The sequence below is a fragment of the Candidatus Cloacimonas sp. genome (assembly GCA_039680785.1).
Lineage (GTDB): Bacteria > Cloacimonadota > Cloacimonadia > Cloacimonadales > Cloacimonadaceae > Cloacimonas.
Window position 1 is genome coordinate 57,672 of the sequence record JBDKSF010000068.1, and the last position, 57,671, is coordinate 115,342.

Annotated in this window: 42 protein-coding genes and 3 tRNA genes (2 of these 45 cut by a window edge); 22 read left to right on the forward strand and 23 right to left on the reverse strand. The window is 39.9% G+C overall.

All coding sequences use genetic code 11. The annotated features are described in order from the left end of the window. From ABFC98_04515 to ABFC98_04525, 3 genes are all read right to left on the reverse strand, one after another. Positions 1-31, reverse strand: a tRNA-Gln gene (locus tag ABFC98_04515) (it extends 44 nt beyond the left edge of the window). Between the two features lie 16 nt (positions 32-47). Further along, positions 48-139, reverse strand: a tRNA-Ser gene (locus tag ABFC98_04520). A gap of 22 nt (positions 140-161) precedes the next feature. Further along, positions 162-247 (reverse strand) — tRNA-Ser (locus ABFC98_04525). Between the two features lie 981 nt (positions 248-1,228). Here ABFC98_04525 and ABFC98_04530 point away from each other — a divergent pair. The 5 genes from ABFC98_04530 (at position 1,229) to ABFC98_04550 (ending at position 8,027) form a co-directional block, all read left to right on the forward strand. Further along, positions 1,229-3,046 (forward strand): cytochrome c biogenesis protein CcdA, encoded by a 1,818-nt coding sequence (locus ABFC98_04530; GenBank protein ID MEN6445291.1) that lies wholly within the window; start codon positions 1,229-1,231, stop codon positions 3,044-3,046. A 21-nt stretch (positions 3,047-3,067) separates the two neighbouring features. After that, on the forward strand, positions 3,068-4,189 hold the full coding sequence (locus tag ABFC98_04535) for a hypothetical protein (protein MEN6445292.1): 1,122 nt from the start codon (positions 3,068-3,070) through the stop codon (positions 4,187-4,189). Then, positions 4,186-4,677 carry a TlpA disulfide reductase family protein gene (locus ABFC98_04540; protein ID MEN6445293.1) on the forward strand — a complete coding sequence of 164 codons (492 nt, stop codon included), beginning with the start codon at positions 4,186-4,188 and terminating at the stop codon, positions 4,675-4,677. Before ABFC98_04535 ends, ABFC98_04540 begins: the two co-directional genes overlap by 4 nt. A gap of 440 nt (positions 4,678-5,117) precedes the next feature. Further along, complete coding sequence (locus ABFC98_04545; GenBank protein MEN6445294.1) at positions 5,118-6,560, forward strand: DUF6029 family protein; 1,443 nt, start codon at positions 5,118-5,120, stop codon at positions 6,558-6,560. A 126-nt stretch (positions 6,561-6,686) separates the two neighbouring features. Further along, positions 6,687-8,027: a T9SS type A sorting domain-containing protein gene (locus ABFC98_04550; protein MEN6445295.1), complete on the forward strand. Its 1,341-nt coding sequence runs from the start codon at positions 6,687-6,689 to the stop codon at positions 8,025-8,027. 169 nt (positions 8,028-8,196) lie between these two features. On the opposite strand, the gene ABFC98_04555 is transcribed toward ABFC98_04550, so the two are convergent. The 13 genes from ABFC98_04555 to ABFC98_04615 all read right to left on the reverse strand — a co-directional run bounded on the left by ABFC98_04555 (position 8,197) and on the right by ABFC98_04615 (position 26,467). Continuing rightward, positions 8,197-10,986, reverse strand: a complete 2,790-nt coding sequence (locus ABFC98_04555; GenBank protein MEN6445296.1) for a DUF6754 domain-containing protein — start codon at positions 10,984-10,986, stop codon at positions 8,197-8,199. A 105-nt stretch (positions 10,987-11,091) separates the two neighbouring features. Beyond that, complete coding sequence (locus ABFC98_04560; GenBank protein MEN6445297.1) at positions 11,092-11,694, reverse strand: hypothetical protein; 603 nt, start codon at positions 11,692-11,694, stop codon at positions 11,092-11,094. 17 nt (positions 11,695-11,711) lie between these two features. Then, a complete protein-coding gene (locus ABFC98_04565) occupies positions 11,712-12,893 on the reverse strand; it encodes a hypothetical protein (GenBank protein MEN6445298.1) in 1,182 nt (393 codons plus the stop codon). Positions 12,894-12,912: 19 nt separating this feature from the next. Continuing rightward, positions 12,913-13,542 (reverse strand): hypothetical protein, encoded by a 630-nt coding sequence (locus ABFC98_04570; protein MEN6445299.1) that lies wholly within the window; start codon positions 13,540-13,542, stop codon positions 12,913-12,915. A gap of 12 nt (positions 13,543-13,554) precedes the next feature. Beyond that, entirely contained in the window at positions 13,555-16,482 is a 2,928-nt protein-coding gene (locus ABFC98_04575) for a DUF6754 domain-containing protein (protein ID MEN6445300.1), read from the reverse strand. Positions 16,483-18,519: 2,037 nt separating this feature from the next. Beyond that, complete coding sequence (locus ABFC98_04580) at positions 18,520-19,023, reverse strand: FumA C-terminus/TtdB family hydratase beta subunit (protein MEN6445301.1); 504 nt, start codon at positions 19,021-19,023, stop codon at positions 18,520-18,522. A 3-nt stretch (positions 19,024-19,026) separates the two neighbouring features. After that, the gene (locus ABFC98_04585) at positions 19,027-19,878 is read right to left on the reverse strand and encodes a fumarate hydratase (GenBank protein ID MEN6445302.1); all 852 of its coding nucleotides are present in this window, start codon (positions 19,876-19,878) and stop codon (positions 19,027-19,029) included. A 3-nt stretch (positions 19,879-19,881) separates the two neighbouring features. Beyond that, positions 19,882-20,760 (reverse strand): DUF58 domain-containing protein, encoded by an 879-nt coding sequence (locus ABFC98_04590; protein MEN6445303.1) that lies wholly within the window; start codon positions 20,758-20,760, stop codon positions 19,882-19,884. Between the two features lies 1 nt (position 20,761). After that, a complete protein-coding gene (locus tag ABFC98_04595) occupies positions 20,762-20,962 on the reverse strand; it encodes a hypothetical protein (GenBank protein MEN6445304.1) in 201 nt (66 codons plus the stop codon). A gap of 38 nt (positions 20,963-21,000) precedes the next feature. Next, positions 21,001-21,822, reverse strand: a complete 822-nt coding sequence (locus ABFC98_04600; protein MEN6445305.1) for a lysophospholipid acyltransferase family protein — start codon at positions 21,820-21,822, stop codon at positions 21,001-21,003. Between the two features lie 189 nt (positions 21,823-22,011). Beyond that, positions 22,012-24,735, reverse strand: coding sequence for a C25 family cysteine peptidase (locus ABFC98_04605; protein ID MEN6445306.1), 2,724 nt, complete (start codon positions 24,733-24,735; stop codon positions 22,012-22,014). Further along, positions 24,732-25,580: an RNA methyltransferase gene (locus ABFC98_04610; protein MEN6445307.1), complete on the reverse strand. Its 849-nt coding sequence runs from the start codon at positions 25,578-25,580 to the stop codon at positions 24,732-24,734. Before ABFC98_04610 ends, ABFC98_04605 begins: the two co-directional genes overlap by 4 nt. Continuing rightward, a complete protein-coding gene (locus tag ABFC98_04615; GenBank protein ID MEN6445308.1) occupies positions 25,577-26,467 on the reverse strand; it encodes a DNA alkylation repair protein in 891 nt (296 codons plus the stop codon). The genes ABFC98_04610 and ABFC98_04615 overlap by 4 nt, the downstream gene beginning before the upstream one ends. Before the next feature lie 565 nt (positions 26,468-27,032). On the opposite strand from ABFC98_04615, the gene ABFC98_04620 reads away from it, so the two are divergent. From ABFC98_04620 to ABFC98_04655, 8 genes are all read left to right on the forward strand, one after another. Further along, positions 27,033-27,815, forward strand: coding sequence for a phosphatase PAP2 family protein (locus tag ABFC98_04620; protein MEN6445309.1), 783 nt, complete (start codon positions 27,033-27,035; stop codon positions 27,813-27,815). 368 nt (positions 27,816-28,183) lie between these two features. Next, complete coding sequence (locus ABFC98_04625) at positions 28,184-29,191, forward strand: T9SS type A sorting domain-containing protein (GenBank protein MEN6445310.1); 1,008 nt, start codon at positions 28,184-28,186, stop codon at positions 29,189-29,191. Next, the gene (locus ABFC98_04630; GenBank protein MEN6445311.1) at positions 29,188-29,760 is read left to right on the forward strand and encodes a hypothetical protein; all 573 of its coding nucleotides are present in this window, start codon (positions 29,188-29,190) and stop codon (positions 29,758-29,760) included. The genes ABFC98_04625 and ABFC98_04630 overlap by 4 nt, the downstream gene beginning before the upstream one ends. A gap of 183 nt (positions 29,761-29,943) precedes the next feature. Next, entirely contained in the window at positions 29,944-31,152 is a 1,209-nt protein-coding gene (locus ABFC98_04635) for an acetate kinase (protein MEN6445312.1), read from the forward strand. Beyond that, entirely contained in the window at positions 31,149-34,064 is a 2,916-nt protein-coding gene (locus tag ABFC98_04640) for a PAS domain S-box protein (protein MEN6445313.1), read from the forward strand. The genes ABFC98_04635 and ABFC98_04640 overlap by 4 nt, the downstream gene beginning before the upstream one ends. After that, on the forward strand, positions 34,039-34,299 hold the full coding sequence (locus ABFC98_04645) for a S4 domain-containing protein (protein MEN6445314.1): 261 nt from the start codon (positions 34,039-34,041) through the stop codon (positions 34,297-34,299). The genes ABFC98_04640 and ABFC98_04645 overlap by 26 nt, the downstream gene beginning before the upstream one ends. Positions 34,300-34,389: 90 nt before the next feature. Beyond that, on the forward strand, positions 34,390-35,265 hold the full coding sequence (locus tag ABFC98_04650) for a hypothetical protein (protein MEN6445315.1): 876 nt from the start codon (positions 34,390-34,392) through the stop codon (positions 35,263-35,265). An 87-nt stretch (positions 35,266-35,352) separates the two neighbouring features. Beyond that, on the forward strand, positions 35,353-36,021 hold the full coding sequence (locus tag ABFC98_04655; protein MEN6445316.1) for a uracil-DNA glycosylase family protein: 669 nt from the start codon (positions 35,353-35,355) through the stop codon (positions 36,019-36,021). Between the two features lie 525 nt (positions 36,022-36,546). On the opposite strand, the gene ftcD is transcribed toward ABFC98_04655, so the two are convergent. The 5 genes from ftcD to rpmE form a co-directional block, all read right to left on the reverse strand. Further along, the gene (gene ftcD, locus ABFC98_04660; GenBank protein ID MEN6445317.1) at positions 36,547-38,220 is read right to left on the reverse strand and encodes a glutamate formimidoyltransferase; all 1,674 of its coding nucleotides are present in this window, start codon (positions 38,218-38,220) and stop codon (positions 36,547-36,549) included. 16 nt (positions 38,221-38,236) lie between these two features. Further along, a complete protein-coding gene (locus ABFC98_04665) occupies positions 38,237-39,490 on the reverse strand; it encodes a hemolysin family protein (GenBank protein ID MEN6445318.1) in 1,254 nt (417 codons plus the stop codon). Next, positions 39,491-40,558 (reverse strand): peptide chain release factor 1, encoded by a 1,068-nt coding sequence (gene prfA, locus ABFC98_04670; protein MEN6445319.1) that lies wholly within the window; start codon positions 40,556-40,558, stop codon positions 39,491-39,493. 6 nt (positions 40,559-40,564) lie between these two features. Then, positions 40,565-41,542, reverse strand: a complete 978-nt coding sequence (locus tag ABFC98_04675; protein MEN6445320.1) for a DUF1385 domain-containing protein — start codon at positions 41,540-41,542, stop codon at positions 40,565-40,567. Between the two features lie 78 nt (positions 41,543-41,620). Continuing rightward, complete coding sequence (gene rpmE, locus ABFC98_04680; protein ID MEN6445321.1) at positions 41,621-41,830, reverse strand: 50S ribosomal protein L31; 210 nt, start codon at positions 41,828-41,830, stop codon at positions 41,621-41,623. Between the two features lie 295 nt (positions 41,831-42,125). Here rpmE and ABFC98_04685 point away from each other — a divergent pair, with 295 nt between their 5' ends. The 9 genes from ABFC98_04685 to ABFC98_04725 all read left to right on the forward strand — a co-directional run bounded on the left by ABFC98_04685 (position 42,126) and on the right by ABFC98_04725 (position 55,255). Then, a complete protein-coding gene (locus ABFC98_04685; protein MEN6445322.1) occupies positions 42,126-44,420 on the forward strand; it encodes a M14 family zinc carboxypeptidase in 2,295 nt (764 codons plus the stop codon). A 1,617-nt stretch (positions 44,421-46,037) separates the two neighbouring features. After that, the gene (locus ABFC98_04690; protein MEN6445323.1) at positions 46,038-47,315 is read left to right on the forward strand and encodes an amidohydrolase family protein; all 1,278 of its coding nucleotides are present in this window, start codon (positions 46,038-46,040) and stop codon (positions 47,313-47,315) included. 130 nt (positions 47,316-47,445) lie between these two features. Beyond that, entirely contained in the window at positions 47,446-48,774 is a 1,329-nt protein-coding gene (gene ssnA, locus ABFC98_04695) for a putative aminohydrolase SsnA (GenBank protein MEN6445324.1), read from the forward strand. Continuing rightward, the gene (locus tag ABFC98_04700; GenBank protein MEN6445325.1) at positions 48,771-48,896 is read left to right on the forward strand and encodes a hypothetical protein; all 126 of its coding nucleotides are present in this window, start codon (positions 48,771-48,773) and stop codon (positions 48,894-48,896) included. The genes ssnA and ABFC98_04700 overlap by 4 nt, the downstream gene beginning before the upstream one ends. After that, positions 48,889-50,085, forward strand: a complete 1,197-nt coding sequence (locus tag ABFC98_04705; protein ID MEN6445326.1) for a YgeY family selenium metabolism-linked hydrolase — start codon at positions 48,889-48,891, stop codon at positions 50,083-50,085. The genes ABFC98_04700 and ABFC98_04705 overlap by 8 nt, the downstream gene beginning before the upstream one ends. A 179-nt stretch (positions 50,086-50,264) precedes the next feature. After that, positions 50,265-51,443 carry a pyridoxal-phosphate dependent enzyme gene (locus ABFC98_04710; GenBank protein ID MEN6445327.1) on the forward strand — a complete coding sequence of 393 codons (1,179 nt, stop codon included), beginning with the start codon at positions 50,265-50,267 and terminating at the stop codon, positions 51,441-51,443. Continuing rightward, a complete protein-coding gene (locus ABFC98_04715; protein ID MEN6445328.1) occupies positions 51,440-52,534 on the forward strand; it encodes a dihydroorotase family protein in 1,095 nt (364 codons plus the stop codon). Before ABFC98_04710 ends, ABFC98_04715 begins: the two co-directional genes overlap by 4 nt. Then, positions 52,524-54,791 (forward strand): xanthine dehydrogenase family protein molybdopterin-binding subunit, encoded by a 2,268-nt coding sequence (locus ABFC98_04720; protein MEN6445329.1) that lies wholly within the window; start codon positions 52,524-52,526, stop codon positions 54,789-54,791. The genes ABFC98_04715 and ABFC98_04720 overlap by 11 nt, the downstream gene beginning before the upstream one ends. Next, complete coding sequence (locus ABFC98_04725; protein MEN6445330.1) at positions 54,788-55,255, forward strand: (2Fe-2S)-binding protein; 468 nt, start codon at positions 54,788-54,790, stop codon at positions 55,253-55,255. Before ABFC98_04720 ends, ABFC98_04725 begins: the two co-directional genes overlap by 4 nt. Positions 55,256-55,822: 567 nt before the next feature. Here the strand turns inward: ABFC98_04725 and ABFC98_04730 are convergent. Beyond that, positions 55,823-56,020: a hypothetical protein gene (locus ABFC98_04730; GenBank protein MEN6445331.1), complete on the reverse strand. Its 198-nt coding sequence runs from the start codon at positions 56,018-56,020 to the stop codon at positions 55,823-55,825. A 217-nt stretch (positions 56,021-56,237) separates the two neighbouring features. Then, positions 56,238-57,671, reverse strand: partial view of a POTRA domain-containing protein gene (locus ABFC98_04735; GenBank protein ID MEN6445332.1) — the 3' portion only. 243 nt of this gene lie beyond the right edge of the window; 1,434 of the gene's 1,677 nt are visible here — the last part of the coding sequence; the start codon falls outside the window, past its right edge — the gene reads right to left on this strand; its stop codon occupies positions 56,238-56,240.

A 57,671-nucleotide genomic window follows, 5' to 3' on the forward strand; every position in this document is an offset into this window, starting at 1 on the left:
ACCTGCTGCCTTACCACTTGGCGACTGCCCAGCAAATATTTTATAACTGGCGGAGAGGCAGGGATTTGAACCCTGGGTGGGCTTTTGACCCACACACGCTTAGCAGGCGTGCACCTTCAGCCAACTCGGTCACCTCTCCCAATTTTTTATATAATTCTATCTGGCGGAGGATGAGGGATTCGAACCCCCATGGGCATAACCCGGCGGTTTTCAAGACCGCTGCCTTACCTGTTAGGACTAATCCTCCCTTTGTTATTTTTTCCTTCAAAATTATCGAGGCATTTCTGTCAAGAGCTTTCTGCGGTAAGACCCCTCACAGATTGCAAGGATCTCATAGATTTTGTTTCCCGCAGATTGCGCTGATTTGGTTGCACGCAGATTACGCAGATTCAAAAAGATAATAGGCCTGGGATGAACAGGATTTTTGGGATTTAAGGGATTTAGTTTTATACACTTAGGATTTTAGGATTGAGATTTAGAAACAAGGATTTAAGGATTTAAGGATTTAGAGGATTTGGTTATATAAACAAGAATATTAAATCGTTGGGAATAATGGAGGGTTGACTTCCTCGTCAACCACAACAAACAAACTATCAAGCTATCATAGAATAATGCGGAAACTGGATAACTCGGTTGTATGGGGAACGACAAGATGTCGTTCTTCCTTTAATATTCTATCACAGATTTGGTTATATAAACAAGAATATTGACCCGTTGGGAATAATGGAGGGTTGACGTCCTCGTCAACCACAACAAACAAACTATCAGGCAATTATAGAATAACGCGGAAGCTGCATAAATCAAGCTTGTATAGAATAAAATGGAAACTTGATAATTCGGTTGTCAGGGGAACGACGAGGACGTCGTTCCTCCTTTAATATTCTCTCACAGATCTATTTTCGGTGGCTTCGGTGTCCTCGGTGGCTTAAAATAAAAATCCCTTAAATCCCCAAAATCCTGTTCATCCCAGACCTATTATTTTCACTTCGCCCTGAGCTCTCTGCCCTCTGCAATATAAAATCCTGTTCATCCCAGACCTATTATCCTCTTATATCTATGAGAATTGTGGAATCTGTGAGAGGTCTTATTTTTTTCGGTGTTCTCGGTTTTTTCCGTGTTCTCGGTGTAAAATAATCCCTTAAATCATTATCATCTAATAAAACAGTTTGTCTGGAACGAATTCTGCATTATCTTATCATAAAAAACATTGCTATGAAAGGATAGTTTAATGCAAAGAATTTTTAAGTTAGGATTGGCGTTATGTCTGTTTCTAATCCTGTCATCTCTATTTGCTCAAAGTGTTAAATTCTCGTTATCTCCCGCGGTTTTGCAGCCCGGGGAAAAAGGTGTTATTAAAGCCACTTTAGTTATTCCCGAAGGGAAAAAGCAGACCGTGAACCCCAAAAATCCAGAATATTTTTATTTGGAAGCAAATCATCCCGATCTTATTTTTGGTAAAGTTATTTATCCTCAGCCGACTATGATTGTTTCTGCAGAGGAATGGAATTATCATCCCAAAGTTACTTTAACATTGCCTTTTACGGTAAAAAACACGGCAAAACCGGGTGACAAACAAATCGAGGTCTTGCTAAGTTATAATTTATGTTATGAAACAGGAATGTGCGATCCCCCTGAAGAAACTTCTAAAACCCTTTCTTTTCAAATTGCGGCAAGCGAAAATGCAGTAACAACAGAATCCGAAATTGCAGATACAATAAGTAAAAATGAGCCAAGCCAGGCAACTCCTGTTTCTGAAAAACAAAAACCAGTAGAAAATCCCCCGACAAAGCAATCCCTGGGCGAAATCCTGAAGTATATTCTGTTTGCTTTTTTAGGAGGCATAATTTTGAACATCACCCCCTGCGTGCTGCCGATTTTGCCTATCAGGATAATGAGCATAATGAATCAGGCACAGAAAGACAGAACTAAAGTGTTGAATCATACTTTGGTTTATGCTTTGGGAGTGCTTATTTCCTTTGCCGTGATGGCTGGAATATTCATCGCTTTACAAAAAGCGGGTGAATCGGTAGGTTGGGGCTTGCAAAATCAAAACCCCGGTTTCGTAGTAACCCTGATGGCAATTGTTTTTGTATTTGCTTTGTCGCTTTTAGGTGTTTTTGAGATAACCGTCCCCGGAATGAATACTGCCAACAAAGCAACCGCCAAAGGTGGATATAGCGGTTCTTTTTTTGGAGGTATTTTTGCCTTTTTGATGGCTATTTCTTGTACCGGACCTTTTTTAGGAGCCGCTTTACCTTTTGCTTTAGCTATGCCACCTGTTTTAATGCTGATTTTCTTCCTCACCATCGGACTGGGTTTTGCGTTTCCTTTTTTGCTGATCGGCTTTTTCCCCAAGGCATTGAAAATTATTCCCAAACCTGGCAACTGGATGATCATATTCAAAGAAGTGATGGGCTTTGTTTTGCTCTTTATCGTTTATACGCAATTAAAAACATTGCTGCTTTTAACCGATGGCGAATATTTGATGCAAGTGCTCTGGTTTTTACTTATTCTCGGTTTTGCCAGTTGGCTATATGGCTGTTTTGTAAAAGTGGAGAACAGCAAACTGATTCAATGGCTGTTTACGCTTATTTCTCTGGCGCTGATTATTTTTGCCGCGGCTACTTATCTTCCGCTTAAAGAGACGAACAAAACAGAAATTCAGGCAAACAAAAGTGAACTTATTCCTGCTCCCAATGCCCCAGAGGGTTGGTATGTATTTTCGGAAGATGTTCTAAACAAGGCACTCAAAGAAAATAAAGCGGTTTTTCTTGACATCGGGGCTGCCTGGTGTAAAAATTGTATGACGAATGAAAAAACCGTCCTTTTTACAGATACGATGATGCAGGAATTTAAGCAGAAAAATGTTTTATTGCTCCGGGGAGATTTTACCAAAAAAGATGAGACGCTGCTTGCTTGGATAAAAAAACACGGAAGAGCGGGTGTCCCTTTCAGTGCATTATACATTCCCGGGCAAGAACCCTATATTTTTGGCGAACTGCTTTCCAAAGAGGATATTTTTAACGCCCTTAACAAAATTCAGTAGGTAAACTGGCAAAGGAAGATAATGAAAAAGAGTATATACATTCTGCTGCTGATTGTGCTTTTGGGAATATTTTCCTGTGACCGCTTTGAGCATAATTTTCAGCCCTTGGAACAAGTAAATTTGGAAGCGGAACTTTTCAGCCCTCTGCAAGAGGCATTTAATAATGTCCAACCTGCGGATTTAGCCCCTGTAATGGCTTTTTATGCAGAGGATTATAATCACTACGGAAAAAATAAAAGCCAGTGGGAAGCAATGCTGTTCAATATGCTTTCCGGATTATCCAATCCCAGCATTGAAGTTACTTTGCTTACTGCCGAGCTCCAAAATGAAACCAATGCTTTGGCAAACTGGCGATTAAAGATCAGCGATGGCAATAAAGCCATTATTGCCGATAGTTTATATACCGGTGAACGCCTTCGCAAAGACAACGGAAAATGGCTTTTACGCGGAAACCAATGTGGATGCACTCCTGAGGTTCCCACTCAAAAAGTAATAGTAGAATATGTTACTAATGTGGGCTGTAGTTATTGTCCCGCCGTGGAAGAACTTTTGCATAATTTAAGTGCGGAATTGGGAGAGAATTTCATTTATATAACGCATCAGCTATCGGGTCCGGTAGCTATCAACGATCCACTTTATGCTTATTATAGTGCTTTTAGCGCTCCCGTTTCCATTATTCAAGGAAAGCATAAACTGACAAACGGAACCCAAGCTGTTTTAGATCAATATAATCCGCTGGTGCAAAATGAACTTGCCATTTCCAATCCGATGGATTATAATATTATTAATCCTATCGTAACAGGAAATTCTATCTCAGGAAGCGTAAAACTTACACCTACTACAGAGAACTTCAGCCAGGAAGAACTCATTTTGAATCTGGCAGTTATTGATCTTGTCTCTACTGCTAATAATGCCGTCGGCGATCCCCTCACCAATGTTGTTATCGGTAGAAAACGCATAGATATCAGCGCTGTGGATTTAAATAACCCGATCGCTTTTGAATTCAATACTAATGTTAGCATTCCCAATGATGCCGCTTTAGTTGTTTTTGCCCAAAAAACACCTGCCACTTTTGCCAATAACGCCACAATTTATAGTGGCTTACAATATCCCCTCTCGGTTACCAAAGGAGGTTTACGATGAAAAAGTTGATTGCTGTCCTTGCTGCCTTGCTGTGTCTTTCTTTTGCTTTTGCAGAAGAGATGCCCGATTTCAAACTTCCAGATGCCGCAGGCAAAAATGTCACCTTGCAAAACCTTTTGGGAAAGGGTCCCATTCTAATTGATTTTTGGGCGGACTATTGTCAACCCTGTAAAGAAGCAATGCCCCAGCTGAACACTTTAGCCGAAAAGTATGATTCGCTGACAGTTGTAATGATTTCCATTGATGCTCCCAAAAATCAGCCCAAGGCAAAGAACTATCTTAAAACCAAAAACTATAAGTTTTTAACTCTTTTTGATGCGGAAAAGACATTGGCCAAAAAACTGGGAGTAGTAAACCCTCCCCATACATTTATTCTAAATAATCAAGGGCAAATTGTCTATTCTCATCTGGGCTATGAACCGGGTGTGGAAAAAGAATACGAAATCCATATTCGCAGTTTGTTGGGGCTGCAAACCGAAGCGGAATAGCATATTTTCACGCAGATTTCGCAGATGGAATAGGTATGGGATGAACAGGATTATGGGGATTTAGAGGATTAAAAATAATGTGTAGACGGCGGACACCGTTCCTCCACAAAAAAGTGGATAGTTTTAGGTAGCGGCGGACACCGTTCCTCAGCAAAAAAGTGGATAGTTTTAGGTAGCGGCGGACACCGTTCCGCCGAAAAAAAGTGAAAAAGAGAAAAGGTTGAAAAGTGAAACCCGGGGATAGTTTTAGGTAGCGGCGGACGCCGTTCCGCCGAAAAAAAGTGAAACCCGGGGATAATTTTAGGTAGCGGCGGACGCCGTTCCGCCGAAAAAAAGTGAAACCCATGGGATATAAAATATCCTGAACTCCTTATTTCTAAACCTATATCAGTGAAGTCAGTGAAGTCAATGAGAAAATAATATAAACAATGGAAGGGAGAATGAAACATTTTTGGTTAATCCTGATCTTAGTCAGTTTTACCTTGCTTAGCGCTCAAAATACCCTTTGGGTAAATGGTTCTAATGAATCACAATTTATCTATAGAACGGTTGAGGACTCTCTGCATACCTATTTTAAGGATACTTTTGGCTTCAATCTCGGTTATCGAAACTTCAGTTTTGGAATGAAGTTTATTGCCAATTTACCCAAATATTCCACAGAGCAAACGGAACTTATGGACGAATTGGATAGCAATCGTTTGGACCTTGGTTGGCAGGAATTATATGCTGCTTATGAAAAAGATGCTTACAAAATTTATGCCGGCATAACGGAAGAAAGTTTTGGCAATGGCATTGTTTTTCGCAGTTTTAAAGACCTGGAATTTGATATAGACAACCGTTTGGAGAGTTTTTTGTTTAGTTACGACGATGCTTTTAAATTCAAGGCAATTTACGGAGCGATAGAAAATCCCGATATTACAGGTAAATATGATCTTGCTTATGGTGCGGATGGCCAAACTCCATACTGGAATGGCATTTCTTTAGGCGCTTCCGCCATGGCTTTTCGTAATTTGTTGGCTACCAATATTTATAATCAACGCACCGTGTTTGCCGGTAGGTTAAGTTATTCCGCTCATAATATAGATTTACAGGCAGAAACGGCTTTCAGCGAGTTATATCATCAACCCGGCATCGGAACTAAAAATGGCAAGGCAATTTATGCAAATGGCAGTTACTTAATTGGTCCCGTTACTTTAGGTGGCGCATATAAACAGTATGATAAATTTCAATATCGTCTAAACGACCTACCGACAGTAAATTATCATAATGAAACCCTTTCGGATGCTTCCGCCACGGGAGAAGACGAAATTGGCTATCAGGGTTTTGGAACCGTTAATTTTACCGATTATCTAAATTTTACGGCAGATTATGCCGAAGCGTTCAACAACGCTAAAGATAAGAAAATGAACGATGCCTATTTTGCCCTTGAATATAATGCAAACTCCTTTTCTCTGCTTGCTTCTTACGGGCATATAGAAAAAATTGATGATAATAACGATACCTGGCAACAGGAGTTAATTCCAGCATTGCAATCCAATTTCAATTTATTTGCCATTCCTCTGAAAGTGCAGCTGGAATATAAAAAGGTGTCCAAACAAAAACAGGATGTGGAAAGCGAACACTATGAACCCAAGCTGCAGACAGACCTAATTTTGGGTAAAATTTCGCTTGCTTTGTGCGCCCAAAGCAGTTGGGAAGAAATAAGTGACATTTTAGACAGTCGTTATTACCCTTCTGCGGAAATTAAATATCCACTATTTGAACATAGCGATTTAATTCTTTTCGGCGGCAAAGAAGCAGGTGGAAAAGTATGTAGAAATGGGGTTTGCCGTTATGTTGCTCCGTTTGAAGGTTTACGGATTGAGCTTAACACCCGCTTTTAAAAAAATATATTTCCCGCAGATTGCGCAGATTTATTTAGTAGTTAGGATTCCTGAGGGAAGGGCAAATATATTTTTTGTCCCTTTCCCCTAATCAGTTAATATATATAAAAAGACGAGGATATGAAAATGAAAAACATTTATCTGATATTTACTCTCTTGGTTTGCAGCATCCTTTTCGCTCAACCAACCTATATGCCGGTAACTACGATAGCTGAAGATTTTGGAGCTACCTGGTGTATGAATTGTCCTCTTGCCTGGCAAGGTTTGCAGGCAGTTCATTCAGTTACCAATAACAATGAATTTATCAGCGCCAGGTTATTCACGACCAGTGGAGACCTCAGCAATGCAATGGTAGAAGAAAGATTTACCTATTATAATGTAAATGGGTTACCCAATGTTATTTTCAACGGAGCGACCTCTTTAGAAGGCATAGGTGAAGGCACCGCAAACGGAGCCGATTATCTTAATGCCCTATCCAAAACTCGCTTTGCTGCCTCCCCAATTAAAATTGTGCCAACTAATTTCAGCTTTGATAGGGGTTTGATAAGCGGCTCTGTAATAATGATTTCGCCCGATGTGTCCATTTCCAATGCCCGGCTTGTATATTATCTGCTGGAAGATAATGTGGGAGAAGAAGATCATATTTTAAGAGGCGTTCTTTACGACGATATTGTTTCTTTAGCGGGTGTTGGCGACACCTATAATTTCAGCAAGACATTCAGTTTAGACCCTTCCTGGGTAATAAGTAATTTGTGGGGAATTGTTTTTCTGCAACTACCGGATAAGAAAATTGTGCAAAGCATTTCATCTCTTCCTTTGCCGGAATATAATTTCCGCGTGGCGATGGATTGGAAAACTTCCATAACCTGCGATCCGAATATTAATTATCTTTCATCGCCATTCTGGTTTTTTAATCTGGGAGCAAGTGACAATTACACGATGCGTATCCAAGTGGATAATGCCCCAGCGGATTGGTATTTTAACTATTGCGACGAAGAAGGAAACTGCTATCCTGGTTCAATAGACCGTCCTTTTTCTTTGGCTGAGGGAGGATATTCATCTTTCCATCTGAATCTTATGGTTGGCTCGGCAGGAACCGCTGATTTTCATTTTGTCATTAGCAGCCCTCATATAGGTGAATATAATGTTCCTTTCCATATTTCAGCTGGAGTGCCTGTTATCGATCATACCAATACTCCCAATATCTTGGCAATTAAGAGTTTATACCCCAATCCAATTAAAGGTAATGCCATTTTTACGCTCTCAAATCCTAAAAACAGTGGTTCTGCCACAATTGACATTTTCAATGTAAAGGGACAAAAAGTGCAGAGTATCGATAATTGGAAGTTATCTTTGGGAGAAAACGACATCAGCTTTGTACCAGATACGAATTTGCCCAACGGAATCTATTTTTACCGCCTGCAAAATAGTGACGCCAAAGCCGGACGCTTCCTCATTCTAAAATAAGTAGATCGCCCACCGCGTAAACCCATAATCAGCGTGACTTTTACTGCTTCGTAGAAAGTCCTTCCTTGATAGTTATGGTGGAAATGCAATGGTGCTATTCGGGTTTTTGCCGAATACCGCCACCGTATTTCCACCATTTATTATAAGCGCCAAGTTGGCTATAACTATCCTATTCTATCGGTAATGCGTTTATAAAACCTGTAAAGTTGAAAGTGGCAAGAATTGTCCCCACAATCAAGGCAACGATAATAAACACTTTGAAATAATCCGAGGCCTTTAGCATACTGACCAAATCAGGATTATGCGAAATGTAGGCGGAAGCAGCGTAAAATTCTTCTCCAATCAAAGTATAAGAACAGGTAGTAATGAAGAAAGGCACCTGGGTAATGGCATCTGTTCCAGCAATTTGAAAGGCACCCACCTGATTTCCTGTTTCCGTTAAGAGCAAAGCTTCCGCATTGAAAAATCCCATATAAAATATGGTGGCAACTCTTTCCCTGACTGTTATGCCGTTAACTCCGGCACAGAAAGGAAACTGGTCATAAGAAATGAAGAATATGTCATTGGGATTATAGGCATCGGGACGCCCCACTTCATTAAAAGAATTTTGGATGATTTCCTGAGCCATGGGCAAAACCATATAATCACAATGCGGAGAAATTAAGCGAACATCAAATTCTGCGGCTTTTTTAGCTACCTGACCCAAAATCATCATACTGGCAACGGTATCCGGATCTCCTAAAGTTCCCCAGCCGGGAACATACATTAAAGGACGACCCATTTCCGTGGCTCTGCCAACTGCCTCTTCAATAGATTCCAATCCAGCAATTGGTCTAATATAAACATCTCCCTTTCGACTGAGGATGATGGCATAGATTAGCAAAACCAATAGCAAAATGGAGGCACCTAAAGTGATGTATTTGGTAGAATCAAACCATTCGCTTTTAGGATAAAATACGGAAATTCCTTTAGGATTTGTGAAGGTGGCAGTGGTGATGAAATTTGCCTTTCCATCCGTTTTAATAAGACGATAGGAATAACTGCGCATATTTTTTTCTCGCACGGAAAGCAATGATTTTAGCCAGGACTTATCAGTTTTGGCTTTCGTGGCGGCAAGATAGGCAGGATGATGGATAATAAAATTATAGGTTCCTTCTGCCTCTTGAATTGCATTTTGCAAGGATTCTGGCAGTGCGGACGCAGCATACATTTTCTTCTGATCAAGGAGTTTATCAAGCTCTGACTTTTGCTGTTTCAGGTCTTTTTCAAATTTAGTTCTATAAAGAGGAACCGCAAAGCTATAACCATTCGTAGAATCAATGGCAATCGTAAGCTGAGGATCTAAAAGCAGATATTTACCCTTGGCGTCATAATTCAAAATTCTTTCATAAACGGTGCTTTCATAAGGAATGGAATGATCGTAGGAACGGGTTAAACCATTAGTCCGATTTCCAAACATAAAATCAGGATCAAAACCGTTACGCGTAAGAACTTCGTAGTAAAGTTTATTCACGGGCTCATTTTGATAATAGATGTTTTGCCCGCGGAAGATTTTATTGTCGTTATCATAAACAATGTGCTGCTCGGTATAATCCTCAAAATTTTGTTCGTCATTGGTTCTAACTGCAATCCGGACATTCATATTGCTAATATGTTCATATTGTTTGGGAAGCTTGATATGAACTGTTTTATCCAAATAATGTTCCGAGACCTTGCCAATTTCTTTGCCCAAAGAATCCAACACGGTAAAGCGCAATTCCTTAATTTTGTAATGCTCGTTATTGGAGACCTCATAGTTGATCTTTAAAGCGGTTTTGGCTTTATTCAAATATAACGCCTGGCTAACAAAGACCAAAGGCCTGCCAATGGAAACGGTTAAATAATCGCCTTTATCGTTAATTTTATCGTAAACAGCTATTTTGGGCATTTTAAGCTGCTGCGCAGAATTTAGGATGCGAAAGTGTTTTGCTGGCACTGCTGCACTCTGACCCAGATAATCACTAAAAGAAAGAACGGCATAATAATCCGCCATATTTTGTGGAAGTTCTATGCCTTCCTTTTTTGTATCTACACTGTAACAGGCATTTACCGAGCCGTAATAATTGGGAATTTGAAATAGATGCACGGCGCTATTTTGCCAATTTTCAGTTAGGGCTCCACCGTTTGCTTGGGTTAATGTTTTCGGAACCAACCAGCCCTCCCACATTGCTATATCTGGACTGGAAGTTGGTGGATTCCACTCAAAATTAAACACTCCCGTATCTTCAAAATAAGTGCTGGAAAATATGGTGGCCGGTTCAGGAGGATTATCCTCAGGAACCACTTTTTGAATGTCAGCATAGGGTAGATATTGCCCTCTTTCATTCACGCCCAATATTGTATAATAATATTCCTGTCCTGCTTTCGGAAAACCAAGAATGGATTCAAAATGACGCATTTTCAAGCCAGCCATTAGGTCCTCACCCTTTTTTATGGGTGCGGAACGATGATAAAGCTTAGAATTGTTGATGGCGCCTAAAACATTGTAACGATCCAAAACAGAAGCAAGCAATGCCGGTTGTTGAGGAAAATGACTGTATAAAGGGCTGTCTTTACTTTGCTGTTTTTCCTTTTTCAGATTTACGGGAGCCGTTTCAAATTCAATCAACGGCTGGTCGCCTCTATCATAAAAGTATAATTCATTGGATAAAACACCCAATTTAGGATCAACTTCTATGTTGCTAAGCAAAAACAGAGAATCGGGGCTCACGCCTCTATAAATATTGTAGTATATAATGTGGTAAGATTTATCCAGTGGTTTCCATTTTAAAACTACGCCTGCACCATCGTCATAAGGCATATCGGTAGCGCTGAATTCAGAAATTTTACCTTGCGAAATTTCCGGTTTTGCTTTATCTGTAGAAAGCAAAGAAATCCCGATCAAAAGAATGATACCGATAATTATAAGATATTTCTTCATTGTTTATTCCTTTTTTTTACCCAAATTCCGATAACGCAAAGGCAATGCAGAGGTCTATATAGAATCTGCAATTATGCCGGAATTACCGGTTTTTAGGAAAAGCAGCTATTTCATCAATCCCAACACATCAATTACCAGAAATTGAATTCTGCCAATCAATAATGAGATACGAGCCATAACTGTTAAACCAAAAGAAGCGCCGAAACCAATCATCATATACCATTTTCCCAATTCCACAAATTTGCCATAAGCACCTGTGTGCGCTTTGGAGAAAAAGAAATATAACAAAACGGCAATTGTGCCAATCAGGATCAGAACAAGATTAACATTTTCCAGAGGAACCATCGCTTGACGCATCTGAACTAAAATTCCGGCATGAATTCCCATCGGAATGCTGAATCCGATTCCAATCATCGAAAAGGCAATTGGATAACGGGAAAGCCAACCCAGTTTACGAGAAAAACGAAATAGATATAGTATTCCCAAAAGGCAGGGGAGAATAAGGACAAAATTATGCTTCAGAATAATCGGCTGCCAAACATAAGGAATAAATATTCTTTCATAAGTGAACACCAGCGAATATCCCAAAGAAATTCCTACCAGCAGTTGTTCCGCCATTCTATATAAAGGATTTTCTTTGTAAAGGAAGGAGAAAATGCACAGCGTAAAAAACGCAGCTACCAGATTACTTATTAATTCAAAACTCATTTTTCCTCTCCCTTTCTTTACTTTTCTACCGTTTTGGCTCTTTGAATGAAGTAACCAATATTACCCAAAAGAATGAAGACAATGATCATTATATGGGCAACGGACTGTGCGTTCATTCCAATTCTGGCTACTTTGAATTTATAATCAATATTATAGGTAAGCTTATTCAGTTCCCGATAAGCATATTCGCCCATCTGATTTCTCTGCTCCGGGGTTATTTTGCTAACATCAATCACGATTTTATCTTTTTCCTGTTCCGTCAGGGAATCAAAAATAGCTTTTTGCTCAGGATATTTGGCTACGAAGGCGGCATAATCGGCAGGTGTAAATTCAGCTTTGGTCTGAGTGGTAATGTTAATTAGTTTTTTCGTGCTTTCATCATTGAGCACTTCTTTGCCGAAAGGACGGCCCGGAATGATTTTGTTGCCTTCTGCATCCATTTTTACTCTATAATCAACTTTCGGATCACGATAAGCGGCAAAAACATCCACTAATTTTTCATATTCGGCTGCACCTTTTAATCCAGTAAGCATACCAATCAATTGACCTGATTGTAAATAGGGATATTCATCGGCAGCCATAACGGCAGTAACTCCCAAAGCTACATTCACTCCAAATTTGGGACGAGCATAATAAATCCAATAAGTTCCAGCCGTGCTTCCGGAAAATTCCACTACCAGGTTCATTTCGTTGTAATTTGTTATGCCTTTCATAATTGGCAAACTTTCCAGTTTTCTACCTTCGGCGTCGGTATTTACGGCATTGGCAATATTATCTCCCATTCCCAAAACCAAAGCCATGGGCTGGGGCTTGAAACCAAAATTACAATAATCCACTCCGCTTTTCACATCGGGATATTCTTCTTTCACGGAATTGAAAGCATAGTCAATAATAGGTGCACCCGAAGTTAAAAAAGTGAGAGCGAAGACCTTGATATTGCGTTCAAAACAATGTCTGATTATGGCAATTTCCATTGGGTAAAGTTCCGGCATCGTAGAAGCATCATGTAAAAAACTTAATAACACGGCTCTATCTTCTCTGCCGGCAAAAGAATCAATCATCTGATACAGATTTTCCGTAGGCGGAGAAGTTACATTATCCGAATTATAAGGAATCATTAAGGGAATGATAATTGCCAGAGCCACAACAATGTAGATCCAGCGTCGGTCTAAATTTTGCATTCTTTCAAAAAAGTTCATCCTGTTTTCTCCCCTTTCCTTAATCCGTTCCACCCAAATAGGAACGTTCTATGCCCAAAAGTATTTTTAGGGAAGTTGCCACACCTCCAAGACCTACGCCAATGGCTATTCCACGCTTGGAAGCCAAATTGGGAACATCCAATATCCACTGAGAGATTATAGGTAGGTTTTTATAAATTTTCACTCCCAAAGGCACTTGAGCCAGCATCACTACAATGGCGGCAATCAACAAAACCGTCGCTTCTGCAGAACGAGCTCTAAATGCTTTATAAGCTGCGGATGCCATATAAAATGCCAAAAGCGAAAACATCGTAGAGCTCATTGGCATTTGCATATTTTCAAATATCCACATCAACATACTACCTTTTTGCGTTCCACCGATAAAACCGGCAAGCGATGTTATGATGAATCCACCAAAAAAGAAATAGCTATATTGCCATTTAGGAGCACGCCTTTTTATTTTACTGCTATGCATCATACACAAACTTATCACTCCCAAAAGAGCCGCCCAAGGCGCTGAAGCATAAGCCCAAGGAAGGTAAAACTTGTTGTAGAAATCATCCTGTAAAAGTTTGTGGGGACTAAAGGCATATAACACAAAGATTATGCCCCCCACGATTACCATAATTAAAGGAATTGTTTTCTTCATTTAGGACCTCATTTATTTAATAGGAAATATTTCAGTTAAACCCGTCAATTGAAAACTGGAAAGCACCGCTCCGGCAATTACAAAAGCAAAAATGAGGAATTTATAATAGTCCTGTGCCTTCAAAGTTCCCAGCTGCATCGGTTCACGATTTAAATAGGAAGAAGCGGCATAAAGCTCTTCTCCGATTAAAGTATAATCACAAGTAGTAATAAAAAAGGGGATTTGAGTAACGGCATCGGTTCCAGCTATCTGATATGAACCCAAATAGTTACCGGTTTCCGTCATCAACAATGCCTCGGCTGCAAAATAACCCATAAAGAAATTAGTTGCCGACCGCTCCCGAATCATTATTCCATTCACACCTGCCACATAGGCAAATTGAACATCGGTTAAAAAAAATACATTGTTTTTATCAAAACTATCCGGACGGCCTACAGAGTAATGTGCATCTCTAACAATTTCTTGAACGATGGGCATCACTATGTAATTATAGACGGGAACAATTAGTTTTATGTCATATTCTGCCGCTTTACGAGCCACCAAACTTAAAATTCCCATCGAGGCAATAGTGGCCACATCACTCAAAGAACCATTTCCCATCATATACATCATTGGGCGTCCCATTTCTGTAGCTCTGCCGACAGCCGTGTCAATTTCTTCCAAACCGGCTATGGGACGAATGTATAAATTCTTGCCCCGTCTGGCTAAATTGATAAAGACCACTACCATTATCCCGAAGATGATCATTGCTACCAAAGTAGTGTATTTATTAGTATCAAACACATTGGAGACGGGTTTCATATATTTTATTTCGTCCCCGTCTTTCAACATATCGCTTTCGGTAAAAAGTCCTTTCCCATCAGTGCGCACAACTTGATAACTTGTCCAGCGATTATAGTCCTCTCTAATTTTGGCTATATAGCGCATGCGGCTTTTTCTGCCGGCTATCTTGTTGGCGGAGAGCAGATTTTCATTTTTGCCATAGGCATTCAGCTGTTTTTGAATCTGTTCAATGTTTTGATTTATTGGTTCAGCCATTGCGGGATCAGTTAACATTGCTTTTTGGGTTTGCAGCTCGGAAAGTTGTTTGGTAAGTTCTTTTACTTTTTCTTCCGCTTCTTTTTTGCCTAAATCGGGGAAAATATTAGTTTCAATCCGGGTTTCATTCTTTTTATCATAAACCAGATCAAGCTTGGGCGAAAGCAAAGCGAGAGGAGTGGTTTTATCTCCATTTTTTAATTTGCGTGCCTGGCGTTCTCCGTTGATGACAGTAATGAAAGAATCGCCTTTGGCATAGCAAAATCCCTCTACCGGTTTCTGAATCATACTGGCATAAGGAATGGTTACATCCAAAGAATTATCATAAGATGTATTGCGTTTCACCAAAGTTAACTGCGGAGAAGACACACTTTTCCTATACACCACATTGTCTATCTTGGAAACATTTTTGCCATTTCGGTAAAGTGCCTTGGTGGGCATAATCGCCAGCATTTGAGGATCATATTCCAAATCCTGTTCCAGATAGTAATCCTCCGGAATTTCCGGTTTGCCTTTCATAGCAATTTTCACACGGAATCCCTTTTTATAATTATAACCATCGGGCACTTGCAAAATTACGCTATTATCTTGATAAAATTCGTTCAGACGGACAAAAGGAGTGGTTTCCCCTTTCTTGTAAAATTCAAAATAGATGTTATCCACTTTTTGGGTTTCGGTTTGATTTAACTGATAGTTTACTCTAAATTTGGTAAAATTGCTATTTAGCGCAGTCGTTTTCACCACAAAACAGATGGGACTATCCCAAACCACCGTTAAACGATCACCTTTGTCATTGGGTTTGTCTTCCATCGTAAATATGGGTTTGGCGGGAAGATTGTAACTGTTTTTCAACCGTGGCTTCGTTAGAGCGGAAAAACTGCTATAACCATCAGCATCTATTAATTCCAAGGCGTAACGAGAATTTTTGTATATACTAAGGGAATCTTCCCGAGGAATGGAGTATTTACAGTAATTCTTCAAAGAACCATAGCCAACTAATCCCTGATTCAATACCGCTGTCTTTTCCCGTAAAAGCCCAGGATTATTGCGCATAATATTCCACATCGAATCTGCCAACGCCGGAATTTGATGAACGCGATATTGAACTATGTCCGACCGAAAAATAGGCAATTCCCATTCAAATCTCAGCTCTCTACTATCTTCCAAAACTACACTGTAAAATTCAGATGCGGGTTCAGGCGGATTTGGATAAGGGATTCCAAAAGATATATTAGCTGGTTTTTGATATTGACGCCTTTCATTCACCGCCACTACAGTATAATAATATTTTTCACCCGGATTTAAAAAACAGAGCACCGTTTGCTGATTATTCTTCAAACCAGCATAGGTCTCACCTTCTTTAGGAAAAGAACTTTCCGCTTTTGATTGCGGCAATTTGTCGAGAGTCACTTTTTGGCTTCTGTAATAGTAATTGTTCTTTTCACTAACGGAAAGCAGAGAATATTTTCCGGACATATCAGCTAAAAACGCAATGTCCCGCGGCATTTTTTCGTAAAGAGGACTGTTCTTGCCTTGCTGCTTCTCCTTTTTTAAATGGCGAGGAGAGGATATATCAAAAAATTCGCTGCCAGAATTGTCGTAATAATACATTCGCTCAGAAGCGACTCCGGTCTTCACATTCACGGGAATGGCTTCTAAAAAGAATAATTGATCAGGACTTACTCCCCGGTAAACTCGATATTCAATTATGCGTTTGTTTCGTTCCAGCGGTTTCCAGGAAAGCATTAATCCACTACCATCATCTGCAGGAATATCTTCAACCCGGAAGTCATCTACAACATATTTTTCCGTCTCTGGCTGTTTCTGCGCTATAATTACCGTTCCTACTATGATAAAAATAAACAGCAGAAGAAGGATTAGGCGACTTCTATTCAAATTCATAAGCTTGGTCTCCTATTTGTTATAATGAACAGTTAATTTTCCATTTCATTCCAACCACAAAAATAGCCCGATTATGTCAATCTCTTTTTTTCCTTACGGATCATTCCTGTGCAGATGAAGCGCATCCCGAATGCATCCCGTATCGCCATTCGGGATGAGTTCGGGATGCTTTGCGGCAGCAATCAAGCAGCGAGTAAGAATGGCTAAAGATAATAGTATTTTGTCTGCTGAGAATGGTGATATCGCTTTGGTGCATAATGAGTTGCAGACAAAAATAAATATTGCACAGAGCTGAAAATAATTACTGGCTTATAAATATTTGCTATTCTTATGTATAAACCCTTTTTTAGCGACCTTACTATTGGCATCTAACTATTTGCCATTTATATGGATATGTCACATTTTAGCAACTACATTTCTTGCAATAGACCAATAGCTACATTTAGACATCAAACAAAAACATTTTCTGCTCTACATTTTTTTTGATAGTGCACTAAATTGTGATATGATTGGTATAATATTATATTGTCAATAATCTGCTTTATATCTTAAGAGTATTGAATATATTTTGATTGAACTGACTGATCTAATTCTGAACAAGCAAACTGTATTTTTGGAAGAGCAACTTTTTCAATTTTTTCTGGATGGAATTAATCTATGCAATGAGTTGAAGTTCAATAGAAAACTACAGTCCATAATTGAACAAAATATGTTCACTGATAAATGCCTATATCCACGATAATTATTTTTATCCAATAATTTTACAGAATATATAATAACTCATTAGGAAAGAAATAGTTCCGTTAGGAACGCGGGTTTTAAACCAGGCGAATGAAATGACAGTATAATATGTTATCTTATAACTGGAGAAATAGTTCCGTTAGGAACGACAGGTATTAACGACGGGTTTTTAACCCGGCGAATGAAATGACAGTATAATATGCTAATTTACAACTGGATAGATAGTTCCGTTAGGAGCGACAGGTATTAACGACGGGTTTTAACCCGGCGAATGTAATGACAGGATAATATGTTATCTTACTACTGGAGAAATAGTTCCGTTAGGAACGACAGGTATTAACGACTGGTTTTGAACCCGGCGTAGGAAAAATAAATAAAAAAGTCCCAGCGGGACGACAGATGATAACTACGGGTTTTAACTCGGTGCATTAAATGACAGTATAATATGCTATCTTATAACTGGAGAAACAGTTCCGTTAGGAACGACAGGTATTAACGACGGGTTTTAACCCGGCGTAGGAAAAATAAATAAAAAAGTCCCAGCGGGACGACAGATGATGATTGCAGCGTTAATATTGGATAATTACTATCTATTAAAATAGTCCTTTAAATCCTTGTTTCTAAAACTCAATCTGTGAAATCAGTGCAATCTGTGAGAGATTATAATCCAAAGGAAGAACGAAGTCCTCTTCGTTCCCCATACAGCCAAATTCTGAAGTTTCCGCTTATTATATGAAAGCTTGATAGTTTGCTTGTTGTGGTTGACGAAGAAGTCAACCCTACTGTATTTTTGCAACGGGTTAAAAACCCGTCGCTGAAATCTGTCGTCCCGCTGGGACTTTTCTGACATCCTGACATTTATGCGCCGGGTTAAAACCCGTCGTTAATATCTGTCGTCCCGCGGGGACTAAATAATATGGTTTTTGTTTCAGAGGGTTAAAACCCGTCGTTAATATCTGTCGTCCCGCTGGGACTAAATAATATGGTTTTTGTTTCAGAGAGTTAAAACCCGTCGTTAGTATGTATCGTTCCTAACGGAACTTTTAGCTAACATCTTTATATTCGAGATGTTTACACCCTATTGCTATGATTGTGTCGCCCTCAGGGGCTTTTTCAAGATTGCAAAAATATTAAATGATAACGATTTTGTCTTTCATTTTTCGAGGGGCTTACGCCTCCATCGCTATAATTGTGTCTCCCACAAGGGGCTTTATTTTAAAGATGCGAGAGAAATAGAAAACAATATGTTTTACACTTTTCGAGGGGCTTACGCCACATCGCTATAAATGTTATGCTCTATTTACTATGAACATACACAGGAATATCTTTCACCCAAAGTTTATAGATGGCCTCGGGACCCAAGTCCTGCCAAAGATATGTTTCACAGGAAACAATATGCTGAGATAGGTAGGCGGAAATCCCTCCTGGCATAATAAAATAGACAGCTCCATATTCAGTTATGGCTTTCTGAACTTCAGGAGAGCGATCTCCTTTGCCGATCATAACTTTTAAACCATTTTGGAGTAAAAACGGGGTATAAATATCCATTCTTGCACTGGTTGTGGGACCTATGGCTCCACAGATATTTCCGGGTCGGATTGGACTGGGACCGCAATAAAATAAAGCAACATCAGCCAAACTGAAGGGAAGTTTTTCTCCCTTTTGCAAAATATTAACGATTCTTTTATGCGTTGCATCTCTGGCAGTATAGAGGCAGCCGGTTAACAGAACTTTGTCAGTCCTGTTTAATTTGGCAATATCAGCTGTGCTAAGAGGCAATGTAAGATCATAAGTTTTCATAAGTTAGATAATTATTTCCTTGTGCCGATGAGAATGACATTGCACATTTACCGCTACAGGCAAAGAAGCAATATGACAAGGTGCAGTTAAAATATGAACAGTTAGAGCGGTATTATTTCCTCCCAAACCCTGAACTCCGATTCCGGTATTGTTTACGCCAGCCAAAATATCCTGTTCCAAGGTGGCATATTCCGCTAATGGATTTTTACTGGTTAGGGGTTGAAATAATGCCTTTTTAGCTAAAAGAGCACAGTTCTCAAAATTACCTCCTATGCCAATTCCGATAATTAAAGGAGGGCATGCTTTGCCACCTGCCAGTTGAACTGTCTCTATGGCAAAATTTATAATTTCTTTAGGTTCAGCAGAAGGAGTGAACATTTTTAGCCGACTCATATTTTCGGCTCCGCCACCCTTTTGAGCAATTTGCAATTTCAGTTTATCACCATCCACAATGTCAATATGGATTATAGCCGGGGAGTTGGTTTCAGAATTTTCTCTCTGCAAAAGGGGGTCTTTCAAGATGGAAGAGCGCAAAAATAATTCTGAAGAGACCTTAGTGAGGGTATTATTGATAATTTGCGGTAAAGGCGGACCTTCAATAATACATTTGTTTCCAATTTCAGCAAAAACAACTAAAGTTCCCGTATCTTGGCAAAGAGGAATTTCTATTTTAGGAGCCAGTTCTATATTTTTCAGCATACAGTTTAGAATATCTCTGGCAATTTCATTCGTTTCGCCAAGAAGGGCTTTTTTTAGCAAAGTCGCTAATTCCTGATCAGGGTTAAAAGTAATGTCAGTAATGGCTTGGGAGAGTTCGGACTCAATTGTTTCACATAAAACATAGCGGTAATTCATACTCTAACCCTTTTGCCTTTTGATAAGATACTTCAATAGTAAATCCTCAATAGGAGTGTGCGTATCTACGGCATTATATTCAATTTGATGTTTGTAGCATTCTTTTTTGAGAAAGTTGGTAAAGTTATGATAATTTTCCTGATATTCCTTATGAATTTGCCAAGGGGAAACGGTTATTTTTTCTCCGGTCTCGCTATCGATGAATTGGGCTTCCCTTTTGTAATCAAACTTTTCTTCTTTGGGGTCAATTATGTGAAAAACTAATACTTCGTGGTTCCTGGCACGGAAATGTTTTAGCGCTTCCATTATCTTTTCGGGTTCATCTAAGAGATCACTGATAACGATAATCAACGAGCGTTTTTTGATTATTTCCGCAATTTGATGCAGAGGAGTTAATAAATCGGTTTGATCTTCCGCTTGCAAATCCAAAAGAGCGGTAAACAATTGAGAAGTATAGGTTCTAATTGCTTTGGGAGGATAGGCGGCAGTAATTTTGTTATTAAAGGTATAAAGTCCGGCGGCATCCTTTTGAGCAATCATCAGCCAAATTAAAGCACCGGCGAGTTTTGTGGCATATTCCATTTTGCTGTTTTTGCCGGAACTGAAAAACATTGATTTGCTATGATCTAAAAGGACATAGCAGCGCAGATTGGTTTCTTCTTCATAGCGTTTGACATAATAACGCTCAGTTTTAGCCAAAAGTTTCCAATCGAGGTCTTTTAACGGTTCGCCCGGATTATATTGTCTGTGATCGGAAAATTCAGCGCTGAAACCATGAAAAGGTGATTTATGCAAACCCACAAGGAAACCTTCCACGATGCTTTTGGCAGTTAGCTGAAATTTGTTTAGGCGGACTAATGTCTCTTCGGATAAAAGGGGCATATTATTTCTTTTTGGGCTGATAGAGCAATGCTATGGGAATTACTATGGCATACGCAATAATTAATAGAATCGGAGAAAGAGAGATTTCATTAAAGGACATAATGAAATAGCCGGCAATAAGGATTAAAGCGGCTACCAGCAAAAGGATAAAGTTAATCCTGTTTAAGTGCAGTTTGTTCTTTTTGTTGTCTTCGGTTTTCATATTTGCTCCTTATATCTTTGCCCCATAGGCAATTTATTTTATGTTTCAACACCTATGGAACCGCATTGTTTGTCAATAAAACTTTCTCTTTGTAGATAAGATAATAATATTTGGCTATAAACCAAATCGGATAATTCTTGTCTTCTTCTGTTTTCCTGATAGGGAACTGCTTCCAAGATATCAATTTCCGCTGCTATTTGATGACCGATCAGCTTGAAATAGTGTTTTAGAAAAGGCATATCTCCATACCAGAAAATGGTGTCCTGAGTGTCATTATCAATTTTTTTGCCATCAAGGGCAATGTATTTGATACAAAGTGGCAAAACAAGACATTTTGCTTTTAGGGCAATTTGAAAGAGGGATTTATGAAAGGGATGAACTGTCCTGCCATCGGTACTCGTTCCTTCGGGAAAAAGCAAGACCTTAAAACCCTGCTGAAGAGTGGCAGCGAAATTATCAATTTCAGCTGGCAGAGACACATATTTATTGCGATTGGTATATAAACAACCGCCATTACGCGTTATTTTCCCTAAAAAAGGAATTCCTCGCATTTCCGTAGAAGTAATGAACACAAATTGTTCCATAGAAGCGAGCAGGATTATATCAAGATAGGTAGTATGATTGGAAACGGCTAAATAAGCACTGTTTTGTATTTCTCGCAGGCGTTCAGGATGATTGATTTGAAGCTCTATCTTAAAAGAGCGGATAAAACTTTGGCTGATTCTGGCGTTATTGTGTAAATAACGCAGACGGCGTTTTATCTTATCCCGGGTAAAAATGCGGATAAAAGTGGCTTTTACGAAATAAATGGTAGCGAGCCATAAATGCCAAAGGAAGCAATGTAATTTCCTGAAAAACATAATTTATCCTATCCTGAAATTACCGTGTCACAAATAAAAGTATCTCATTCATTTCCGCAATTACTTTTAGTAACGGAAGTTTAAGGACTGCAGGACATTCAAGGTCTTAGATAAGTGATCCATTTATCTTTCCCTAAAATTTGATTTCTTCGCTAAAACTTCATCTTACAAACAGTCAAATCGTTCATATTAATTAAGCAGTAACAGCTTTTTGGTAAAGGACTTACCTTCCACTGATATTTTGTAATAATAAACTCCGCTGGAGCACTTTCTGTTATAGTTATCTTTGCCATTCCAAGAAAATTGATGGGAACCGTTCTTCATTGGTGCGTTAACCAGATCTTTAACTTTTTGTCCCTTAATATTATAAACGGAAAGCGAAAGCGAAGCTGATTTATTTAAATTAAAGCTAATTTGGGAGTTTTGGATTGCGGGATTGGGATAAACACTTAATGTTTGAATCGCTGGGCAAAAGACAGGATCGCTATTACCATCTGGAATATAATCATAAACATCCAATGCAGAAAGAATTATGCCTGCCAGTTCAGCTAAAGTATGTTCACCTTCTTGCACTTGCGAGAACTGAAAGGAGGAAGTAATAACTTTATAATCGTCGGTAGAGTTTAAAATTGCCAGAATCGGATTATCCGTTTCTCCATTGTTCGCTAAAAAGATTCCTGAGGCAGTTTCTTGATTAGGCAATAAGGCAAAAATAAGTGAATCGGAAGCAGCATAATTCCAGGAAAAATGGGTTTCCGGGTGATAAAGAGAAGATATATTCACGGGATCGGCAAGTTGAGCTCCCATTTTGGTATAAAGAGGTCCGTTGCTTGCATCTATATAATTCTCGCAGTAGAGTTTACCGCCTGCTTCCAGATAGCTGTTTAAGTAACTATAGGCAAAGGAAGTTGGCTCAAGTGAGGATGCCAAAATAGAATCCCCGGCAAGATAAAACACTGCCTCAAAGTTATTTATATAGTTGTAATCAGGAATAAGTTTATCGGTATAGATAACATTAAAATTAGTGAGCTGGTGAATTGCGTTAACTAAGGCAATGCCTTCATTGCCACTGGGTTCCCAAACTAAGATTTCTCCGTTCAAATTGGGTTCTTCATCCGTCCAACCAATCATCGGATCGCCAAAAAGCATAAAAGTATAAACATTTTGCAATTCAGGATAAATTATGCCTCCGGTATCCAGTGAATCACCAAAAAGATAATATTGCGTATGTAAAAGATTGGCATAAGAATGCGCGGAGCCCAAGTCAAGCTTGTTCTGACGGAAATTCTCCACAAAATGATAATTATAGCTGGAAAGTCCACCCCAACCTGGATTCAGCCAACCAATTTTATACCAACCGGTTCTGGTGGCGGCTAAAACACCCACCGCTTTTTTTATTAAGGCATATTCTGCCAGGCAGGTTTCATTGATATCCAGCATTCCATTATCACAAGAAGCGGCAAAAATTACGGTTCCATCTTGATTTTGTAAACTAATAAAACTTTGGCGATCCACCATTCCCATCCAATCCATTTCTCCGCCATCAGGAATGTTATTATGGTTAAAATCTGCCATCCAAACTTTTCGGGAAGAGGAAGTTGCACTGCCATGAGCACTCCAGTTAATAAATCCCCAGCTTTCGGCATTGATTTTGTTGCGAAGGTTGTCATAATTAACTGGTAAGTCACTGGGAAATGAAGTTACTACGCCTTCTTGTTCATACATCGTAAAATTGTTCTGCTCTGCCAAACAGGTATCACATAAATAGTCCATAAATAGTCCGCCATCGGTTGGAAGAAATCCCAGTTCCGGCTCATCTTGATAGTTGAGAAAACAGGCAGGAAGCAGATTTTTATCTTTCCAGGGCTCGCTAACTTGTTCATATTCAACGATGCGATTGGCAATAGAGGAAACCTCAGAAACCACATTGGTAGAAATGCGTCCCACAAATACCTCAGGCGTGAAGTCAATGCCATAGTCCTCATCCATATAACCGGTTGAATACTCACCTCTTCTGCCATCATTATCGGTATCCCAATCACTGCTTAAATCAGAATAAAAGAAATCGGTAGGAACTGTTTCCGCTCCATCGGGTTCCGGAGTTACATAAGCCGGGGGTATTATATCATAATCACCTGCCAAAAGTAAATAGGAAAAAGGATTTTGATTATAGGTATTTTGCAGAAAGTTGCGTAATTTTTCAGCATTATCGGTTCCCATCCCGGAAGCCAATGCTGTTGCTATATTGCAAAAGGAGACATCAATGTTTTGGGATTGGCGGAAAAAGACCAGTGCACTTAACGCATTGTAAAGCTCTGGGGTAGTTATAATTAGAAGATGGTTATTGCGTTCTTTGGAGGTATTGTACCACTGCGTAAGATATTGCGGATTGGCAAAATAATTAGCGTTTTTACAAGTGGGCGGAATTGTCCCTTTGGTTTTAGCTGAGGCAGTGTAGTTTATCAAAATCTGACAGGAGCTGTTCCAAAGCCAATTGGAACCGTTATAAACAGCTGGAAGAACGCTAAAACAGGCAAAATTAAGTTCACCCCATTTTCTTAAGCCCTGATAGCGGTAACGAGAGATAATGTTTCTCTGAAAGGGATAAGTTAATATGTGCTCGCCATCAGTAAAAGCAGGATTCACGGCAGGGGATTCACCCGGGAGAGTTTTTGCCTCCGGAAAAGTTATCTGCCAATTATCCACCACCGCATCTTTGGGTAAGAGGATATTTATTTGTTTAACAGGCAGTTGCAAAGTTCCGGGGGCGCCGGAAAAGCCATAACCCTGTTTACTTAATGAAGAGGTCGAAAGTCCATTTTCCAAAACCGGAAATTGCACCGTAGTGTTTAGAGTGGTTGCCATAATTATTAATGGCAAGCATAATAAGAGGAGACAAAGTATTTTTTTCATTGTTTTTCCTTTATGGTAATGGCCACATTATTATTTGCCAGAGGAGACGAAGTTTCCTGTGCTGTTTTTTCCGCTGATTTTGCATTTGGCTTTGCCTCAATATCAGAATTATAACCCAATCCCTTTCCCGTTACTAACACATTTATCCGATTAAACAATTGTCTGATTCGATAAAGCATAATTTTATCGGGATTTAGCTGAGCCAGCATTTTAGCAATAAGGTTATCCCAATTGATTGTTTCTTTTTTTTGAAAAAAGCCGATGGAATGTAAAACTGCCATTATGTATTTGTGAATATTGTTTATTTCTTCTTTACGGGCGGCATTGTAATATTTATTTAGGGTTTGTTGTTCTTCCACTGGCAAAGCATAAATTTCCCAAAGTGCCAAGGCAACTGCCTGAGCCAGATTTAAAGAAGGGAAATCCGGGTTTGCCATAAAGTGACAGCGAAGTGTGCAAAGTTCTGCCTCGGAATCAGTTAAGCCGTATGTCTCGCGTCCAAAAACAAGTCCTATTTTAGCATTGGGCAAATTATGCACATATTTTGCCATCTGCCGAGGACTAAGGTCTATGGGTTTGGTTTTACCCACGCGACGGGAAAAGGCAATAACTCGTTCCAGGTCTGCAACGGCATCTTTCAGAGAGGTATAAGTATTAGCATTTTCCAGAATTTGTTCACTGTGCATAGCGAGGTAGAAATCATTTTTTTCGGGAACTTTGCCTACTATGCGCAAGTCAGAAAAACAAAAATTATGCATAATTCTGGCTATGGCGCCTACATTTCCTCCGTAGATTGGTTCCACCAAAATTACAGCGATGTGGGAATATTGGGAAATGAGTTTCATATTTGTCGGGAGGAGCGATTATTCTCTGAATTGCTTACCTTGTTGTTATGAAAGTCCTTTTTCTTCTTTTTATTGATGATTCCATAAAGTTTTGATCCCATTAAAGATACTTTGGGATTAGAGTCGTTACGCCAGTCCGAAATTGTCTTTTGGGTAATATTCATAAATTCGTTGGTTTTATCTCTTCTACTGCGTTGAGAGTAGATATTAGCCAGTTTTTTCATCGTTTGCCAAAGAATACGAATACGGTTTTCGTCACCTTCCATAAGCCAGCGACGGATATTACTGTAACATTGAACAGGACGTTGCCTACCAACCTGAGTGAGGATATGGCTTACTTTTTTCTGCACTTCTTCGCTTTCGTCATCCAATAAACGAGAAACAAAAGTAAGCACATATTGAGGGTGGCGAGAAGCAATATTTTCCATTCCATGCATACTGATGGCGCGCTTTTTTTCATTATCGGATTCAGCCCAAAGAGGCATATATTCTTGCATCACATCGGGGGCTTTCTTCCAAAGTTCAAAACAGATGGTTTCTGATTCCCAGGGCACGCTTTCAAAGGTCTTTTCCACTGTTTTTACAATGATTTCAGGATGTTCCTGATGTTTATAATAGAAATAAAATAAAGCCGTAGCTCTTACGCCATAAATAAAATGCTCCAAAAGACGAATGCAAATTGCATCCAATTCACCATTTCCGGGATATTGAGCCAGGCGTTTACCCATTTCTTCACGCACAAAATAATTAGCTGTGTTTCCAGTATCTATTATTTGCTTTTCCGCCAAAGCGTATTTTCCCTTTTCTAAATTGCGGAATATTTTTTCCACTTCTGCATCAAGGATTTTATAATCATCCAGATTCAGACGACCGATTTCTTTTATCATTTAACCTGCTTTGCGACGAATATTTTTGTTCCGTCACTATAATTGATAGTGTTCTTAGCACTTGTATTCTTATATTGTTTTGGCACGAATCTAATTGTTACCCTTCCCTTGGATAGAATTTATTATACGGGATTGAGGATAATTGGGATTGATGTGTATCGCTATTAAATACACACCTATTTAACTTCTGTTATCTGTCAAGAAAAATATGCAGCTGAAAAACAAGTTCCTCCTAACGGAAATTTAAATTAGAAACCCTATAAACCCTTGATTTTTTGTACCGGCGCTCGCTGTAGCGCCGAAAAAATTAGGCGGAACGGAGTCCACCTGTACAGGGGGATTTATTTGTACCGGCGCTCGCTGTAGCGCCGAAAAAATTAGGCGGAACGGCGTCCGCCTGTACAGTGGGTTTTTTGTACCGGCGCTCGCTGTAGCGCCGAAAAAAATAAGGCGGAACGGCGTCCGCCTGTACAAATAACGGCGTCCGCCTGTACCTGAAAATTAGTGGATAATATCTATCGCGTTTTGCACTTGCCAGCGCAATGATTTTGTGTATCCTTTCTATATGAAGAGAAGTTTCCTAATCATTTTAATCGTATTGCCGATGGTTTGTTTTGCGCTTTCCGCAGAGGAAAATAGTTATCCAACAGATTATCTACTTTCCTATCCTGCAACAATTTATACCGAGGCAACGGCTCCCCTAAACTGGCAAAAAGCAAATTGGCTACAGGCAAGCGTCATAATTTTAACAGCAGGGAGTTTATATTTTCTGGATGACGAATTGCGTGAGCTCTATCAACGCAACCGAACTGAATTTACCGATAATATTTTTACGGGCGCAAAGCAATGCGGAGAGGTGAAAATTGTGCTTCCAGCTTTAGCCATAACCACTTTAGGAGGGTATCTTGCCCAAAATGAAAAGATTACCGACACGGGTTTGCTGTGTTTAAAAAGTTCTGTTTTGGCTTTATCAGTTACGCAAATCCTCAAGATGGCTTCGCAAAGGCAAAGGCCTTTAAAAGACCAAGGCGAACAATTTTGGAACGGAAGCAAATTTTCGTTTCACAATGATAGTTTTCCTTCCGGGCACTCAACTTTGGTTTGGAGCATAGCACCCATCATAGCAGAAGCGAATCAACCAATAAAATGGATTCCACCCACGGTTTATGTAATGGCAACTTTAACTTCGTTATCCCGCCTGAACGATGATCAGCATTGGACCAGCGATGTTTTTACCGGAGCGGTAATTGGATATGTAACGGCAAAATTAACATTAAAAACCACTCCTCATTGGCAGCTAAGTTATTATCAACAGGGGCAGGGAGTTTCCGTTCTTTATCGTTTCTGAGCAGATACCCGCTATTTTACTTCCCCTCCAATCCCAAACCAATTTTCAGGCAGATGCCCAAAAGTTATCAGGAACTGCATATATTTTCTAAGTTGCTTTTCCCCTGCCAATTACGCTTATGCCTCGCCTCATCCACTCCTCCTCTTCCCCTCCTTTGCTCCTCGTTTAGGAGGAGAGGAAGGGGAGCAAATAAGGAGAAGTAGATAGGAAGATAGTAAGACAAAAGCTGGGAAGGGAAGCGAAATCAGCTAAAGTTAAAGTTCTCTCTAAAATAAATAACAAGCGTCCATCCTATTACTGGAATAAAAATTGCATATAATATTAAGAAAGGTTTTTGTTTTTCAGAAAGTAAAGAGGAGGAAAGGAAAATGAAACGCCTTGTTCTATTATGCGTGCTTTTTACCGCAATATCCTTCGCTGGGGCAAATCCCATTGTGGAAAATTTAATCAGCAGATTCTGGTTTGAAGAAGATAATGTGCTGAAGATTGAATTAAGCAGATTTTTCCACTACTATAACATTGAAACGGTAACTTATCTGGATGCCGAGGACTCACTTACCTTTGTTATTACTCCAGATTCTTTGGAGTTTCATCTCATTCAAATTCCGGAAAGTTGTAATACACCTGCTCAAGGATATTTTACGCTACGAGCTGCAGAATTAACTGATGATACGGTTCATTGGGGAGAGGGCTTGGAAAATGATTTAAGCCCCTTATACGATACTCAATGTGCAATTCAAATGCTTTATGATAATTTTAATGGTGATAATGTTTATGGTTGGGCAAAAGATATTTCACCTTCGGTTTGCAGTTCACAATATTGTTCTGCCAGATTCACTCTCCAAGTGATATGTACTGATTTAAGCGGTTTACCGGTTGCCGGTGTTTCTGTTTTTCACAGTCAATCCGGTTGGGGTGAATTTAATAATCCGATTATAACTAATGCGGAAGGCATTGCCACAGATGATTTATGGCCTATGAAAACGCGGTTTTGGGTAAAAAATCCCCTTAATGATGAAACGGTGTTTGATACCCTGTTTTTTGCCGAACCCTCGGAACTTAAGACCTTTTCGGTGCAATTGCCAATTTCCGTAGAGGATAGTGTTTTGCCCTCTGCTACCGGTAAACTGATCATAAATCCTTCCGTGCTGAATATGAATTCCGGAAAGGCATTACATATTGTTTATGGCCAAAAGATTTCCGGTAAGGCAGAACTGATTTTATATGACCTCAAAGGACGCAAACTTGCCGCAACAAAATACACAAAAAAGGAAGTGGATTGGCTGCTTCCCAAGCTTGCCAACGGTATATATTTTGTCCGTTTAACGAACGATGGCAAAGCATTGGGAACGGCTAAACTGATCGTCATCAAGTGAAATATGTAGTTCTATCTATTTTAATAATCGGCATAACAGCCCTTTCGGCACTTAGCTTTGAGGCGGAAGAATTAAATTTTACCCTCCAAAAAGAGAGGTGGGAAATGGAGGGCTTATATTATTTTGCCAATTACGATACCATTGCTGTTGCCCAATTAATTTATTTTCCGATTCCGGTGGATAGTGTTTGTTTGCCGGCAACCCTAAAAAAAATAGCCATTCAGGAAGGGAAAGATGCCAAAGTAACAATGAAAAAACAGACCCAGAACGGTTTTTCTTTTTCACTTTCTTTGCCCGCAAAGTCATTTTGCTCCGTGCAAATTATCTATACTCAGGCACTGAAAGGAAATTATGCCAAATATATTATTACTTCAGCAAATGCTTGGGGCAGACCTTTACCTTATGCAAAATATACTCTCAGAAAAGGAAAGAAGGTGGAAATAACCGCTCTGCCTTTTCCGGTTCAGAAACGGAAAAAAGATAGTTATACCTGGGAATTTTACGATTTTGTGCCCGATAAGGACATAGCAGTGCATTTTGTGGCCAAGCAAAATAACAAGGAAAAATGAAGTGCACGGATTAACTCAGATTATTATGCTTAAGCTCTTTTGGCTTAATAAGTTACCATAAGTTGAGCAGAAACTGAAGGGAAAGGCCAAAGTGCGAGTAATGAGCAAGGTTAAAAAAGCATTTGACATATAATCAAATAATCAGGATTAGACGCACAATGAAATTTAATGGATCGGGAAGATATGAAAATATTAGTATTAAATTGCGGTAGTTCCTCTATTAAATATCAGCTTATTGATATGCAAACAGAGAACTTAATGGCAGAGGGCATTGTAGAAAAAATCGGGGAAGATATTGCGCTTTTTACCTTTAAAAGTAGCAAATACACGAAAAAGAAACGCGAAATGGTGATTGATAATCATGAACAGGGTTTGCAACTTATTTTGGAAGCGCTGATTGATCCGGCCACTGGCGTTCTGAATGAACTAACGGAAATAGATGCAGTAGGCCATCGTTTGGTGCATGCCGGAGAACATTATTCCGATGCGGTGAAAATTACTGATAATGTGGTAGAAGTGATGGAAGAATGTATATCTCTGGCGCCACTGCATAATCCTGCCAATTTGAAAGGCATAGAAGCAGTAAAAAATAAAATGCCGGAATGTCCTCAATGCGGTGTTTTCGATACTGCTTTTCATCAAACAATGCCCGCTATGGCATATTTGTATCCCTTACCGCTGGAATTTTATACTAACTATAAAATTCGGCGTTACGGTTTTCATGGAACCAGCCACAAATATGTAAGCTTTAAAGCGGCGGAATTTTTACACCGTCCGTTGACGGATATGAAAGTGATAACCTGTCATCTTGGTAACGGAGCTTCCATTTCTGCCATCAAAAATGGTAAATCAATAGATACTTCAATGGGTTTTACTCCCTTAGAGGGCTTGATGATGGGAACCCGTTGCGGAGACATTGATCCTGCCATTCCGATACATATGCAACAACAGCTTGGACTTACAGTGGAAGAAGTGAATAACATATTAAATAAAAAAAGCGGTATGCTGGGTTTGAGTCATATTTCCAATGATATGAGGGAAATTGAAAGCGAAGTATTGGAAAAAAATAATCCCAAGGCGATTATGGCGTTAAATGTATATTGCTACCGCATAAAAAAATACATCGGCAGCTATTTTGCCGCTCTGAACGGACTTGATGTTTTGGTTTTTACCGGCGGAGTAGGTGAAAATATGCCGATTGCTCGTGATATTATCTGCCGGGATATGGAAGCGCTCGGCATAAAGATTAACCTGGAAGAAAATGCCAAACATAGTGATGATATCCAAGTTTTAAGTTCAGCCGAAGCAAAAGTAATCGTGCTAAAAATACCAACTAATGAAGAGCTGATGATAGCTCGCGAAACAGAAAACATATTAAGGCAGGAAAAATGAATGCGTTGAGCCAATCGTTTTATCGAATCTTGTTTGATCAATCCCCTGTGTCTTTGTGGGTAGAAGATTTCAGAGAAATTAAAAGTGAAGTTCAGAAACTTAAGCAGGATGGAATTGAAGATCTGCGTAAATACCTGACGGAGAATCCTGAAAAATTCGATGACTTGTTAGACAAACTGAAAGTAGTAGATGTGAATAATACTACTCTGCGTATTTATAAGGCAGTGAATAAACGGGAGTTGCTGGATAATCTGCAGCTTATTTTTAAAGATGAAGCGCATAATGTTATGTTGGATTCGATCTTAGCGGTGGCAGAAGAGAAGGAATATTTTCAGGGGCAGGGCATTAACTATGACCTGAAAGGTAACAAACTCTATTTTAACATTTCTTGGAATATTCCTTTGGGCGAGCAAAAGGACTATGAAAGTGTAATTGTAGCTATGCAGGATATTACGAATCTTACTTTAACCAGCAACGAATTGGAAGAACGCGAGGCATTATTTCGCTGTATTTTTGAACAGTCCTCGGATGGAATGATGCTGTTCCAAAAAGACGGTAAAGTGATTATGGCTAATGATACGATTGAGGAACATTTCGGTATTCCTGCCAATAAAATAATCGGTGAATATATCTGGAATATCTACAAAGAATTCAGTCAAATTGTAACTTTCGAACAATCAGACCTGATGAATAAAGAAAATGTTCTAAGAATCCTATCTGAACCTAACGAAGCATTTATGGAAATGGAATATTCCTTTACGGACAACCACCACAAAATTCATGCTCGCAAACAAACGATTTTACCCATCTCTACAACTAAAGGAGATATATTTGCCTATATTTCCACAGACCTAACTCCTGCTTACCGTTCGGAAAAAGTAACCTCCATTCTGCATCAAATAAGCCATGCGGTAAATATTACGGAATCGTTGGAAGATTTATTTCAAATTATACATAAGGCAATTAGCACGATAATTGACGCCACCAATTTTTATATTGCCCTCTACGATGAAAAGAGCAATCTGATTACTTTTCCCTATCTGGTGGATGAAATGGAAGAAAGTAATTTTCCCGTTGTGGCTGATGATAGCCAATCATTAACAGCACAAATAATTAGCGAAGCCAAAACACTGTTGCTGGATAGCAAAGAAATTGAAAGAAGGGTAAAAACTACTGGACTGGTGGGAGTTGAATGCAAAAACTTTTTGGGTATTCCCCTAATCCTTTCCGGAAAAGTGCTCGGCGCTTTAGTGGTGCAATCTTATCAAGATATCGATCTCTATGATGAAGAAGATAAATTGCTGCTGGAATCAATCTCTGAACAGATAGCTTTCGCTTTGCATAAAAAGCAGGCGGATGAAAACATCAAAATCTTGGTTCAGGCAGTGGAACAAGCAGGTGAAGGCATCGTTATCTTCACGCCGGAAGGAGATATTCAATATGTAAATTCCATCTTTGAGAAAATAACCTCTTACCGCAGAATTGAGCTGTTGGGCAAACCTTTTGAATATCTTCCTTTAAAATCCAACAACAATTTGGAAATTAAACAATCCTGGATGCGGGTTCGTTCTTCTCAGCCGTGGAGCGGAAAAGTTGATATGGTTCGTAAAGATGGTTCAACCGCTACTTTGGATATGGTGGTAAAACCTGTGATTGATAATGAGGGACGCCTCTCCAGTATCGTTGCCAGCTGTAAAGACATTACTTATGAAATTTTACAGGAAGAACAAATGAAGAGGACTCAACGGCTGGAAGCTCTCGGTCGTTTAACTGGAGGCATCGCTCACGATTTTAATAATATATTAAGCGCCATCATTGGCTATACTGAACTGGCTGCCGATGATTTACCTCCCGAAAGCGATGCTGCAATGAATTTGCTGGAAGTATTAAAATCATCCACTCGCGCCAAAGAAATGATTCACCAGCTGATATCTTTTTCTCGTCAGGAAGAATCTAAATCGGAAGTAATAGAATTAGTGGATCATGTAAAAGAATCGGTGCGTTTTCTGAAGTCCTTTTTACCTCATTCCATAGAAATAAGAGAAAGGTATGCGGCTGATAAAAGTACCGTTTGGGCGGTTCCCAGCCAGATTCATCAGATTGTAATCAATTTGGGCACGAATTCTATGCATGCCATTAAAAGAGATGATGGTTACATAGATGTTTCCGTTGAGCCAGTTGCTTTTCGCAGCAGTGATATGCAGATGTTTCCTGAACTTGAACAAAGCCAATATCTGAAAATATCCGTGAGTGATAATGGAACTGGTATTGAGCCCTCCATTATAGACCGGATTTTTGATCCCTATTTTACTACTAAAGGTGCCACCGATGGAACCGGTTTGGGACTTTCCATCGTGCATAGCATAATTCAGTCACACCATGGAGCTATCAGAGTGGATAGTAAACCCGGAATCGGAACCACTTTTGATATCTATCTTCCTCTGTATATACAGGAACAAGCTAATCAGGAAGGAATGGAAGAAGACGAAGAAATTGATTATAGCGGCACAGAGACCCTTATGTTCGTAGATGACGAACCAAGCTTAGTTTCCGTGTTCAGACAGGGTATGATGCGTTTGGGCTATAAAGTTGAGGGCTTTACAGATCCCCGTAAAGCACACGAATATTTTACTAAAAATCCCAATGCCGTGGATATCGTGATTACGGATACTACGATGCCTTATATGAATGGCGTAGATTTGGCTGCCAAACTGATGTCCATCCGCCCCGATATTCCCATTATAATTTGCACCGGTTTTACCACCTTAATTTCGATGGAAGAAGCAAGACAGCGGGGAATTCGTGATTTCATAATGAAGCCCTTCAAGATTAGAGATATCGCCACTCGGATCAGAGAAATATTGAATTTTGACAAGAGTAATAACGATGCGCCTGGATCTCTTGCTGAATAAACTCTGCCTTACCAAAACTCGCTCCATAGCTAAAACTGCTTGCGATAAGAACTTGGTATTGGTAAACAATAAACAGGCAAAAGCGGCAACCGATGTAAAAGAAGGAGATATTATTATCTTTCGGCTCTATAATGCGGAACACGAAATCCGGATCACTAAAATTCCGGAAGGCAATGTAGCTAAAAAGGACACTACAAAATATTACGAGATGTTACGCAAAGAAGATCTTTCCTGAAAACAGGAGTATATTAAGTTGTTTTTATAAGTTGCTGACGCTTTTTGCGCTAAAAAAAGGATTGATAGCTTGCACAAATGCTATGTTATATTGCTCTTATTGCTTATCGGAGGATGCCTCTGTGCAAATTACACTCTGCAATTAAAGACCAATAATCTTGCCGTTTATGCTCGCAATCCTGTTTCCGAACCGCTGAAAACTATGCTGCAAGCGCTGGATGGTAACATAGATTCGTTTCAGATGAATTTGGGTGTATATATCGACTATCCTGCCCCTCTTTTCCTAATGGAAAGTAATGAAGAATATCAAACTCTTGCTCTGGGAAAGGCAAAAATAGTGGAATTCAGCGACGCTTTCTATAACGGAACCGAAAAAAGAATCTATGTGCGCCCCCTTGTTTCCATTCAGGAAAATCACCGTAAAGTGCTAATGCATGAATATATTCACTGGTATCTGGAACAGATATTTTATCAGACGCCACTGTGGTTTCACGAAGGGATGGCAGTATATTATTCCAGACAATCAGATTTTGAACATTATGTTTATTTTCTGCAACAAAGCTTTTTCGGTAAACAAAGTGACCTGTTTCGGCTAAGCTATAACTATCCTGAAAAAAAGGAAGATTGGTCACTTTTTTATTTGTCTTCCAGTATGGCAGTTCGCTATATGAACGAAAAAAATACGGAAAAATGGCAGAAATTTTGGGAACAAGCGGCGGAAAATAAAAGAAGTGGTATGCAAACCGCTTTCCCCGATTGTTTTACGATAACTTATAATACCTCTCTTTACGATTTTCATAAGAACTTTGCCAAATATGTAAAGCATTTAAGCTATCAGTATTTATTCTGGAGCATAAACGCTCTTTTGGCTATGATTTTACCTGTAGTGGTAATTATTGCCTGGCGAATTAGGAAAAAAAGACAGGCAGCGCTACCCGATTTGCCGTTACCCGAAGATGAAACATAAAACTATAGCCAGAGCTTGCCAAAACTGCGTTAATGGTATCGTAAACACGATTTTCTCGCCGTTCCCTGCAATCCGAATTGGATAACTATGGAAAATCTCCAAACCCATCCCTATAAACCTTTTCTACCTGCAGAGGCAAATACCTTACTTTTAGGCAGTGCCCCTCCCTATCGTTTTTGTACCGGAAATGTCAATGACCTGAAAAATAAGGATATTAACTATTATTATGGTAGCAACAGCAACCTGCTTTGGGATATTCTGTTTTTGGCTCTTGAACCCGAAAATAAGGATAGTATATCTTCTTTAAGGACATTAGAGAATGATAGGGAAAGCAGAACTGCTTATCAGGTGGAATTTATGCAGAACTTTCTCTCCAAATACAAACTTGGAATGGCAGATATTCTGTTACGCTTCACTCGCCAAGGAACAAGCGCCGCGGATTTTAAACTGCAGGTTTTGGAATATCAGGATATTTGGGCAATTTTGCAGAGCCGCCCCACTCTCGAAAAAATTCTCTGCACCAGCAAAAACAGAGTTCATTATTGGTTAGTGGACTACCTCCAGCAAAAAGAAAAACTGGGCTTAGTGAAACTGGACGAAAACCAAACCAAACTAATCCTGCCAATTGATGTTCAGAGAGAAATAAAGATAGGCATTTTGCCTTCTCCTTCGGCAAGAAGTGTGATGCGTTTTGCCAATAAAGAGGATTGCCTGCATCAGATAGCCAAAATTTACGCGCAAGAATTTAAAAGCTAAAGCTACGCCTTTTACCAATCAAGAAATCAAGCAGTGAATCAGCATATACAAAGCAAGAAATCAAGCAGCAAATCAGCATATACAAAGCAAGATATCAAGCAGTGAATCAGCATATACAAAGCAAGCAATCAAGCAGTGAATCAGTATATACAAAGTAAGAAATCAAGCAGTGAATCAGTATATACAAAACAAGATATCAAGCAGCAAATCAGCATATACAAAGCAAGAAATCAAGCAGTGAATCAGCGTCATTTACGATGTAATAGTCATTACTCTAATATATGGCTGGGTTTCACCTTTCCACTTTTTCACTTTTCCACCCTTCCACCTCTCGACTTCTCGACCCCCTGACCTCTCGACTTTTACACCTTTCCACCTTTTTCGGCGGAACGGCGTCCGCCGCTACCTAAAACTATCACTGGGTTTTACCTCTCGACCTCTCGACCTCTCGACCCCTCGACTTCTCGACTTCTCGACCTCTCGACTTCTCGACCTCTCGACCTCTCGACTTCTCGACCCCTCGACTCATCCCCCCATCAACATCCCCAAAACATCTTTTTCTACATTATCACAAAGCAAATTACATTTTTCTAACAGGTCTTTTGCCTCGGTGAGGGTTTTCTGTTTAAAATCCTCATCTGTAATGCCTGGCAGGTTGATGAGGATATTGTAATAGGCAGATTGGGACGCACATTTAGCCGTTAAAGCAGCCACTCCGGCATCGGAAAGAGCATTGGCATTGCCTATTTTTGCTATTTGGGAAGCAAGTTCAGCGGAGGAAATTGCCAGGTGCATTGTTTCCAAAGGGGCATTAATTGCTGCCTGAGTGCATTTTTCTATTTGTGCTTTACGCAATTCCAATTCCGCCGTAGTTTTTTTGGGCAGACGCATTGCTTCCATCATTGCGTAAAAGGCATCTGTATCTTTATCAATAACTTCCAATGCTTTTTGCTTAATTTCCTGACCCCAGGGAGCCAGTTTCATCGCTTCTGCGGTAACCTTTTCATAACCCTTTTTGCCAATGGTTAAATTAGCTACCATAGATGAGAGAGCTCCACTCATTGCAGAACACAAAGCTGCCACACTTCCACCCCCGGGAGCGGGAGCATCCGTAGAAAGTAAATCGCAGAAAGCATCTATTTTCAGATTCACCAGCCGGTCTTTTTTGGCAATGGCGTATTCAATCACTTTTTTTTCTACATCGAAGGGTGCCAATTCTGCCAAGCCCATTGATTGAATGGCTGTTTGCATAATCATTTTTTCCGGAATGCCAGTGCTTTCCTGCAAACGGTTTAAGTAAAATTTTCCCGCTTCTACCAAAGCGGCTTTGGGAATTAAACCAACCAGTTCACTGCCCGTAACTTGAATACCCATTTCACTTGCCAATTCCCGCACTTTTTCCAAAACCAGTTGAGGAGGAGTTATTTTATAGTTAGTAAGATTTATGCTTATTTGGGCGCGGTCGTAACTTTCAATAAACCAGCCGACGGCTTTGCATTGAGTAAATAAACCAGGTAGATTTATGTTATTTCCGTTTTCATCTTTAAGCAGTTTCCCATTTTTATCTTTTGCCGCTCTACCGCTTTCCCGAATTATTTGAGCTATTTCACTTGCCTTCTTTTTATCGCGAGTATTCAAATTTATGTTATAAGCAATCAGAAATTCTCTGGCTCCAATGGCTGTGGCTCCACTTTTGGCATTAAAAGAATGAGGCCCAAAATCCGGTTTCCAATAAGGGTCTTTGGCTTTTTCTGCCAAGGCCTCATATTCACCGCTGCGAATATTAGCCAGATTCTTCCATTCTTCTTTCGTAGCTGCATATTCATACAAGTAAACAGGTATGCCCAGTTCGTCACCCACTCTTTTGCCTAATTTTTTAGCATATTCAACGCATTCTTCCATAGTCATTTCCGAAATGGGAATAAAGGGACAAACATCCGTTGCGCCCATTCTGGGATGAGCGCCTTTATGTTTACTCATATCGATCAGTTCGGCTGCTTTTTTAATTGCCTGAAACGCCGCTTCCATAACTGCTTCTGGTTCTCCAGCTATGGTAAAAACAGTTCTATTGGTATCGGCGCCGGGATCAACATCCAGCAAAACCACGCTCTGCACACTTTTAATAGCGGAAGCAATTGCCTCCAACACGGTTTTATCTCTTCCTTCGCTAAAATTGGGAACGCATTCCATCAGTTTCATTTTTAAAAACCTCTATCTAATTTATTTTATGTATTTTAACCTTTACAATCTGTTTTGAAGTTGCCTGTAAAACCTGGATACTATAAGGAGGAACATTTACTACCTGTCCTTGATGCGGAATTCTTTCCAAGCGGTCTAAAATCAAACCGGCAATGGTTTCATAATCACCTTCGGGCAATTCTATTCCATAATCATCCGCCAATCTATCAATTTCTGTATCGGCAGCTACTAACCAAGTATTGGGTCCAACCTGTTCTACGGCATTTTCATCTTCATCTGTGTCGTATTCATCTTCAATATCACCCACAATTTCCTCCAAAATATCCTCCATAGTTACAATTCCTGCAGTTCCACCGTAGGAATCAACTATAATTGTCATACTGCGTTGTTCGGTTTGCATTTGTTTCAAAAGAACATCCAGATCAGTATTTTCAGGAGCAAAAAGCGGCTCGTGTATAATTTCTCCCGCTGTCATATCAGGAGTGCAATTCATCTTCAGGATATCGTATAAAATAAAGATACCCACAATATCATCGATGTTATTTCGATAAACGGGATAGCGGGTAAAACCCTCATTGCGAGCAATATTGATCACCTCCGCGAGAGTTGTTTTCTCTTGTATGGCAACAATATCAGTGCGTGGAACCATTACATTGCGCGCGCTAAGTTCCGTAAAATCCAAAGCATCTTCAATCATCTCAATTTGATTATCGCCCTTATTATCATCCGCTGTTTGAGACAGCAAAAAGGAAAGGTCATCTTTAGTCAAATAATCATATTGATACCCTTCCTGCACTCTGAATAATTTACGCAGAAAATTATTCAGCCAAGTTACCATCATCACAAAGGGTTTCAGCAAATAATAGAAAAATTTCAAAAAGGGAAACATAAGCGGGACAAGGGTTTCGGCATTATCTCTGAAAATGGCTTTGGGGGCAATTTCACCAAATATCAGCACTATCACTCCCACCAATAGAGATGTGTAATGCGCATCAAAATAAGGAGCAAAAAGACGATTGACCAAATAAGTGGAAAGCGAAGCTATAATTACATTGCAGATGTTATTACCGATTAAAGTAGTACCTAAAAATTTATCGGGCTGACGCACAAACTGTAAAACGACCGCTTTACTTTTACTCTTTTTGGCTTCTTGTTCCAATTTTATCTGGTCTATGGAAAGCATTCCCGTTTCCAAACCAGCAAAGAAAAAACAAAGCGCCAGAAAAAAAAGTAATACGATCAGGATCAGAACAATCTGAACCAAAGTCATTTATGTATTCACCTTCTCGTTTCTCCAAGCAAGACGCAATGCCTGAATAAACTCATCTATGTTTCCAGCTAAAAAAGAATCTAAACTATAACTTGTCAAGTTAATTCTATGATCCGTAACTCTTGATTGGGGGAAGTTATAAGTCCTTATTTTGGCACTGCGGTCACCCGTGGAAACCTGAGCTTTGCGAGCTCTGGCAATTTCTTGTTCTTGACGGCTAATTTCCGCATCCAGTAAACGGCTGCGTAATACCTTCAATGCCTTGGCTTTGTTTTTTATCTGCGATTTTTCATCCTGGCAAGTGACAACTATTCCAGTAGGCAGATGCGTAATTCTAACCGCGGAATCGGTGGTATTAACACTTTGTCCACCGTGACCGGTACTTCTGTAAACATCAATGCGTAAGTCACTATCCTGTATATCTATATCTATATCTTCCGCCTCAGGTAAAACAGCTACGCTGACTGCAGAAGTATGAATTCTACCCGAGGACTCCGTTACGGGAATTCTTTGCACTCTATGCACGCCACTTTCAAAACGCATTAGCGAATATACATCCTTGCCACTTAATTGGAAAACGATTTCTTTATAGCCACCCAATTCAGTTTCGTTCATAGAAATCACTTCCATTTTCCAGCCCTTCATTTCGGCATAGTGACTATACATTCTAAATAAATCGGCAACAAAAAGGGCTGCCTCTTCTCCACCTGTTCCAGCCCGAATTTCCACAATGGCATTTTTGGAATCGTTAGGATCAGAGGGAATCAGCAGATCGCGTAATTTTTGTTCCGCTTGTTCCAGTTGTTGTTGCAGTGAGGCATCTTCTTCTTTTATCAAAGCAATCATTTCTGGGTCGGATTCATTTTTTTCCAGTTCGTGCACTTCTTCCAAGTGATTTGCCAAGGTCTGATAATGTTTCCACCCATTGTTAATTTCTTTCAGCTCTTTAAAGCGTCGCAGACATTCTTTATAGCGTTTGGTGTCGTTTATCAAAGCCGGATCGCTAATTTGATCCTGCAGTTCTTTCAGTTCGTTTTCCAGTGCCTTCAGTTTTTCCGTGGGTAGCAAGGGGAATCATTCCTCCACGATTTTTACATTATGTTCGCTTATATCCATATCCAAAGCAGCTTTCATCGCTACCAAACCAATTTCTATCATATCATCATCTGGGGGCTGAGTGGTTATATGTTGTAAAGCCATTCCGGGAACGGTTAACAGTTTTACGATAGGATGATTCAAGTTTTTTCCGGAAAATTTCAGCACTTCATAAGATACGCCTGAAATAAGCGGAAGCAACAAAATATGATATCCTAAACGCAAATAAACTGGAACGGGAGTATGTAAAACATAAGCCGAAACCAAAGTATCCACAATGGAAAATAGGAGAATGCTGATTAGCAGCACGAAGAAGATGAAACTTGTTCCGCAACGGGGATGAATTGTTGACCAATTCTGTATTTTGTCTATAACGAGAGGGCAATTATGTTCATAGGCGTTTACATTTTTATGCTCTGCACCGTGATAACGGAAAAGGCGTTTGATATCTTTCATCAACGAAATCAGGTAAACATAAAGCACAAAAAAGACAATTCGGATAGCTCCGGCAAATAAATTAAACAAAACATCCTTGCGCGAAAGATGCATCCAGTCCGCCAGTTTATATGGCAGCCAGCCAAAAAGCAAAAAAGCCAAGCCAAAGGCAATTACATAACTGATAACATTTTCCGTTTGTTCCACCGTTTTGCTTTTCTCTTTTTGCTTCTTTTTGCCCTTTGCTTCTTCTTCGGCAAGCAAATCCAGCTCATAACGATTGGCAGAAAAAGTGAGGGTCTTAATACCTATGATCATCATTTCGATAAGCGAAACAAAACCTCTCACGATAGGCAATCCCAGAAACTTTTTCTTTTGCGTGATACTGATGAAAGATGTTTTTAGCAATTCTATACTGCCATCTTTCCTCCGAATTGCGGTTGCCAATTTATCTGGACCGCGCATCATCACACCTTCGATTACAGCTTGTCCACCAACGCTAATTTCTTTCTTTTCAGGCATATTCATTTCCTAAGATAGAAAAAACGCCATTTTTCCACATTTTGGAAACGAAAAAATGGCGTTAATCGGGTTAAAACCCTAATTATCCTGTTTAAGATTATATTTTTTGTTAAACTTCTCTACTCTTCCGGCTGTATCAATAATCTTCTGCTTTCCGGTATAAAAAGGATGACAGGCATTACAAATTTCTACCTGCAGTTTATCTTTTGTGCTTCTGGTTTGAAATGTATTGCCGCAGGCACAAGTAACTGTCACCAATTCATATTTAGGATGGATTCCCTTTTTCATTTATATTGTTCTCCTTGTTTATAAATAAACCTATTTGTTCCATTAAATTAGCCGGCTGAAAAATGTCAATACAAAAGTGAGAAAGTCCCATCTACAAAAAAAAGCGAACAGGTCTTTATTAAGCAACGCAAGCTTTTTTACTTAGCCCAACTAAAAAAAATAGCGCTGACAGATAACAGGATAGACGAAGTCATCAGAATGGGACATTACCTTTTCCTTAATTCAAAGAGGAATTTGCGTGGAACGGAAATTGCATTATATTAAAATAAGAGAAGAAAAAAAGGAAACAGCGATAATGAAATCAACCCAAAAGTTAGTTATATGCGCAATATTATTCTTGCCCTTGATGTTAGGTGCCACTTTGCCTTCCTGTTATTATACTTATAACCAAATTTACAGTTTATTGCAAAGTTATGAGCAGGAACATCCCGATATAGCCAAACTTTATACCATTGGCTATACTCAACAGGAGCATATTCCAATTTATGCTATGCGAATTTCCGATAATGTAGAACAAAATGAAGATGAGCCAGCTTTGCTTTTTGTCGGTCAAGTGCATGCGGAAGAGGTTTTGGGAGTGCAAACCACTATGTCTAACATTGCCGAAATATTAACTAATCATAGTCAATACCCTTATTACCAATGGATTGCCCAGCTTGATTTGTGGTTTATACCCACGCTCAATCCGGAAGGGCATAATGTAGTTACGGCAAATTTGGATGTTTCCTATCGTAAAAATAAAAGAGATAACAATAACAACGGCATTTTTGATTTTAATCCGGTAACCGGTGGGGATATTGATGGCGTAGATATAAACCGTAATTTTGCCTTTAATTGGGTGCATGGTGATACCCTTTATTGTCCGGTGGGAGATGAACAATATGATTATTACCGCGGTCCTGCCTCAATGAGTGAAAGTGAAATAATTGGATTTCAGCAGCTTTGTGAGCAATACAAATTTATCTATGCGGTCTGCTGGCATTCTTCGCGCACAGGTGATTTATCGGAAAAGCTTTACTATCCTTTTAACTGGAAAAATGTTCGTCCCAGTCCCGACCTAAATTTTACTGCCTCCATTGCTACAGGTTTTGCTTCTCAAATTCTCAAACAGGATGGCACGGGAACTTATCAGGCATACCCTAATTTGAGCCGTCAGGGTGCCTTTCACGATTGGCTGTATCAGCAATATGGCACCATCGCTTTCTTAGTGGAATGTGGAACCAAAGATCTTCAACCGGATGCAACGGTTATGGCTGGAACCATTCAGCGTTGTAGCAATGGAGTCCGTTGGCTGATTAACCGGGCGTTAAGGATTAGTTCCGATGTTCCTTCTTCTGCTATGCTTACGGGAACAGTTACTGCCAATGGCATTCCAACCGAGGCAGAAATTATCATTCAGCAACATAGCGCTCCTTGGTTTCGTCCCCGAACTTCTTTTGCTTCCAGTGGAAAATTTTATCGTCCCTTGGCAAGCGGATCTTACACTGTCATTGCTCGAAAAAAGGGTTATTACGATAAGGTTATCAATAATCAGACAGTTAATAACAGTTCCTGGACTCCCATTCAGATAAATCTGGAACCCAAACCGGCATCTACTTTAAGAATTGGAGTTCGGAGCGGTGCAGAACCCATTTCTGCCAGAGTCATAATCGGTGATGTTTTTCCTGATACTCTTTTGGTAAATGGTTTTGCCAACTTGAATACTTACGCGGGAGAATATCCTATCCAGATTTACGCTGCGGGCTATACACCTTATTTAGGGACAATAAATCTGACAGAAGGAAGCAATCATAAAGAGTTTAACCTTAGTGCGGTAACTACTATTTTTAACGAGGACTGGGAAAATGGAAGTTCTACCTGGGAAATTAACGGACCCTGGAAAGTGCAAAATCAGATTGCCGCTAACGGATATGCCATCACCGATAGCATTGGAGGAAATGGTTTTTACGCTATGAATTGCGATGTTTGGATTAAAACTATTCAGTCAATTCAGATTCCAGCTACCAATAATACTTGGTTAATTTTCGATTCTCACCTTTATACGGAATGGAATTATGACCCCTGCCGAGTTGAGGTATCCACCGATGGAACTAATTGGCAGGAAATTTGGACTAAATCCGGGCAGTGGGATACTTTTAGAAAAGAATTTGTTTCCCTGAATGCCTTTGCTGGACAGTCCATTTTTTTAAGATTTCGCCTTACCGATTCCTCCACGGATGTGGATTTGACCGATCCAGGTTGGACATTGGATAATATTTTAATCACCAGCGGAACCGCCACCGATAATAATGACCCTCATAATTCAGTTACGCCGCTTACTTTGTTGTATAAAAATTATCCCAACCCCTTTAATCCGGAAACCACTCTAAGTTTTACTTTGGCAAATGGCGGTAAAGTTAGCTTAAAAATCTACAATCAGAAAGGACAATTGGTAAAGACCCTCTTAGATGCCGATTTACCCTCGGGTGATTATCAATATGTTTGGAATGGAAAAGATGATAGTGGACGAAGTGTTAGCAGCGGAATTTATTTGTATAAAATGATCGCAGACGGCAAATCCCAAAATCGGAAAATGCTGCTTTTGAAATAAAACGATTTTTATTCACCAAACATTTCGAGGGGCTTACGCTCCCATCGCTTTGATTTTATCGCCCTTTGAGTTAAAATCGGCTTTACTTGTGATTTTCCATCACTTTCATTCTTTTTCCCATTTTTGAACAATGTCACCAATAATCTCGTAGAATAGGCCGATTTTGACTTAAAGACGACAGCCGACAGATTATTTACACCACCTCGCTTTGATTTTATCATACATATAGTTTTTACTTGTTACGCAATATAGATTGTCCTTAAAATCATAGTTCCGTTAGGAACGACACATACTAACGACGGGTTTTTAACCCGTTGTAGTTAAGATAGTTAAATAAGTCCCATCGGGACGACAGGTTTTAAAAACAGGTTTTAACCTGTCGCAAAAATACAGGAAAGTTGAAGTCCTCATCACCCAAAAAGATATTTTGTCCGGAAAGAAAATGCTCTTTAGGATTATAGGATTTCTAATATAAGTTACTTTATTGCTTATAGTCACTCTGGGTCTTTTTATATGTATCCTTTTGCGCCGGGTTAAAACACATCGCTCAAATCTGTCGTCCCGATGGGATTAATTTTTTTGTTTCTTTGTGCGCTGGGTTAAAACCCGTCGTTAGTACCTGTCGTTCCTAACGGAACTAATTTTTTTGTTTCTTTGTGCGCCGGGTTAAAACCCGTCGTTAGTACCTGTCGTCCCGATGGGACTTTAAATTAGAAATCCTATAAATCTTAAAAATCCTGTTCATCCCAGACCTATTATCTATTTTTAATCTATATAATTTGCGTCATCTGCGTAATCTGCGTGAAATATTTTCGGTGTCTTCGGTGGCTAAATATTCCCTGAAATCCTTGTTTCTAACATTCACACCTGAAATCCTTGTTTCTAAAATACAAATCTGCATAATCTGCGTGAAATATTTTCGGTGTCTTCGGTGGCTAAATATTCCCTGAAATCCTTGTTTCTAACATTCACACCTTAAATCCTTGTTTCTAAAATACAAATCTGCGTAATCTGCGTAATCTGCGTGAAATATTTTCGGTGTCTTCGGTGGCCCCTCCTCCTAAAATGCCTATTCACCATAGCAAGATCGCATAGCATTAGAGTAACAATTCCGTAGCACTTCTCTAACGGAACTACGGCAGTGTAAGAGAAGTGTAAGAGAGCTATAAGATAATTCCCTAAGTGTCAACTAATTAGCTTATACCCAAAAATAGTGCTGGCAGGCCCTAAACATTCAGGTTTTAACCCCATCCCTAAAGCTAAAAACGCAATTTTGATACCTAAATATCCTCGCTTAAACAGACGGTGCATTGCCTCCCGCAAAAATAATTGAGGCAAGGCATATAGCTGTAACTTATTCAAATGTTTATACTTTTGGCTAACTCCGCTACCCCTAAAAGAAAAGGGTTTGAGAAAAAATGCAGTAAAAGCTTGACAAAAATTTAGCAATTAAAATTGTTTAAATGAGGCGTAGTGGAATTAAAATATGCTAAATAAAAATAGAGCTGCAGACACGCATTAGAAAGAGGAGAAGGAAAAAAGTATATTCTATGAAGAAACTTTATGAACCGGAAGAAAACCAAGGCATACATTGTTCCGTGCCTGCGGTAAGATATTATGAAATTACTTAAATCCGTTTCTCTGCCAACTTCTTCGGCGGCTTTGAAAAAAGTGAATGTGCTGTTTGAAGATAAGATACTAAAGCTTTCCACGGAAGACATTGAAGTGGAAGAAGATGTGGAAGTAATTGAGGCAAAAGGTCTATTGATGCTTCCCGGAGCGATTGACCCTCATACTCATTTTTTAACCAAAGATACTGAAGCCGCAGAATCACTTTCCCAGAATACTAAAATTGCTCTGGAAGGTGGTTGGACAACCCTTTCCGAACTTAGCTATCATACCAATAATCCTATTTTTAGCAATGCGGCTTTGAAAAAGCAAATCGCTTTGGCGAATGCTAATTCCTATACTTCATTGGCTTTCTGGGGACATATTGACATTGGAGATTATCCTTATCATTCTGAAGCCGCTCAGGAAATCTGGAATAAAGGCGTAACAGGAATTTCTTTGGCTGTCCCTTCTCCCAATCCTGCCATTCCGGATATCAGTTTTGCGGAAATTATGGATTTGTTTCTGGATATATATGAAAGCGATACTGCTTTTGCCTTTCAGGGCTATGATTATGAGAATTTCCCCGCATTTAATCTCACCGCTCAGATGGAAGCGATAAAAAAAATCCTACGCCGAATGCAAGAAAATCCAATTCATATACCGCGTGTTTCTTCCTATCCTACAATTGAGTTCATTAACAGCGTTTCCAAAAGAAGTGATATCTCTTTTGCTCTTTGCTTTGCAGATTTGATGGCGCTTTACAATCCTGATGTTTTTATCTCGCCCTTTCAATGTGACTTTGCCGATTATGCCGATTTGCTGTTTGAGTTGTTGCGGACGAATAAAATTTATCTGTTCTCCAATTGTGCCGCTGTGCAGAAAAAACATCCGGATTATTGCGAACTTTTTCAAGGCAGCGATCCGGAAATGATGAAGTATTCATATTTGTGGGTGCTTTCTGAACTGTGGAAAAAAAGAAAGATTCCGCTTGCCACTTGCCTCAAAATGACCAGCGAAAACGCCGCTAAGCGTTTAGGAATATATCCGGAGAAGGGCTCTTTAGACCCTGGTTCAGATGCCGATTTTGTGCTTTACGATCCGGAAAAAACCACTATCATAAAGGGCAATAAAGGACAAACAACAGAACTGATAGGCAGCTTTAAAGCGATTTATCTAAAAGGAAAGCAAGTTGCCGGCGAAAATTTCTCCACGCTAAAACAGGGCTCATTTTTAGCCAGAAGCACCAATCCTAAACGCAGACATAATAATTCTACTTGGATTTGAACCCTCCGCTATAGTTAGAATCAGTTTTAATTTTAGAGCGAACCGGATTGTTTGAAACAAACAATCAAACTTGACAATTATCGCACTCTTCCTTTTTAATGTAATATCAAATTCAGACAAGAGGAAAACGATGAATAGATATATCCTGCAAGGTGGAACAATTCTAACTTTTGATGCGGATAAACCGCTTTTGGAACAGCAGGCAATTTTGATTGAAGATGGATTTATTGTTAAAATCGGAGCTCTGGACTGCTTTAAAGATGATGCCTGTGAACGCATAGATGTAGAAGGGAAATTTATCTTACCCGGGCTCATAAATGCTCATCATCATTTCTATTCTACTTTTGCCACTGGCTTAACGAAAACCGCTGTTTCCCATAACTTTAGTGAAGTTTTAAGCAATCTTTGGTGGCGTCTCGATAAAAACCTGCTAAAAGAGGATATTTATTATAGCGCTTTAGTTTCAGCGTTAACATCCATCCGCAAAGGAACAACCACTATAATTGATCATCATTCTTCTCCTTTTTGTGTGCAGAATTCTCTGTCTCAAATTGCTAAAGCGATTTTGGATACAGGCATTAAGGCGTCTTTGTGCTATGAGGTTTCAGATAGAGATGGGGCAGAAATTGCCGAAGCCGGAATAGAGGAAAATTACCAGTGGCTGAAACACTGCCAAAATAATCCCAGTCCTTATTTGAAAGGACTTTTTGGTCTGCACGCGGCATTCACTCTTTCCGATAAAACCCTATCCAAAATTGCCGATAAAGTTGCAGAACTTAATTGTGGTATCCATATTCATTCTGCTGAAGCGGAAACGGACGAAAAATATAATGTGGAACATTACGGCAAAAGAGTTGTGGAACGCTTAAACGATTTTAATCTGCTAAATGGTAAAAGCATTCTGGCACATTGTGTTTATTTGAATGCCAAGGAACTTATTTTGGCGGCGGAAAAAGGAGCTGCCATAGTTACTAATCCACAATCCAATTTAAATAATGCCGTGGGAATTGCCGATGTTTGTAAAATGAAAGAACTGGGCGTAACAGTTGGTCTCGGCACCGATGCAATGACCAATAATATGCTGGAAGAATTACGCATTGGGGTTTGGGCACAACATTGGAAACAAAATGATCCTTCTCGTGGCTTTACAGAAATTGCCTCTGCCCTCGTTTTCAATAATCCTCTTATAACACAAAAATATTGGGGTGAAAAACACGGAACGATAAAAGAAGGAAGTCCGGCAGATATTATTGTGGTAGATTATGAACCCTATACACCCCTAACGGAAGCAAATTGGATGGGACATCTGGTTTATGGAATTTCCCAAGCGAAAGTGGATGCAACTATTTGCCAGGGAAGAATTTTGCTGTGGGAAGGTGAATTACTGCTCAATCTTGATGAACAAGAGATAATAGCCAAAGCAAAAGAGTGTGCGGAAAAACTTTGGGAGAGGATGTGAAGCAAGTGCAGCTTTATTATAATGTAATAATCCCTGAAATGCCTATAATCCTGTTTATCCCAGACCTATTGATTTTAGGTAATCTGCTGAAAGATAATGTAAGGAGAAGCGATTATGTATAAAGAAATTTATGCCCGAGCCAAACACTATGAAGATGCCAACGCTCGTTTCCTGATGGACATTGTAAAAATACCCTCTTTTTCTACTATGGAAAAAGAAGTGGCAATGCGCATCCTGAAAGAAATGCAAGCAATAGGAATGGATGAAGCATATATTGATCCTTTGGGAAATGTGATAGGCCGCCTGGGCTGTGGAAAAAAAGTGATTGCCTTCGACGCACATATAGACACTGTCTATCCGGGAGACCTTTCACTGTGGGATTTTGATCCTTTTGACGCTCATTTGAAAGATGGGAAGATTTGGGGTCGCGGAACCGTTGATCAAAAAGGTGGAATGGCAAGTATGCTGACAGCCGCTCGCATTATCAAAGACCTGAATTTGGCAAAGGACTTGAGCGTTTATTTTACCGGCACGGTTATGGAAGAGGATTGCGATGGGTTATGTTGGCAATATATTCTAAACGAAGGCGAAATTAAGCCCGAACTGGTTGTTATTACAGAACCTACAAATCTTAATATCTATCGTGGTCATCGCGGCAGAATGGAAATGGAAGTAAGAATAAAAGGACTTTCCTGTCATGGTTCTGCTCCCGAACGCGGAGATAATGCCATATATAAAATCTCGCGTATTGCGTTGGAAATAGAAAAGTTGCATCAGCACTTGCGTTCGGATGATTTTTTGGGTAAAGGCAGTATCTGTGTTACTCAGGTATTTTTTACAGGACCCAGTCAATGTGCAGTTCCGGATAGCGCTCGCTTACATTTAGACCGACGCTTAACTTGGGGAGAAAATAAAGCAAGTGCTGTTGCCGAAGTTCAAGATGCCTGTATCAAAGCTGGCTATCCTGATGCCCAAATTGAGGTTCTATCCTATGCAGAAAAGGCATATACAGGGTTGGTTTATCCCACCGAAAAATACTATCCAACTTGGGTTACGCCTTTGGATTCTGTTTATGTGCAAAATGCAGCCGATGCCTATTTTCAGACCTTAGAAATGGAGCCAGTTATAGATAAATGGACTTTTTCTACCAATGCTGTGGCAATTGCCGGTATGAAAGGAATTCCTTGTATTGGCTTAGGACCTGGCAATGAAATTTATGCTCATTCACCCAATGAAGCAATCCCGATTGAACATTTAACGAAGGCGGCTGCGTTTTATGCTGCTTTGGTATATAAATTGGGGCAGGGATGAAGAAGTCGAGAGGTCGAGAAGTCGAGAGGTCAAACCCAGTGATAGTTTTGGGTACCGGCGGACGCCGTTCCGCCGAAAAAAGTGGAAAAGTGAAAAAGTCGAGGGGTCGAGAAGTCGAGGGGTGGAAAATCCTTGCTACCTTGTTCATCCCAGACCTATTTACTCTTTATGAGGCATAAATGAAAAGTTACTTAAGTTATTACCGCTGCATCGAATGCGGGAAAGAATTGGACACCAAAAAGCTGCATTATCTTTGTGATGAATGTGGTAGGGATTATCTGCCCGGAATGCCCTTAAAAGGAGTTTTGGAAGCTATTTTTAACTATGCAGAAATAGGAAAAAAATGGCAAGAAAAACCAGACCCGCTTTTATTCAGTGCCGTAAATCCAGAATTTTATCCTCCTCTCCCAGTTGGGAACACACCTTTTTTTAGAACAGGGATTTTGGGTTTGGAAAGCGGAGAAATGAAGTCCTCCGGCTACCCAATTGGAATAAAGTTTGATGGCTTAAATCCCAGCGGAAGTTATAAAGATCGTGCCACTCAATTGGTAGTGGCGGATGCATTGCAAAAAGGAATTACAGAAATCGTAACTGCCAGCACAGGAAATGCCGCTTGTTCACTTGCTTGTTTAGGTGCCTCAGCCAGATTGAAAATTGTTATTTTTGCTCCTGAGAGCGCTCCCCCTGCAAAACTTATCCAAATTCAAGTGCATAATGCAGAACTGCATAAAGTTCAGGGTAGTTATGACGATGCCTTCAAGGCCGCTTTGGAATATGCCAAAACCCACAATTGTATGTGTAGAAATACAGGTTATCATCCTTTGACCATCGACGGTAAAAAGAGCGCCGGACTGGAGATTTATATTCAGAACGGTTTTAAGGTTCCGGATTGGATCATTATTCCGGTGGGGGATGGAGTTATTTTAACTGGTATCTACAAAGCATTTGTGGATTTGCAAAGAGCCGGCATCATCCAAAATTTGCCTCAGCTTTTAGGTGTGCAAGCAGAAAGCAGTGACGCCATTACATCTTATTGGGAAACAGGAATTTATAAGGATGCTGAAAATCCTGTTACCATTGCCGATTCCATCAAAGTTAAAACCCCGGCATTAGCGCATTGGGCTGTAAAAGCTTTGAAAGAAACCAACGGTAAATGTATTCGCGTGAGCGATTTTGAAATTCAAGAAGCGCAACTAAAATTGGCAGCCGAAACAGGTGTTTTTGCTGAACCATCTTCGGCGGCAACTTTGGCGGGACTGCAAAAAGCGTTTGCCCGAAATTGGCTAAATGGTAACGAAGATATTGTGTTACTAATTACCGGTCACGGATTGAAAGACCCCAAAGCCGTAAAATTATGAAAGCAAGCGGAATATATGATTTCCATGTCCATATCGGCGAGACCATTGGCGGTCACCTTTTAGCTGATAGCTGGAAAAGTTTCAATCGCCTATACGAACATAATGGTTTGGATGGCATTGGTGTATTTGTAACGGAAAGTAACAATGAACCAATCTCCGCCAAACTAATCAGAATGCGCAAGGCGTCTCGCATTTTTTCAGGCAAGGTTTTCTGGCATCTAACTCCCAGAAACCTGGATTTAACCATACTGGAAAAAGTTTTTGCCGATGATACCGATATCAAGCTTTATACAACCTATCGCGCAAGCGGATTGTATCAAAGTTACGAAAACATTGAACGCCTGATGCAAGATATGCCCAATCCCCCAAAGCGTTTGTTGGTGCATTGTGAAGATGACGAAATTATCAGTGAATATAGTGAACGCTATCCTTTTTATCAGCCCTTCGATCACTGTTTGCGGCGTCCCGAAAAAGCGGAAATAACTGCAGTGGATAAAATTCTTAATCTTGCCATAAAATATCGTTATCCAGTGCATTTTGTGCATATTTCCACTCCGCAAGCGGCGCTTTTAATTCAGCAGGCAAAAAAGGATGCCGATTATATAACTTGTGAAACGGCTCTTCACTATCTGTTTTTGAATGAAGAGTTATTAAATGATCCCGAAGGTCATCGCTGGCTTTGTTCTCCCCCTTTGCGTTGTGAAAACAGTAGAGGACTGCTTTTAGAACTTTTGCAGGATGGAATTTTTGATATTCTTGCCAGTGACCATTGCGCTTTTCCTTTGGAAACAAAAGACATAGGAGCTTTACATCCCGAAAAAACACCTATGGGAATTGCCGGCAGTGGAGTCCTTTTTACTTTGCCGGCAGAACATTTGGTAGAAAAAGGCATATTGACTATGGAGCAGCTTTTTAATTTGATAAGTTACAATCCAGCTCGGTTAATGGGTTTTTCCGTAGAGGAAAATGAAATCACTTGTGAACGATTGGGAGCTCCTAATCCCGTTGTTCCCAGTTGGGCAAACACACCCAATCCCTGGCTTGATTTTTGGAGCCATTATGAATTGAGGAGGCATCATAATGAAGTTTAATAACGCTTTTCGTAACGATGCCATCGCTAAAGTAACCGGCAGAGCAAAATATGCCGATGATTATAAGCTGCCAAATATGCTGTATGCAGCCCCATTACATTCTCAAGTTGCCAGCGCCATAATAAAAAACATAGATTCTACCGAAGCGCTTAAGCAAAAAGGTGTGGTAGCTGTTTATACGGCAAAAGATATTCCCGGCAACATAAAATATGGCCAGATTATTAAGGACTGCCCCACTCTCGTTAATAAAAGAATTCGTTCTGCGGGTGATGTTCTTGCTTTGGTAGTGGCAGAAACGCGAGAAATTGCCATTTCATCCTTGGCACTAATAAAAGTGGAGCTCACAGAATTGCCCGCCGTTTTTGATCCCGAAGAAGCGATTAAAGAGAACAGTCCAATAGTTAATCCTGATTTTGGCAGCAATATTTGTAACTACCATAAAGTGCGAACCGGCGATATAAATGAGGGCGAAAAAGAAGCATATCTCATTATTGAACAAGAGTTTAATACTTCACGCGTGGAACACGCATACTTGGAACCGGAAACGGCGCTGTGTTTTTTAAGACCAGATGGCGTTTTAGAAGTGCTGGGCAGTATGCAACATCCTTTTTCTACCCGCAAATTCGTTGCCTCCACTTTGGGCTGTAAATTAAGTGAAGTGGAAGTAAAAAATATACCCATGGGTGGAGGTTTTGGCGGCAAAGATGACACAGCGGCATTAGTTTGTGCCAGGGCAGCTTTATGTGCCTATTTAACAAAAAGACCCGTTAAGTTAACTTATACCAGGGAAATGAGTATGCGGGAAAGTTATAAACGCCATCCTTACAAACTACAATACAAAATGGGGCTGAAAAATGACGGCAAAATCGTCTTTATGAAAGTTCGGATGTTAGCGGACGGAGGGGCATATTGTAGTGTAACTCCCTGGGTAACTTGGCGTTCCACAGTTCAAAGTTGTGGCTGTTATGAAGTTCCTAATGTGCAAAGTGATGTTTACGGAGTATATACCAACAACATTTTTTCCGGCGCTTTTCGCGGTTTTGGCTCGCCGCAAGTAAATTTTGCCATAGAACAACTCATTGAAATGGCAGCGGAAAGATTAAATATGGATGCCACTGATTTTCGTAAAATGAATATGGTGCATCAGGATTCCGTTACCATCACCCAGCAGAAGCTAAATAATCATACGGTTTCTTTAAACCAAGTTTTGGAAAGCGTTCTGAAAGAAATTGATTATGCAAACAAAGTGAAAAAATGTAGTTTTGGCAACCCAGAAATTGACGACTGGTATGGAATTGGCTATGCAATTTGTTATAGGGGAGTCAGTTTGGGGGCGGAAGGAACCGATATGAACAGTGCCATCATCAATATTCAACCCGATGGCAGCGTTTTATTGGAAACCGGAGTGCACGAAAATGGCCAGGGAGCTCAAAGTGCGATGATTTTAATTGCCTCAGAAGAACTTGGCATTCCCAAAGAACTTATTCGTTATCGTTTACCATCCACTTCCAATATTCCCGACGGAGGTTCCACAGTTGCTTCGAGAGGAACAATTATGGGTGGCAGCTCAGTTGTTAATGCCGCCCAAATTATTAAAGAGCGTCTCTGTGCAGGAGTGGAAAAGACATATAACATAACGGGTTGCATTTATAAAGACGGTTCTGTATATTCTGCACAAGGCAATGTAATGGCTGATTATTTTGAGGCAGTGCGTTTGTGTTATGAGCATCAAATTTATCCTTATGCCTTCGGGGTTTTTTCCGCTCCCCCAATAAGTTGGGATGAAAATACAGGACACGGAAATGCTTATTTTAGTTGGATATACAGCTGTCAAGCGGTGGAATTGAAGGTAAACAATAGAACAGGTAAAATTACTTTGCTGAATTTAGTTGCCGCTCATGATATTGGCAAAGCGATAAATCCAGCTTCATTGGAGGGTCAAATTTACGGAGGAATGGCTATGGGAGCGGGTTATGCCCTATCCGAAAATTTTCCTCTCCTAAATGGCAAGCCACAGGTTAGCAATTTTAACAAATATTATGTCTTGCGTAGCACGGATTTGCCTGATATGACGGCAATCATAATTGAAAATGCAGACCCCAATTCACCTTCCAAAACAAAAGGAATTGGAGAACCGGCTTTAGAAATCACTGCTCCGGCAATTGCCAATGCCCTTTACAGAGCCACCGGAAAAAGATTTACCGATTTGCCTATGGCACAGCAAGTAAAGGACTTTGTTCAAGGGAGGCAAAAATGAAAATCACGGTTAACGACATCGAATATAATGTCCCCGCAGAACTTGCCGAAACAAAACTTTCCACCTATTTGCGGGAAAATATAAATTTAACGGGAACCAAAATCGGTTGCGACATCGGAGTGTGTGGAAGTTGCACTGTTTTAGTAAATTACCAACCCAAGCGTTCTTGCTTGCTAAAACTGAAAGATGTTTGCGATGAACAAATTATCACGATTGAGGGACTGGCAAATGCAGATGGAACTTTACATCCCGTTCAACAGGCATTTATTGATGCCGGTGCCATTCAATGTGGTTTTTGCACACCGGCAATGATTTTAACTTCCTATGCCTTTTTGCGGGAAAATCAACATCCAACCCGACAAGAAATCCGGGACGCCATTAAGGTAAACATTTGCAGATGCACGGGCTATCAACAAATTATCGACGCAGTGATGTTAGCTGCAGAGAGAATGAATAAAGCGTAACTAAAGCAAATTAGACAGCTTATTGGGATAAACATCAGCGGGGACTGAACCACACCATAGAAATGGAACAGATTATTTATATAGCCCTCTGAAAGCTATTTGCTATCTGCATTCTGTATTTATCATTCAATAGGCGAGGGGCATTTTTTGTTTTTGTGCCTTTCCTGCTCCATTATCTTGGGCTTGATTTGCGGTTTGATGAGCCCTTTCCGTCCCCCAAAATGAACAACCAATTAGCGACAATCAATAAGCAATAAACTTCTTACTACCCATCTCTAATTGCAGATTCATAACCGTTTGTTACATAGTATATTCAGTAACGCTTCTCTAACACTTCCCTAACACTGCAGTAGTGTCATAAGAGAAGTGTTACAGAATTGTTAAAGCATTATTAGAGGGCAAAGCAAGCAACAAAAAGATGCCAGGAGATGGCAGACATTATTTGGGCTAAGGCAAGGGGAAAAAGCTAAATAGAGCAGTGAGAAGAGAGAAATGATGAGACAAAAAACGGGCATCCGAGGATACCCGTTTTTTAAGGACTGCGCTTATGTTATTTTCAGCGTGTTATTATTTGCCGGCTGGTGCAGGAGTTGCAGGAGCTTGACTCTGGGCAGGAGCCATTGTGGTATCAGGAGTAGCAGGAGTAGTTTGTTCTACTGGAGCTGTCTCATCTGTTGCGGGCTCTTCTGTCTTTTGTTTGCAACCAGTCACCAGTGTGCTGATCAGCAACATAGCGAGTAAAGTGATTAAGAGAACTTTTTTCATTGATTCCTCCATAAGCAAATTCCCTTTCGGGTACTTAGGTTTTTTGTTTTTTTTGTTAATGTAATTTGGCAAGACATATAAAAATTTTGCCATTTGTATTGAAGGTCTGACAAAGATAAAACCTTTATCTATCCTTCACACAGTCCTTAGTCACATCTATATACTTAGTAATAGTGAACATCATTTTTAGAGGTTAAAATCTTGGCAAGAAATATTTTTAAAAACCTACATCAAGTCCCAAATGAATCATTCCGTTACCGAGGTCTGCAAAGCGTTTATCTCTGTAACCGAGGGCATATTCCAAACCTAAAATCCCTAAGCGTGTATTTATTTTCATACCGAAGCCGATGCCAAAAATATCGGTTTTCAATTTATTTTTTTCCTGCCCCACAAAACCCTGGTCAAAAAGAAAATAAATTCTTGATTCCGGGTTCAGACGATAACGCAATTCATAATTTGTCCATGCCAAACGATAAGAGCTGATTTCATCTTCATAATAACCGCGTAAAGAGCCGTAACCGCCCATTTTATACTGCTGCCAAAGTTCCGCATTCCGATTTTCCAAGTTACGAATTTCCAAACCGGCAAAACCGACAAAGCGATTAGTGATAGGTATGTAACCTTTTATCCCCGCTTCCGTGGCTCCAAAAAGATGAGCTGTCAAATTTCTGCCCGTTAAGCGATAAAGAAGTTTTAGCTGCATTCCTTTGTAGGGATTGCCGCCACCCTCATAAATGTTATAAGTCCAAAAAGCGGCTATGCTTTGGGAATTTTCCTTGGTAATGATTATGGGTCTTCGGGAGCCAGGGCTTAAATTTTCGGTTGCCAGCTCCAAACCCAAGTTGCTTTTCAGCATTTGATAATAAATATCTGCTCGGGCGCGGGTTTTTATCCAAGTGGAGTCCTGTTGAGCTCTATAAAGTTCAATATCTGCCGAGACCGGAATTCCTGGGATGCCCGATTCGTGATAAGCTAAAGATAATTCGCCAGTTGAAGCAGGAATCTGTTTCCAGAAAAGGTTCAGGGAGCGGTCTGAGCCCCAAAGGTTTAAAAATTGGAGGCGGATTTGACCTGAAAGTTTCAGCGTGTCAAATTGACGGTTCATTCCTAAAACACCTTCCAGATAGGTCATTCTGCCTTCTTCAACTTGAATGAGCAAAGTATTTTCGTTGATGGGTTCCACATTACACTGGCGGATATAACTCTTTCTGAGAATATTTTCTTCTGCCTGAGTTAAGGCGTCTGGAGTGATATTTTCCACATTGTCCAATCCGGATAAATGCAGAAGGGTTTTATCTTTGGTAACTTTATTTCCTCGAAAGAGATAATTCTTCACGCGTAAGGGTTTGCCTTCTTCAATATTGATCCAGGCGGTTAAATCTTCATTTAAAACCAAAGAATCCAGCTTCACCTGGGCAAATAAATAACCCCTGCTGTTATATAAAGAAAGAACTTCTTGCATTATTTTGGGAAGCTGATCTATGCGGTAGGTTTTTGCGGAGGATAAAATAAGCAACTGAGATAGCTTTGCCTCGCTGAAATAGTGCATTCCCGTGAAACGAATTTGAACTTCGTTGGAGGGGACTTTTTCTTCCACTTTAAAAATTAGCGAAAGCTTATCCTCTTCTTCAGGAATAAGTTCGGGAGCCGA

What these genes read in the sequence shown, in the direction of transcription:
- ABFC98_04530 (MEN6445291.1), top strand. Translation starts at nt 1,229, where the DNA reads ATGCAAAGAATTTTTAAGTTAGGATTGGCGTTATGTCTGTTTCTAATC.
- ABFC98_04535 (MEN6445292.1), top strand. Translation starts at nt 3,068, where the DNA reads ATGAAAAAGAGTATATACATTCTGCTGCTGATTGTGCTTTTGGGAATA.
- ABFC98_04540 (MEN6445293.1), top strand. Translation starts at nt 4,186, where the DNA reads ATGAAAAAGTTGATTGCTGTCCTTGCTGCCTTGCTGTGTCTTTCTTTT.
- ABFC98_04545 (MEN6445294.1), top strand. Translation starts at nt 5,118, where the DNA reads ATGAAACATTTTTGGTTAATCCTGATCTTAGTCAGTTTTACCTTGCTT.
- ABFC98_04550 (MEN6445295.1), top strand. Translation starts at nt 6,687, where the DNA reads ATGAAAAACATTTATCTGATATTTACTCTCTTGGTTTGCAGCATCCTT.
- ABFC98_04555 (MEN6445296.1), bottom strand. Translation starts at nt 10,986, where the DNA reads ATGAAGAAATATCTTATAATTATCGGTATCATTCTTTTGATCGGGATT.
- ABFC98_04560 (MEN6445297.1), bottom strand. Translation starts at nt 11,694, where the DNA reads ATGAGTTTTGAATTAATAAGTAATCTGGTAGCTGCGTTTTTTACGCTG.
- ABFC98_04565 (MEN6445298.1), bottom strand. Translation starts at nt 12,893, where the DNA reads ATGAACTTTTTTGAAAGAATGCAAAATTTAGACCGACGCTGGATCTAC.
- ABFC98_04570 (MEN6445299.1), bottom strand. Translation starts at nt 13,542, where the DNA reads ATGAAGAAAACAATTCCTTTAATTATGGTAATCGTGGGGGGCATAATC.
- ABFC98_04575 (MEN6445300.1), bottom strand. Translation starts at nt 16,482, where the DNA reads ATGAATTTGAATAGAAGTCGCCTAATCCTTCTTCTGCTGTTTATTTTT.
- ABFC98_04580 (MEN6445301.1), bottom strand. Translation starts at nt 19,023, where the DNA reads ATGAAAACTTATGATCTTACATTGCCTCTTAGCACAGCTGATATTGCC.
- ABFC98_04585 (MEN6445302.1), bottom strand. Translation starts at nt 19,878, where the DNA reads ATGAATTACCGCTATGTTTTATGTGAAACAATTGAGTCCGAACTCTCC.
- ABFC98_04590 (MEN6445303.1), bottom strand. Translation starts at nt 20,760, where the DNA reads ATGCCCCTTTTATCCGAAGAGACATTAGTCCGCCTAAACAAATTTCAG.
- ABFC98_04595 (MEN6445304.1), bottom strand. Translation starts at nt 20,962, where the DNA reads ATGAAAACCGAAGACAACAAAAAGAACAAACTGCACTTAAACAGGATT.
- ABFC98_04600 (MEN6445305.1), bottom strand. Translation starts at nt 21,822, where the DNA reads ATGTTTTTCAGGAAATTACATTGCTTCCTTTGGCATTTATGGCTCGCT.
- ABFC98_04605 (MEN6445306.1), bottom strand. Translation starts at nt 24,735, where the DNA reads ATGAAAAAAATACTTTGTCTCCTCTTATTATGCTTGCCATTAATAATT.
- ABFC98_04610 (MEN6445307.1), bottom strand. Translation starts at nt 25,580, where the DNA reads ATGAAACTCATTTCCCAATATTCCCACATCGCTGTAATTTTGGTGGAA.
- ABFC98_04615 (MEN6445308.1), bottom strand. Translation starts at nt 26,467, where the DNA reads ATGATAAAAGAAATCGGTCGTCTGAATCTGGATGATTATAAAATCCTT.
- ABFC98_04620 (MEN6445309.1), top strand. Translation starts at nt 27,033, where the DNA reads ATGAAGAGAAGTTTCCTAATCATTTTAATCGTATTGCCGATGGTTTGT.
- ABFC98_04625 (MEN6445310.1), top strand. Translation starts at nt 28,184, where the DNA reads ATGAAACGCCTTGTTCTATTATGCGTGCTTTTTACCGCAATATCCTTC.
- ABFC98_04635 (MEN6445312.1), top strand. Translation starts at nt 29,944, where the DNA reads ATGAAAATATTAGTATTAAATTGCGGTAGTTCCTCTATTAAATATCAG.
- ABFC98_04640 (MEN6445313.1), top strand. Translation starts at nt 31,149, where the DNA reads ATGAATGCGTTGAGCCAATCGTTTTATCGAATCTTGTTTGATCAATCC.
- ABFC98_04645 (MEN6445314.1), top strand. Translation starts at nt 34,039, where the DNA reads ATGCGCCTGGATCTCTTGCTGAATAAACTCTGCCTTACCAAAACTCGC.
- ABFC98_04655 (MEN6445316.1), top strand. Translation starts at nt 35,353, where the DNA reads ATGGAAAATCTCCAAACCCATCCCTATAAACCTTTTCTACCTGCAGAG.
- ftcD (MEN6445317.1), bottom strand. Translation starts at nt 38,220, where the DNA reads ATGAAACTGATGGAATGCGTTCCCAATTTTAGCGAAGGAAGAGATAAA.
- ABFC98_04665 (MEN6445318.1), bottom strand. Translation starts at nt 39,490, where the DNA reads ATGACTTTGGTTCAGATTGTTCTGATCCTGATCGTATTACTTTTTTTT.
- ABFC98_04675 (MEN6445320.1), bottom strand. Translation starts at nt 41,542, where the DNA reads ATGCCTGAAAAGAAAGAAATTAGCGTTGGTGGACAAGCTGTAATCGAA.
- rpmE (MEN6445321.1), bottom strand. Translation starts at nt 41,830, where the DNA reads ATGAAAAAGGGAATCCATCCTAAATATGAATTGGTGACAGTTACTTGT.
- ABFC98_04685 (MEN6445322.1), top strand. Translation starts at nt 42,126, where the DNA reads ATGAAATCAACCCAAAAGTTAGTTATATGCGCAATATTATTCTTGCCC.
- ABFC98_04690 (MEN6445323.1), top strand. Translation starts at nt 46,038, where the DNA reads ATGAAATTACTTAAATCCGTTTCTCTGCCAACTTCTTCGGCGGCTTTG.
- ssnA (MEN6445324.1), top strand. Translation starts at nt 47,446, where the DNA reads ATGAATAGATATATCCTGCAAGGTGGAACAATTCTAACTTTTGATGCG.
- ABFC98_04705 (MEN6445326.1), top strand. Translation starts at nt 48,889, where the DNA reads ATGTATAAAGAAATTTATGCCCGAGCCAAACACTATGAAGATGCCAAC.
- ABFC98_04710 (MEN6445327.1), top strand. Translation starts at nt 50,265, where the DNA reads ATGAAAAGTTACTTAAGTTATTACCGCTGCATCGAATGCGGGAAAGAA.
- ABFC98_04715 (MEN6445328.1), top strand. Translation starts at nt 51,440, where the DNA reads ATGAAAGCAAGCGGAATATATGATTTCCATGTCCATATCGGCGAGACC.
- ABFC98_04720 (MEN6445329.1), top strand. Translation starts at nt 52,524, where the DNA reads ATGAAGTTTAATAACGCTTTTCGTAACGATGCCATCGCTAAAGTAACC.
- ABFC98_04725 (MEN6445330.1), top strand. Translation starts at nt 54,788, where the DNA reads ATGAAAATCACGGTTAACGACATCGAATATAATGTCCCCGCAGAACTT.
- ABFC98_04730 (MEN6445331.1), bottom strand. Translation starts at nt 56,020, where the DNA reads ATGAAAAAAGTTCTCTTAATCACTTTACTCGCTATGTTGCTGATCAGC.